This is a genomic window from Streptomyces sp. NPDC001549 (assembly GCF_042894025.1).
GTDB classification, from domain to species: domain Bacteria; phylum Actinomycetota; class Actinomycetes; order Streptomycetales; family Streptomycetaceae; genus Streptomyces; species Streptomyces kutzneri.
Genome location: NZ_JBIAVJ010000011.1, coordinates 1 through 56,867 on the forward strand (window position 1 = coordinate 1; position 56,867 = coordinate 56,867).

A 56,867-nucleotide genomic window follows, 5' to 3' on the forward strand; every position below is an offset into this window, starting at 1 on the left:
CGAACCGAGCTCGTCATCGACGCCCTGGCGGCCGCCGAGCGAACCCGCGGCAGTCTCGATGGAGCGATCATGCACACGGACCACGGGTCTCAATACACGAGTCGGGCCTTCGCCGAAATCTGCAGGTCAGCAGGGGTTCGACAGAGTATGGGCGCGGTCGGGTCCAGCGCGGACAACGCCGCCGCGGAAAGCTTCAACGCCGCCTTCAAGAGGGAGACGCTCAAAGGCCGCAAAGGCTGGTCCAGCGAGCGCGAGGCCCGGCTCGACGCCTTCTGCTGGCTGACCCGATACAACACCCGACGCCGGCACTCCCGCCTCGGTCAGCGGTCCCCGACCGCCTACGAGAACGACTTCCAACCAACAGCAACTACCCTGGCCCAAGCCGCATAGACGTGTTCAAAATCCGGGGTCAAGGCCCAACCGGCCCCGACCCAGCAGGCTGGACCCCTACAAGCCCTATCTGGAGCGCCGATTCGCCGAGGGATGCACCAGCGTCACCCGCCTCCACAGCGAACTCGTTGCCGACGACGCGCCCGTCACCTACCAGATGGTCCGCAGCCACGGTGCCAACCTCCGTGGGGCTCCGGCCGGCACGCCGCCCCGGCCTCCGACGGTGCGGCAGGTGACCGGCCGGCTCACCCGACACCCCACCGCGCTGAGCGAGGAGGACCGCGCCGGTCTGAAGGATGTCCTGGCACGCTGCCCAGAACTGGACACCGCCGCCGGTCACGTCCGCGACTTCGGCGACATGCTCACCGACCGCCTCGGTGCCAGGCTCCCTGCCTGGATCGACGCAGTCGACGCAAGCCAACTGCCCGGCCTCACCGGCTTCGCACCGCACCTGCTCCGAGACCTCGACGCCGTGTCAGCCGGACTCACCCTCCACCACTGGAGCTCCGGCAGCATCGAGGGCGCCGTCAACCGCATCAAGAAGATCAAAAGGCAGCTCTACGGACGAGCGAGCTGGCTTCCACCTGCTGCGGAAGACGATCCTGCTGCAGTGGCCCCGCAATACAAGGACGGCGCCGAAGCTCAACCCTCCCGCTGTCCGTTCGCATTGAAGATGGTCATCGGCAGCCTCCTGACCTGGGCGGACGTTGCTCATTGAGCACGATCTTCCCTCCTTTAACCGCTCGGGCTCCGAGCAGATGCCGTGCAAGGATCTCACCCATGATGACCAAGCCGACTCTGACGGAACACCGCTCCCCATGGGTCGTGTTCACCTCCCCGGCCGACCCATGGCTGGTGTCGGAAACGGCCGCGCTGGTGCAGCGAAACGGTCTGGTCCTGCGGCTGGACGGCCGGGAAATGCGGGATCCGGCGTCCGTCTTCCGCACCTTCGCCCGGGAGCTGTCGTTCCTCGGCTACTTCGGCCACAACTGGGACGCGCTCGTGGACTGCCTCCACGACTGGCACGGTCCCGGCCACGGGAACCAGGACCTCGCGATTCTGATCGAGCACGCGGACGACCTGCTGAAGTCGGACTTCCTCGGGCTGCTCGTATCGGTTCTCGCCCAGGCAGCCTGGAACTCCAACCTGCGCCTGGACGGCGACGGCGAGCTCGATGAGTGGCGGCAGCGTATAGCCCAGCACTTCGTCTTCCTCCTGGACCACACCGCACCCGTTGCCTTCACGGAGAAGGCGGCCCGCGGCATGGACGTGGCGGTGGCGCTCGCGGACGGCCGCCTGCTCGCCACCCTGACCGACGTCGACTGGCCAGGCGGAGACCCCGCGTCCGCCCCCTGGACGGCCGGCCCGCTCTCCTTCGCAGACAGAGAGATCCTCAGCGGCATGACCATCAAGGCCATCAAGCTGTTCCGAGACCACCTCGGCTGCTCGATCCACGAGGCCCTGGACATCCTCCAGTCCCGCTCTGAGCACCTGCACCGCGAACATTCGAACGACTGAATGACGGGCCGCGCCAGCCAAGCAACTGGATTCGCTGAGTAGACGCCTCGACTGGACGAGACAGGACACCCCCATCCTCGAACACCGCGATGACTCTCCGCGACCGCTCGCCAAGATCTGTGCCAGAACCGAGTTTTGGAAACACTTGCCCGGCGTGTTGGCGTCAGTCGATGGCCGACGGCGATTGCCATGCCCGTGATCGCTACGTGGGTGTCGCCTCTCAGCGTCGAGCCGCCGTCGGTGGGGTGGCGGCGCCGTTTCAGCAGGTGCGGACGGTGGGCCGGGCGGGTCACGAAGACGTCCAGGAGGAGGTGCGGCGGAGCCAGTGGGTGATGGCAGGCCAGCTGGATCCGTACCTCCTCGTCATCGTCCAGCGCCAGTGTCCCGACGAGCTCCGCGGGCAGGCCGGGCCAGCTCGCCGCAACCCGGCGGAGCACCGGTTCCTGGGACGCCGCGCAGGTGGCGTACCAGTCGGGCGACGGCGCGGTGGCCGGCTCCGTGATCGGGCAGGTGCAGTCGGGACCGTGATCGACCACACTCCGGACCGCCTCGGATTCGGCCCAGGTACGGATGGAGGGCTGGAGGCGGGCACGCATCCGCACGTCCTCGTCCGGATCCTGCCTCAGCTCCGCCGCCGCCGGTCCCAGGTCGGGCCGGGTGGCGACCAGCCTGCGGATCTCTGCATCGGGGTGGCGGGCGAGCCGGGCGAGGGCATCGGCCGGGGTATGGCGGTTCCGGGCCAGCGGGTGCACCTCGTCGTCCGCGAAGCACAGCTCGACGACCGCGGGTGACAGGGCACAGGTACTGAGCACGGACACCGCGTGGCGTGATCCGATGGGCGGCAGCTCGGCCTCCACCGCCTCCGGGTCCAGCTGCCGGCTGCTCTCCCTGGCTGCTTCCCGTACGGCGGGGTCGGGGTCGTCGAGCAGGACATTGCGCTGCGCAGCGGTGAGCGACTGCCACTGGAAGGCGGCGTACAGACGGAGTGCGGGGTGGTCGTGACCGGCCATGTCCCGCGGGAAGGACGGAGGGACCTGCCGGGAGGACCAGAGCTCCCCCACGATGTCCCGTTCGGTGACCCTGCCGTCCTCGCCTCCTTCCCGGGCGGTCAGGAAGGTGATGAGGATGTCGTCCGGCAGGGGCCGGACCCACCGGGGCTGGAGCCGGGTGCCGCCGGCGAGATACGCACGGACGAGTCCCGAAGGGTCCGATGCCAAGGGAGCGAGTCGTGCGGGGTCGCCGTGCAGGTTGCGGGCGAGGGCGCGGCGGATCCGCTCGACCGGGTGGCGGAGGGCCGCGTCGATGACGGCGTCGGGCAGGTCGCGGCCCTCGCACATCAGCAAGCCGGCCTCACCCGCCGCTTCGTCCAGGAGACGTATCAGCACGTCGGCGGGCGCCTCCGCGTTGAAGGCGATGCCGCGCAGCCACAGTTCACGGAGAGAGTCGGACACCACGTCATCCTGCCACCTCGCCTCCTGAACCGGGCCGCCCGACAGCTACCTCGGCGCTGACCGGCGGCTCCGTCCCCGTAGGGCTTCGGACCACGTGGCGAGAGCCTTGCTCATCATGCGTACCTGCCGTGGCATAACCTCCCGGCCGACCGGCCCCCAGGTCTAAAGGCGCGCCCGCGGCAGGGGCCACGCCGCCTGACCAGGTGCGGCCGTCAGCATCACCCGACGGGCGCGGCCGCGCGAGGCCGCCGGCGTCATGCAAGTCCGGCTCGCGATCGCGTTGAAGTCGATACCGCAGGCAGTGAAGAACCGGGAGAACGGCCGCCAGGCAATCCTGGACATCCCTCCGTATGAAGGAGCCCCGACCAGCCGGGGGGGGTGGGCTGGCCGGGGCCTGCCCCGGCCAGCGGGGGGGGTGCCGGCCGGGGGCATACGGGGCGGAGCCGCCAGGGCCCTCACTTCACAGCGGATCCCCCGACTCCAGCCGAACGATCCTCGCAGATGGACACCCACCAGGCCCGCCGGACACGCATCCTGACGGATACCGCGCGAGCTAGACCGCCCCCACGCCGAGGACAGCCGCCTCGCTGGCGCCGATGGACGCGGCTGGAGGCGATGAACGCGTCGACCGCCGGAGCAGAGGCGAGGCGGGGCTGCCAGACCTGGACGACCTCGTACAGTCCGGCAAGAAGAACATCCGGCGCGACTCCTCCAACGCCGCAGCCCAGTCCGTTCGAACGCCGGGACCGGCGCAGTAGGCATGGCGGGGGGGGCAGGAGACGGCCGCCACCCGCCGCGGCGCGCGAGAAGGCCCTGGCCCGGCAGCGGCACGTGGGAGAAGTCGAATGCGGCCATGCCGACGGGGCCCGGCAGCAAAGGCACTGTACGGAAGCAGTACGACCCCGAGCAGCACACGCTGGCCGAGCAGGAGCAGGCCAAGGCCGAGGAGCTGCTCGCTCGGCTTCGGCCGCGTCTCGGCGCCCCACGGTGCACCGCATGCGCCTGGTTTACCGCAAGCAGGGCCTGTGGGGGCTCCTCGACCTTCGCACCACCCGCGCCTCCAGCCCGACAGGGCGGGCTGGCGTGCGGGTCGTCGGCCGGTCCGCGAGGCGCTGCGCCGTCGGCGCGGCCGCACCGAGGGGGGCTCCCCGCGCAGCACCGCCCCTGCGGATGCACGTCATGGACGGCATCCGGTCTCCGGGGAGGCGGCACCCCGGGACATGCCCGTGGCCGCAGGGTTGCAGCCCCCGAAGATCGCCCGGGCCTGGAGCGCGCAGTCGCACTCGTCGACGCCGCCACCCCCGCCACCGCCGGCGGCGGGGGACCCGGCTGCGCGCCGACTGGTCCGATCCCGGCTGACCGCCGTCGGATTCACGGGGCCATCGGCTCGGTCACCGCGGTGAAGGCACTGCGCCGGGCGGAGCCGGAGCTGAGCCTGCCGGCAGCGGTGGAACTGCAGAAGGACACGGTGGCGGGGCTCGTCCGTCAGCCGGGACGGAGCCCCGCCCGCCTGCCGCCCTATTCCAGGCCGATCCCGTCGCACGTGGCCTTGAGGGCCTCGGTGCAGATCTCCTCGACGGTGTAGACGTTGTCGAGGACCAGGGTGCTCCTGATGTTGTCGCGGGTCACGGACACACCGAGGATGAGGACGGCTGGAACGCGCTTGGTGGTGGGGCTGCTCACCACCTGGTTGATGATTCCGTCGATCTTCTCGCCCTGGGCGAGGAGGACGGCGAGTTCGGCCGCGGCCTCGGCCTCGCGGGAGTAGGGCTTGTAGACGCTCATGAACTGCTCGCCCGCCACTATTCGCTGCACGGCGGGGAGGTCGGTGTCCTGACCGGTGACCGGCGGCAGGGGGGACACGCCGGCGGCCTTGAGGGCGGAGATGATGCCGCCGGCCATGCCGTCGTTGGCGGAGTAGACGCCGACGATCTTGTCCTTGCCGAGTGCGGAGATCGCCGCCGTCATGTTGGCGCTCGCGTTCTCCCGCTTCCACTCGGCGGTGTCGTACTCCTTGCCGATGTTCACCTTGCCGTCGAGGACGGTGCGGGCGCCGGCCTTGTAGCGGGCGGCGTTGGGGTCGGTGAGGGCGCCGTGCATCATGACTATCTTCCCGTTTCTGGCTCTGTCGCCCAGGGAATCCAGCAGGGTCTTGCCCTGGAGGCGCCCGATGTCCTCGTTGTCGAAGGAGACGTACGCATCGACCGGGCCCTCGGCCAGGCGGTCGTAGGCGACGACCGGGATGCCCGCCGCCTTGGCCTTCGCCACCGCGCCGGCGATCGCCTTGGAGTCCACCGCGTCGACGACCAGGACATCGACCTTGCTCTCGATCATCGCGTCGGCCTGGGCGTTCTGCTTGACCGCGTCCCCCATCGCGTTGGCGTAGACCACCTTGCCCTTGCCGAGGGTCAGCAGGGCGACCTTCTTCTCCATCAGCGGCTTGTCGAACTTCTCGTACCGCGCGGTCTCGTTCTCGGGGAGCAGCAAGCCGATCCTGACGCTGTTGCTACCGCTCGCCTTGCCCTCCTCGGTGGTGCCGCAGGCGGCGAGGGTGGCGGTGAGCGCCAGCGCGGTCAGAGCAGTGGGGGTGCGCAGATACGGGTTCATGGGGTGGGACCTCCCTGACGTGGCCGTATGCGTACGGCCGAGGTGGCGCGGAACACCGTGCCCTTTCCGCTGAGCCGGAGGGTACCGCCCGCGGGAGCGTAGACGGCACGGCCGGGACCGGGCTCCACGAGCGTTCTCGCGAGGCGACAGTGGCTTCGCCACTGACGCACAGCACGATCTGGGGTGCCGGCCGCACGGGTGCGGGGCGCGTCCGAGCGTACGAGGTCGAACCGGGAGAGCCTGAAGTCGTCGTCCGCGGGGCCGGGTACACGGCCTCTCACTCGCCACGCCCCACCGACCGACGAACCGCTCCAGGGCGCGGCGCTGCTGTTCCTCGCGGGCGATCTGCTCCGCGAGCGCGTCGCGATCGATGTACGGGTCGACGGCGGCCAGGACCAAGCGCTGGAATCCGCTCGGCGTCGGGGAAGGTGGCCCCGAGGACGTTGCAGAGCGGGATGGATCCGCCCCGGCCGCCTGGTCGTGGCGGTGGGGACGCCGACGGCCGCGTTGGGTGTCGCAAATGAGGAGGACGTCCACGCGCAGGGCGTCGGCGTACTCGGGGACGTACGCCGGCGCAGGGCGTCGGTGCCCTGCTCCCCCGAGCCCGATAATTAGGGGCATATTTGATCTACCCCGGAATGGCCGAGCCCCTGGCCGAGCACACCCGCGACCTGCACGCCATCGCCGAAGAACAGCTATTCGGCATCATCGCCCAGTCCCTCGCCGAAGGTCTGGATGCGCCCAGGTGGGCCGAGCGCACGCTCGCGGGGCTCCAGGCCATGCGGCGCGCCTCACAGGCCGTGGTCGACGAGCTGCACCAGGCCGTCACCCTCGACGTACACGAGGCGGTCGCCGAGTCCTGCAACCGGGGCCCCGCGCGGCCGTCGCCGAGCTGGGCGCCCTGTTCGAAGACGTCGCAGGCCGCCGAGGACGCCCACACGGAAGGGCCGCGCATCACCCGCCGCGAGGCCCGCGAGCGGGTCTGGGTCATGCGAGTGGTTACGGGGATGGATGCCCAGGTAGCGGGCTCACCGACGCCGTCTGCCACACCTACACGCGAGCTGGTGTCCAACTCGTCCTCATCGACGAAATCCACCGCCTCAATCCCCGCACCAACTGCCTGCCCGCCACGGCCGAACCCTGACACGGAGGGTGTCTCCAGTGCCGGGGACCACGGGATACGGCCACGTTCCGGGGCGAGCCGGCGACGGCCGCAGCGGGGGCATTGGTCAACACTGCGAACGTGAGGCCGTTTCGCTACGGTTCCAGAGGACTGCCGGACAGAATGAACGACTGGGCGACGCCGATGACGGCTGCCAGCACGAGGAGCATCAGCGCGTAGACGAGGAACACACTCACGTTCCAGTTGTGGGCCCGTATCACCGTCCCGCTGGTGAGGTTCCTGACCGAATCGACCACGATCAGTCCATTGCGCCGCCGGCGTCCTGACACCTGCACAACGTCGCCGTTGTTGATGGCCCCGCCACGGTAGAACTTTGCCCGCATCTGGACGGCGGCGCGAGGCAGCGGACGCCCGTCGTCGCCGTGCCGCTCCAGGCGGAAGTCCCACACGAGCGTTTGCCGCTTCCGGAACACTCCGGACTCGGTTCGGGGCATGAAGCCCGTCACCCTTCCTTGATACGTCGCCATGACGCCTCCCTCCACAGAACCGCTGTCTACGTGTGGTGCAGTGCCGCTCCGGCGTCGTACACGGCCGCCTCATACGCCCCTGCGTCGATCGCCGCTGCCCCGGGGTCGTGGACCGCGCCTGGGTCATGACCGCCGCCGGGCGACAGACCGCTCGACATACCCGGGTCGTACGAAAAATCGTGATCGGCTTCGTGCGACACACCCGGGGCATACGAGGACTCGTGAGGCGGCTCGTACGACATGCCCGGGTCTTGCGGAAGGGGGTGTCCGGCCAGCGTGGACGTAGCCGGCGGCAGCCGCTGCAGCGAGATCGGCCTGCGTGCGTTGGACATCGATGGCATGCGCGTCCGTGGTGGACAGATCCTTTCCCGACGCCGACTCGGAATCGCGAGAACGGTGGCTCACCCTGTACCTCAGTAGTGGTGGTAGTCGTTGTGAGCCGGCGCGTCAGTCACGGCCCCCTGGGTGTCCCCCGGGTGGGAGTCCGTGCTCATCAGCGGATCGATGCTCATTTGCGGATCAACACTCATCTGGGGAGCGGTGTCGCGGTCCGGGTACTGGTCGCCCGGCGTACCGGTCTCCGAACGAGGGGGCCCGGAACCTGCATCGGGAGCACCTCCGTCCCGTGCCTCCGCACTGTGCGGCAAGGGGTCGTCCATGTGCGTGAACGTGTAGGTCATCCCCTCCTCGGCTGCGGTCTTGGCGATGTCGAAGGCCGCCTCCGCCAGCGCTCCCGCGAGTGAGGCGCCTGCGCCGAGAGCCGTTCCGACAGCGAAAGGAGCGGCGGCGAGCGCGTTGCCCACCGCGTCGGACTGCAGCGCCTCGTGTGCGGCGAGATGCGACTGGCGGAACGCTTCGGCTTCTCGGGCCGTCGTCGAGCCGGGGCCGTGCCCCACGGCACGGTACGGAGCGCCGTCGTGGGAGTGGCCCGATACTGCGCCCTGGCCACTCGGCTCCGGCGGCCGGCTCATGTTCGGGTCGCTGCCGACGGCCGAGTAGGGAGCGCCGTCGTGCGTCTGCCCGGACATCCCGCGTCCGTCCTGCCACTCCGACGAGCGATGAACTGTCATAACGATCTCCAAGGGCTTGGGGGATTGCTTACGCCTGGCGCGCTCTCATGCATACGGCGTGGTCGTCTTGTGGCAGTCGTCGAACCGGGCCGCACCGTCCCCTCAGCAGCGGTCCCGGTTCCGAGGGGCACGAGACGGCAATACGCTCTGTCGCGCCGACCTGCTGCGCCCCGCCTCTGGACGGCAGATCCCGCCTCCGCGCCTACCGACCCGGGATGAACCGTGCTGACACGGATGACCCCCAGACGCCGGCAGGACACCTGCTTCAGTACCGGGTGAATGAGCAAGCAACTCGCGGCTCTGTCCTGTGGAAACATCGGTGAGGGCCTCCGGCAGCCGTTAAGTCACCGGTAATTGACACTCGATCCTTCGTGACGGACCGTCGGTTCCTCTGGCGAGTCGTTTCAGTGCCTGGCTTGGGCCGGTATCTGTTGGGGATCCTGAAGGCAGGCCCGGCTCGTGACCGTCCGCCGAGCCTGCGCAGGCGGGTTCGCCCAGGGTCGGGAGCGCGGTACGCGGGCGGCCCGAAACGTTGGCGGTCACAGCACCGGTCACCGTTAGAGGCGGCGGGGACCGGAACGGAGCAGGCACCGCTGCGCCGATCCCCGGCCGCGTTCAGCGCCAGGCCCGGCTCAGCACTGCCTGAGTCCCCCCGCGGCCGGGCCTTCTTGCAGCGCGGCGACCGCGACCCAGCCGAGGCCCCCTGACCTGAGCCGGAGCTGCACCCATAGGTCGCCCGTGGGGCCGTGAGCGTTGGTGGTTTCACCGTGGCGGTAGCACACTGCCGGGTAGTGGCCTCCCACTGCTACGGAGCTGACCTTGGGGCTGGTCGGCGACGGGGACTTGCGGACCGCGGCGTTCGCGAGGGCGGTCACGACGGCTGTACCCGAATCGGCGGTCGGCGGGGAGGTCGGCGGAGACGGGAGGGGCGATTTCGTCCCGGACGGGTTCGGGCCCGGTGCCAGGGTGAGTGTCACGGTGGCGCCCGGGGCAACTTTCTCGTCCACAGCCGGGTTCTGGCCGAGGACCGTGCCGGGCGCGGCGCTGCCGGACGCTCCGTCGTTCGTCTGTACCCGGAATCCCTGGTCCTCGAGGGTTTGCGTTGCCTCCTGGGCCGACAGGCCCGTCACTGCGGGAACGCGAACTTCGGGCTTCTCCGTGCTGAGGTGCTTCTCAACGCTGGGATCCTCCGGCAGCACTTCGTCCTGCGCACCGTCCGTCCCGACACGCCGTTCGAGACCCGCGCCCTTCTCCTCTATGTCGACCAGTTCGTACGTCGTGACCGGCCGCTCCTGGGCCACGGGTTCGACCTTGACGACCTTTTTGGGGTCGTACGCTTTCCACTTCTTACCGTTTCCCTTGAACGTCACGTCGGCGTTGTCGACGTCGTGCTCGAAGGTATGGAGCGGGTTGCCGCAGCTGCACTGCACGACCGGCTTGCCGTAGGTATCGACCAGGACGGCGCGATGCCCGCCTCCAGCAGCGCGTCGAAGCCGTCTGCCTCGCCCTCCTTGTAGTCGTGGTTTTTCACCAGGGTGTCGTTGCGCAGCACCACGGGCGTCAGCTTCTCCACGAAGCCCTCGATCTTCTCAGCGTCAATGTCCAGCGTCTTGGCCCACTGTGCTGCCTTCTGGCGGTGCGCCGGATCCTTCAGGAAGCGGACGAGTTTGTTCTTGTCGCAGCTCTTGCTGTTCCGCGATCCTCCGTACAGGCCGGGCTGGTTGCCCTTCTTCGCTCCGCCCCCAGGGCGAGGGCCTCGCCGACCGGGGCATCTGCCCCCAGGCCGAGGGCCGCCTCGAAGAACGGCGCGGCGGTCGGAACGTGCCGGGCCACCGCCCTGACGGCGACCTTGGCCCCGTGGCCTACGATCTTGCCGCAGCCGGTGGCCATGACGGCGAGGCCGACCAGGATCGCCGCGAAGGCGACAGCCCTGCGCCTGATCACCCGTGGATGTCTCATGTCAATTCCTCTTCGAGCGACGTCGTTTCAGCGTGTCGGTAGTCGGCCGCAGGCCGGCTGTGGATCATCGCGGGCAGGCTGGGGCAGCGCGGGGTTTCGTACGTGCGGCATCGAGGAGCCGGGGTGTTCCCCGCCCTGTGCGGAAAGCCCGGTCCACAGGCCCACGCGGGCCGGCCGGGGCCAGGAGCACAACGGCCAAGGAGGCCGCAAGACATGGATGCGGACGCGCGTGCATGACAGCTCTCCTCCCCCATACTGGTTCCGCCGTGGGTGGCGGGACCGTTCTTCGCGCGGCTGCTCCGCGCTGCGCCCGGCCGTCCCCGAGGACGGCAGAGCCGGCGAAGGGCCGGCCGGGCGGCCGGTCCGCACCGATTGACGCACCCGGTGCGCGGCGGATCGACGCCGGTTCCGTCACGGCCGGGGCATCACTGCTGGTGAAGGTCCTACGATGGATTTTCCGGTCCGGTCCGGTCCGGTCCGGATATTGCGGGTCTGCTGGGGGGCGGGGCATGGCGGAGCCGACACCGCGGCGGGTGTTCGCCGACCGGCTGAGCGAGCTGCTCGGACGAACGGCCGATCTTCCGATCAAGAGTGCGGTGGCCGAGGCCAACCGGCGCCGGCCCGCCGGGCGGGGCCGGCCGGTCTCGGGACGCCGGGTCAGCGACTGGAAGCAGGGCCGGCACCTGCCCGAGTCGGAGGTGGCGTTCCTGGTTCTGGTCCGGGTGCTGATCGAGCGCTGGCGGCGCTGGCTGCGGTCCGCCCGCAATTCCCCGCCCGACCCCGAACCCCCGGCCCAGGAGCCCCCCGCACAGGACCGGCGGGCCGAGCAGGTGGCTCCCGACCAGTCATCGGCGGGAACCCGACCGGGGCCCCTGGCCGGTGACCACCCGCAAACGTGGCGAACCCCCGGTGCACCCGGTGTTGCCGACCGGAAGGACGCCGGTCAGGGGCTGTCCGGTGAGGTGCATGCCGACAACGGCGGCCCGAGCAGAGCGACCGGAGCATCCGTACCTCCACTAGACCGTGATCGGCAGGACCTCGGCGTGCGCTCCTGCGGGATGCTGCCGGAGTGGGAAGAGTTCGTCGGGCGCGCGAGTGAACTCGAGGCCTTGAGAGAGCGGATCGAGGCCGCGGCGCGCGGCACCGGATCCGTCGTGCTGCTCGCCGGCCCGGCGGGCATCGGCAAGAGCACCCTTGCGGCCGAGGCGCTGCGCCGCCACGCCGATTCCGCAGGTTTCACCGTCGTACGAGGCCATTGCGCCAGAGATGCGGTGGCGCCACCACTGTGGCCCTGGCAGAAAGCGCTGCGCCTTGCGGGAATCACTCCTGGGGTACCGGCGCAGCGTGCCGCCACGCCGCCGCCGGAAGCCGGGGCCGCGGCCGTGCGGCAGCTGTGGTCTGTGACAGAGCCGGCCAACGCGTCGGCAGCGCAGTTTCACGAGCTGGTCCGGATGAGCAAGTCGCTGGCCACGGCAGCCTCCGAACGCTCCCTGCTCATCCTGCTGGAGGACCTGCACTGGGCCGACACCGCCAGCCTCGGCCTGCTGTGGCATGTGACACGCGAGGCGGCCGAGTGCGGACTGTTCGTGCTCGGTACCTTCCGGGCGCCGGGGCCCGAGGAAGCCGCCGGGGCGCTGGGGAACCTGGGCCGCTACGCTGCCACGCTGCGGCTGGCCCCGTTCACCCGGGAGGAGGTCGCCCAGTGCGTCGGCGAGACGGACGCGGCGGAGTCGTACCGGCGTACTGGTGGGCTGCCGCTGCTCGTCTCGGCATTACGCACGCATGCAGGCGACCTCCATACCATCGTCAGCGGGCTGCTGGCCGGGCTCACCGCCGGGCAGCGGGACATCGTGGGTGCCGCAGCCGTGCTCGGCGAACGGCTGGACGCCACTCAGCTCGCCGCGGTACTACCGGAGTCGGGCGAGACCGTCGTCGCCGAGGCGCTGGTGGCGGCGTGGCACGCCGGTGTCCTGACCGTGGTGGAAACCACCGACGCTGGACGCATCTTCCGCTTCACCCACGATCTGGTACGCGACGAGGTGCTCGGCCGAACCGCCCCTGCCGTCGCCCGCACCTTGCACGAAGCCGCCGCGCGGGCACTGGAACAGACCGGCGATCCCACCGAGGCGGCACGCATCGCGGCGCACTGGCGACGGGCCGGCAAGGAGCCCGGCCACCGCGCCGCCTCCGCACACTGGTCCCGGATCGCCGCGGATCAGGCCCGCGAAGGACACGCCTACACCGATGCCGCCCGGCACCTGACGGACGCCGCCGCCGTACTCGCCCCGACGGACCCGCAGCGCGCCCCGGCGCTCATCGAGCTGGCCCGCGCCGAGTACCTTGCCGGGCGCTACGACGCCAGCCTGCGCCACTGCGCCGAAGCGGCCGACGCGGCGAACGCGACCGACCAGCCGACCCTGCTCGCCGAGGCCGCCCTGGTGCTGCAGGGTGTCACATTCCCGCGGGCCTCACGGGCGATCAGCCGGCTGTGCAGGGCGGCGCTGGCTGTCGAGGACCTGCCGAGCGCCGTGCGTGCCCGGCTGCTCGCCCAGCTCGCCACCGCTTCGGCCGATCTCGGCTCGCTCGACGCGGCGGCCGAGCAGGCCCGAGCCGCCCTCGATCTGGCCGAGGCCACCGGTGACTTGCGCGCTGAACTCGATGCGGCGCGAGCCATGGAGATGACCTTGGCCCATCCGGAGGACATGACCGAACGCTTACGCCTGGGTGAGCTGTCCGTGTCCCGCGCCGAGCAGCTCGGCGACCCGCTCGCCGCGGTGCTGGGCCACGAGTGGCGTATCCAAGCCGGCTACCTGATGGGTCGGCTGGGGCTGGTGGACGACGCGATCCGCGGCATCGAGGCGATCGCGGACCGTTGTCTGATGCCGCTGACCCGCTGGCACCTGCTGCGCGTCACCGCCGCCCGGGCCGCGCTGGAAGGAGAGTTCGCCGCCGCTCGCCGCTGGAACGAGGAGGCCACCAAACTCGCCCTGGCCAGCGGAGACCAGACGGCGATCAGTATGAACTACGTGCTGTGCCAGCAGTTGGCCCTGGTTCGCGGCGACGCCGCGGAACTGCCCGAGGAGATGTGGCGTGACCTCGACCGGGCTCCCAGAGACCCGCTGATGCTGTCCGTGCGGGCGCGCGCGCTGTTCCTCGCGGGGCGGCTGGACGAGGCGCGGGACGCCTACTCCCAGCTGCGTCCGCTGCTGCCGATCCCGATGACGAACCCGACGTGGCCGGCGGTACTGCTGCACCTGGTCGACCTCATTGAACTGGTCGGCGATGCCGAGGGGGCTCGGCTGGCGTATGACCAGCTCGTGCTGTTCCGGCCGTACCCGGGAGCGCTCGGCACACCCACGGCCTACCTCTCCGGTACGGTCAGTCGCGAACTCGGCCGTCTCGCCCTGGCCGCCGGCCGCCCGGCAGAGAAAGCCGAGGAGCTGTTGCGCGAGGCGCTGGTCCGCAACCGGGCCCTCGGCGCGTGGCCGTACGTGGCGCTGACCTGCCTGGACCTCGCCGTCGTCCAACGCGACCTAGGCGCCCTGACGAATGCGGCAGCCCTCGCCGGGGAGGCTCTGGTCATCGCCGATCGGCTGGACCAGCCCGGCCCCTGCGCCGCTGCCCTGGGCCTCATTGACGAGATCGCCGCCCTACGGGGTCGACGCCGACCCGCTCACGCCGGGAACCGGGGAAGGGCGTTGAGGACAAGGCGGCAGCCCCGCTCGATTCCGGCCCCGGCAGTCATGAGCAGTGACACGCAGGAGCAGTCGCTGCAGGACGCACTCCGAGAGGTGCAGCGCGAGCGCGACCCGAGCGGGTTCCGTCCCAAGGTGCTCGTCCAGACAGGACGAGACGAACCCCACGAAGCCGGTCGTGGCCTGCATCTCCCAGTCGTCGCAGGCGCCGGCCGACCACTCCGGAGCGTCAGCGACCGCCTTCGCCTCCTGCGCCAGCAGGTACAGCCACACTTCGGCCTGCTCGTCGCGGACCCAAAATCCAGAGCCGCAGTAGTCCAAGTTCGAGGTGGCCATCCCGCGAGTAGACCACGCAGGAGCGGGGACCCACCACGGAACCCCCGGTCAGAGCCCTGATTGTCCCCCGGGCTCCTGACACGGCACTGCGGGCCAACGATCACGCTCAGGCGCCAACCCGCGCGCTCAGGCCACCTATCGCGCTCAGCCACAGCGCTGTGACTGAGCGTGCTACTCGGCCCGCCTGGCCAAGTAGCACGCTCAGCAGGGCTGGCTGCCCTGTGCTTCTCCAGCCTCACTGCTTCTGCGGCGTGGCTCGGTGACGGAGCGCGCTGGATCAGTGGGTCGCGGCTTCGTCGAGCCTGGTACACGCCCGTCGTGTGACCCGGTCCGTGTTTCGCCGTACGGAGCGGCGGGTCTGGGGCCGAGCCGGGAGGTCGCTGGGGCTGTCGGGTCGGTCGCCGGCCGCGGCCAGGAGGCTGCGGACCTTGTGGGCGAAGTCGGGGCCGGGCAGGGGCAGCTCGCTGTCGGGTTCACGGAGGTAGCCGACGGCTACGGCTGTGGGCATGTACGTCATCAGCTCGGTGACCACGGCGGAACGGGGCCGGCTGACGTATCTGGCCAGGCGGCGCATGACGCGCAGGAGCGTGGTGCTGGAGGCTCCGTCGTCGAGGTGGAGAACGACCGGGGTGCCGTCGCAGCGGAGGCTGGTGCACACGGGGGGTGCGTCTACGGGGTTGGCCTTGTCGATGGTGGTCTCGTCACTCTGGGTACGCCACCAGCGGGCGGTGTGGGTCTCACCGAGGGCGAGGTGGTGCAGGTAGAGGCAGTAGGCGGCGGCTGGCTGGCCGGCTCCGGCGGCGTACTGCCACCAGAACCGGGCGCCGTCGTCGGTGTCGGTCAGCTGGAGTACGCAGGCCAGGATCAGGGCGCTTCGGGGTTCGGGGACCTGGTCGGTGACGAAGGCGGCAACGGTGGTAGCCGGGGTGTGGCGTACCAGTGCCTCGCAGAGTGCGCGCAGTTCCTCTGCTGCGGCGCTGTTCTGAGTTTCGATCGTGACCGGGTGGCTGCGGGGGTTGGTCTCGGGGGACGGGACGGTGTCGCGGGGCACTGCCCGGTTGGGGACGAGGAGGGCTCTGGACAGCAGGTCGTCGAGGGGGGTCATGAGGTGAGTCCTCCGGTAGGGGGCGGTAGCTCGATGGTGTCGTCCAGGAAGCGGTTGGCATGGCGCTCGTCGGAGCGGACGGAGGCCAGCGGGATCCCGAGGAGGTCGGAGACCTGCTTGGGCTGGAAACCGCACAGGCGGCGCAGCACCATGACGTCGAGCTGGGCGGTGGGGAGCTTGCTGATCGCGGTGAACAGTTCCAGGCTCTCGGTCAATCGGCTGGACTGGTCCTGTGGGCTGGCGTCACGCAGGGCGACGGTGTCGAAGGCCGCTTCGGCCAGCACGGGTCGCTCGTCCCTGTAGTTGGCCTTCGCTTTGACCGTGGCACGCAGTATGTTCCAGGCATAGCGGCGAATGTCGGGACTGGCGAGGGCCTCGTCGAAGCAGAGCCAGAGGATCGCGAAGGTGTCGTCCACCGCGGTCTTGTGCGCGTCGTCGGTGAGGAAGACTCCTGCGTAGGCGAGGTAGCCGTCGGCGACCGTCTGGCACAGGGCCCAGTGTTCGATCGGTCGGTCGGAGCGGGCGGTGGCCACGGCGGTGGTGCCGTCCGTGGACCGGTCGACCCAGTCCCGGCTCTTGCCGGCGTCCATGGCTGCCTGCTTCCACAGCCGGTACAGAGGCCAGCCAGGGATGTCCAGCTCACCGGCCAGGCGGTGGATGACCTCCCAGCGCGGATAGTGTCCGACGCCGCGTAACAGCTCGGACAGTTTCGACTTGGCCAGGACCCTCCGGCTGAGGTCGCTGAGGGTGCGGCCGCTGGCCAGGTAGCGTTCCCGGGTGGGCTCCAGCCAGGCACGGTGCGAACTGCTGACCGTGTCGGCGATGGGGCCGAGCTTGCGGCCGGGGCGGACCGGGGCCGGCTCGGAGGCCGGCCCCGGCACGTTGATCGACGTCGTCACGGAGCGCCGTCCTCCTTGTCGGACACCGCCTCCACGCGGTGCCCGGAACCAACCGCGGCCCGTGTGCGGGTGCCGCGGACAACCTGACTGACCGTCAGGCCGAGGATCGGGGCGAGCCCGGCTATCAGGGCCGCATGACCCATCGCGGCCATGGCCGTGCTCCAGCCGAAGACCACCATCAGCACCAGCACCGTTGCTGCCGCTCTCTGCTTCTTGTTCATCACCGTTCCTAGGTGTCGAGTCCACGATCATCCGGAGAACCCTCGCGAAGAGGGCCGTCCAACGAGCGGGTGCCGAACCGCTGTTGGAGGAGGATCAGCATGGACCCGGACACACTGATCACGCGACGTGATCATGAAATCACGGAACATTAGAGGTCGACAGACGGTCGGCGTCGGCCGGAGATGACCGTTCCGTTGCACGTAGAGGACATAGCGAGCAGCGAAAGCATGAAGTTCCCGGATTTCCTTGCAATCCCACCCCCGCACCCCGTCATATTGAGACAGGACACCTCGGTGTCGGTCCCTTCCATCCGGAAGAGGCGTGCTCCCCGTGCCGAAGATGGGGTTCACGCCACGCGCCCTCGCCCGGCCTGAGATAGAGGCCGGGCGAGGACAGCGCACACCCTGTGGGGGGGGTGACGACCGTAGCGCACGCCACTGACATTGATACTCGTAGCGAGTTCCGGCGGTCGTGGCTCGCCTGGTAGGCGATGGCGAGCTTGTCCGTCCGCATTGCGAGGCCATGCCGCTGCCTGAGTCGGGCGATGCACCGCTCGACGGCGTTGCGCTCCCTGTAGATGCCGCCGCGGTCGATGGCGCGGTCGGCACTGACCTCGGCGACCAGGCCAGCGTGGACGAGGGTGGCGTCGAGGACGTCGCGACTCCCCCACGTCGCCGAGAAGCGCACGCCGTCCCACGGGTGCCCGAGGGCGGGCGGCCGGGTGAGGTGCTCGGCCGCCTCAGCCAACCGCCCACGACCAGCGTCGAGACCGAGGAGGCCGTCAACGAGGTACCCAAGGGCTCCGCACACGGTGGAGACTCCTGATCATGGCTCGGTAATACCGGGCGCAGCACCACCGGCTCGACCCCGGATACAGGCATCTCACCCTGCGGGGAGGCGAGTTGACCAGAGAACCGATCATGTTCCAGGTCGTCGCCACCTGCGCCTGTGAGGCTGCGGCAAGCACCGCACCCACAGTTGCCGCCGGCACCGCCAGAAGCGTCTCTCACCTGATCATCGGCATGCGTCGGTCCACCCTCCGGTCGATCCACACCTTGGCGGAGCAGCCGAGGCGCCAGGATCCTTGATGAGCCAGGGCGGTCTCGGAAAGCGACGAGTCGTTCTACCGCCCCCCGGATGGCCCTCACCCGTCACTCATCCGACCACATGAAGCCTCTGGTGGAGCGGGTTCTCTTGGGCGAAACCTTTCCACCAGGGCTTTCCTCGTCCGGCTGGACAACTGCCCAGCTTCACCGACAGGTTGGAAAGGCTCACTGAAGGCGCGAGGGTGGACAGGCCGTGTTCACGCGAATACAGTGAGTTCGGGGCCTGCGAGAGCAGGAAGTAGGGGGCGGGGTGACATAAATGGCGGCTGCAATGCCGCCTTATTTGCGATTCAGCGGGCTTCCTTTCTGTGGGAAGTTGCTCATAGAGCGGACGAGGTCGCGCGGTTCCTCCCCGATGCAATCCTCTATCTCGGCATTCAGCACCGAAAAGGCTGCCGCCTTTGGTGCCGAATTCGACTCATCCAAGAGACACTCGCACCGAAGGAGAGGCAATCATGCCTTTGTCTGCAGCTGATCTCGGAAAGCTCGGGGACACGCCCATCACGATCCAGTCGACGTTCTTCCCGAATATCTACCTGCGCATGGACGGGACCGGGGTGACCTCCTTCACCGGCTCCGGCGGCGGGACGGTCAACTGCCAGTACGGCACCGGCTCCTGGACAGGGTACAAGGTCCGGCCGCAGGCAGATGGGGCGTACGCCTTTGAATCGGCGGCCTTCCCGAACGTGTTTCTGCGCATGGACGGCACCGAGGTCCCCGCCACCATGGCCGGCGGGGGGCAGGCCAACTGTCAATTCGGCGCCCATCCCTACGAGAAGTACCACCTTCGCGCTCAGGCGGATGGTTCGTTCTCCTTCGAGTCGGCGGCCTTCCCGGGTATTTACCTGCGCATGGTGACCGGCAGCGGGGTGACCACGGCCACCGGCCCCGGCGGAACGGTGAACTGTCAGGTCAACGCCAACGGCGGCGAGCACGAGAAGTTCTATCTCGACAGGGCCTGACAGCCGGGCCGCCCGGGAGAATCTCACGCCTGGTTTCGCGCGGGGTTTTTCGCGAAATCGTACGTGACGTGGGGTAGAGCACCCCGGAAACGCGAAAGTGCCTTCTCCACCGGGAAGCGGAGAAGGCACTTTCTGTCAGATCGGCCTACAGCGGACCAGGCCCCGCCCCTCGGATGGTTCGGTGAGTGACGAAACCATCCGGCCATAGCGCTCCGACTCCGGCACGGGAGAGAATCGTTCCGGTGAAGGACTGGGGTGGGGACGGTATGCGCCCTCAACGGTAGTGACGGCGCGCACGGCGCGGTTCAGGTCGAGCGGCAGCTTCTGGCCGCGATGGAGCACCACAAGGCGACCGATCCCGGGATGGCGGCCGTGCCGGCCGCCATCAAGGCCACCGTGAAGGGCGGGATCGGCACGCTCCGCGAGCGCCCCCAGGGACGGCACTACCGGGACGGGGAGCGGTGGCCAACGCGCTGGAACGCCCGACGTGGCGGCCCGACATCGGGGCCGAGGTCATCTCCAAGACCGGGTGAACATGCACCGCAAGCCGGCGAACGTCGCGAAGGCGACCGGCCGGTACCCGCTCGGTGTGCTGTCCGACTGCGTCGTCCATCCGAGCCCGGGGGCGTCGCCGCTCGACTTCCTGCCGTACAGCACCTCCGGGAAGCTTTTCCCCGGCTCGTTCCGTAAGGGGACGCCCCCCGGTCTGGCCAGGGTCGAAGGCGTCCAGGAGATGGCGTGGGCCGTCGACGTCCTGGACAAGGGCCTGAACCCGGCCCGGCACATCAAGGGCGGCGACGCCGTCACGGACGAAGGTCAGGTGCCTCGCTCCGTCGCCGGACGCCCCGCAGCCTCACTGTGCCGTTCTCACGCGAGCGGGCGTGCGGCGCGTACGGCCGCCTTGTACTCCACGGGAAGCGCCACAAGGCCACGGGCCCGCAGAGAGGTTCGCCACTGGGGTTCGGTCTCGGCCAGAGTCAGGCTGCTGAATCGCTCGAGGAGCGCGGCCAGGGCGATCTCGGTCTCGGCGCGGGCCAGTGGGGCGCCCAGGCAGTAGTGGATGCCGTGGCCCAGTGCCAGGTGTCCGGAGGTGTCGCGGTCGACGTCGAGCCGCTCGGGGTGGGGGAAGCGGGCGGGATCGCGGTTGGCCGAGGACAGCGACAGCAGGACGGTCTCCCCCGCAGAAATGGATGTCCCGCCGATGGTCACGTCCTCGGTGGGGAAGCGGCGGATCGCCAGAAGCGCGGGCCCCTCGTAGCGCGCCAGTTCCTCGACAGCGTCAGGGAGCTTCGACGGGTCCATGCGGAGGCGTGCCAGATGCTCGGGATGGCTCAGGAGGGCATGGACCGCGTTGCCGATGAGCTGGACGGTGTTCTCGTATCCGGCGCCGAGGGTGAGGAAGGCGAGCGAGGTCAGTTCGTCCTCGCTGAGGCGGTCGCCATCGGTGTCGCGAACCGTGATCAGGTCGGAGAGCAGGTCGTTGCCGGGGTGCCGGCGCTTGTGGGCGATGAGCTCGGTGAAGAAGGCGAGCATGGCGCCGATCGCCTGCTTGGCGGCCTGGGGGCGGCTGGGGTCCGGCGCGATCAGTTCATTGGTCCAGCCGCGAAAGTCCTTGCGATGGTCGTCCGGGACTCCGAGAAGGTCGCAGATTACGGTGATCGGCAGTGGTGCTGCGTATGCCGCGATCAGGTCGGTTCGACCGTGCGTGCCGAGGGCGTCAAGCAAGTCGTCCGCGGTGCGTCGGATCGGGGTGCGGAGCTCTTCCACGCGGCGAGGCGTGAACGCGCGGCCTACGAGCCTGCGCAGTCGGGTGTGGTCGGGGGGATCCATGTTCAAGAGGTTGGCGTCCAGGGCCGGGGGTAGTGACAGGCCTCGGTATGCGCCCTCCGCTGCATTGGCCTTGTTGAGGGACAGCCGAGGATCCGCGAGGGCTGACCGGACGTCGTCGTACCGCGTGACCAGCCATGCGGGCTCGCCGCCGGGCCCGGTGATGCGCTGTATTGGCGCCGTGTCACGTAGGCGCTGGTACGCGGCGTAGGGGTGGGTGACGAGCTCGCCTTGGAGATCCATGGGCACACCCTAATTCGTCGTCACGGCCGGGCATCGGGCCCGTCGCAGGATGTGTGAATCGGGCCCGGCCGTGTCCGCGGCGCCGTCTGAGCAGCGATCGGCATGCACGTCTGGGACGTGGGTCATCCGGTCAGTGAAGGACGGGCATCGAGTTCGCGGTGAGCCGCTCGTGGTACTCCTCTTTGTCGGGGCGCGGGGGCGGACTCCGCCGTTCGGCCCATCAAGGGCACCGCCCACGACGCCGAAAAGGATCAAGCGGAGTCGCCCCACCCCCACATTCCGGAACCCCTCCGCGCCCCAGGCCGCCCCGATGACGGCAGTCCCGCACCCCGGCCGCCCAGGCCCGGAGGAGATCCCCTATGCGCGCCTTCCTGCCCTTGACCGCTGTCGCCACCGCCGCGCTCCTGCTGGTCACGGTCACCGGCGCGACTCCCGCGGCGGCAGACCGGAGCCCCGCCCCCGACGGTTCGCCGCTGATCAGGGTGTCCCACGGCGACCCGTACGCGGACTGCACCATCGGCGCGAGGTCCCCCGACAGCGTCGTCTACCCGGGCACCGAGGTCGAGCCGTACCTGTCCGTCGATCCGCGCGACCCCAAGCGCGTGGTCACCGTGTTCCAGCAGGACCGCTGGAACGACGGCGCCGCCCGTGGCCTGGTGGCCAGCTGGACCACGGACGGCCGCACCTTCCGCCGGAGCACGTTGCCGTTCAGCCTGTGCGCCCCGGGCGGCGCGGACTTCGAACGGGCCTCCGACCCCTGGGTGAGCACCGGACCGGACGGGACCGTGTACGCCGGCGGGGAGGGCGTCGACTTCACGAGAAGCACGCGCAGTGCCCTCCTGGCCGCCACCTCCCGCGACGGCGGCCGCACCTGGCAGAACCTCACCACCACGCACGTCGACGAGGAGCCGTTCTTCAACGACAAGCCCTCCCTCACCGCCGACCCGATCCGCAAGGGCACCGCCTACCAGGTCTGGAACCGCCTCGACAACGACCCACCCGGCCCCAGTTCCCTCGACGGTCCGGGTTACATCTCCCTGACCCGCGACGGCGGCCGCACCTGGAGCGAGGCCCGGCCGTTCGTCGACACCGGCACCGTGCCCAACACGCAGACCATCGGCCATGTGATCGTCGTCGACCGCCGCACCGGCACCCTGTACGACTTCTTCGACCGGATCACCTACTCCGACGACCTGAGCACCGTCACCGAAGCCCACTACGCGGTGGTCACCTCGACCGATGCCGGAGAGACCTGGAGCGCCCCGACCACCGTGGCCCGGGACACCTCCGTACCGGAGGTCGACCCGAACGACCCCACCAAGCTGCTGCGCGCCGCGGCCACCCTGCCCAGCCCGGCCGTCGACCCGAAGACCGGCACGCTGTACATGGCCTACGAGGGCTCGGACTTCACCGGCGGCAGCTTCGACTCCGTCCAGCTCGTACGCTCCACCGACGGCGGACGCACCTGGGGGAGCCCCGAGTTGATCAGCCCGCCGGACGTGCCGGCCTTCTCCCCGTCGATCGCGGTGGACGAGCGCGGCACCGTCGCGCTCACCTACTACGACCTGCGCTTCGTCGAGCCGGGCGACACCACCACCCTGCCTACCGCCTACCAGCTGGCCACGCTGCCGCACGGAGACGCGAGGCTCCGCTCCGAACGACGGATCTCGCGGGTCTTCGACTGGCTGCAGGCGCCGTTCGCCGGGGGCTACTTCCTCGGCGACTACCAAGGCCTGGTGGCGGACGGCAAGGGAGTACGGGCGGTACTGACCGAGACCCACTCCGACGCACCACAGAACCGTACGGACGTGTACACCACCAGTCTCCCTACCCCGTGACCGCTCCGGGCCCGCCTGGCCGGGGCCGAGGGGGACGTGGAAGGCGGGCAGGTCCCGGCGGCGGGTGAGGGCGGCGACCCGGTCGGGGTGGACGTCGGGGAAGTCGGTCTCGCCGCCGAGGTGGACGGGGAGTCCGGCACGGACCGGGTGGCTGATCGCGGCCGGGGTCACGTGCGGGCGCGGCGCCACGGCCACGCTTCGTCCGTCGGCCACAGCAACGGCCCGCCCACGGAGCTCTGCGTGCTTGACGGAGTGCCCCTCCTTGGGGTGCAGGCGAATAGTGTCTCGGGCCCACGCGGTGAGCTCAGGTACGAATCCCACCACGTCGACTGGGCGTAGAGGTGTCCGCCGCATGTCTCTGCCTGCTGCCGGGACTGGATCTATCAGATAGGGCGGCCGCGCCGAGCCGGCCGAGTACAAGACGTGGGTGACCGCCGAGCAGCTCCGCCCGGTCCCCGGCGTGGACGTGGACGCGGTGCCCAAGCACCGCTGGACGGCTGTTGCAGCGTCGGCGCGGTGGGCGTGGTTGCTGGACGGTCGTACGCGGGCGGGCAACGACGGTGCACAACAGCGGCGCGGGCGACGACCTCGTATGCGGCGGCCCCGGGACGGACGCGATCACCGGCGGCCCCGGCGACGACTCCCTCTTCGGCGACGTCGGCAACGACAATCTCGACGGCGGCCCGGGCACGAACAGCAACGACGGCGGCCCCGGCACCGACGTCTGCGCCAACCCGGGAACGGGCCCCGGCTGCCCGTGACCTGATCCCGACGGGGTGCTCCCGAGACCGAGACCGGGACCGGGACCGGGACCCGGACCAGGACCGGGACCGGGAGCACCCCGCCCCCTCGGCCTCAGCGGTCGAACGGTCCGCCACGCGGCGAGGGCGAGCCGTCCCGGCCGCCGGCAAGTCCCGCCGACATGGCAAGGAGCGCCGCATGTGGCCGGTCTGGCCGAGTACGGCGCTCAGTGTGGTGCGCGAGCGGCGCCGGGTCGTCCAGAGCGGCCGTCGCCGTCATTGCCCGGACGGTTCGAGGGCCTGATCGGCCGTCTCGAAGTAGTGCTCCGTCAGCTTCGGCTCTTCGTAGAAGTAGCCGAAGTACACCGTTTCCGCCGTTCCTTCGAGTACGGCCAACAAGAAGGCGAGGCACCCCATGTCGTGCTGCTCCCACAGGGGGCCGCGCCCCTCGTTGTAGAGCACGGTCCACTCGTCGGGGTGCTGTCCGGGCCGCACCAGCCAGTACAGGAACGCCCCCGTGCCCTCCTCGAACGCCCACGGCACGACCCTCGCCCCCGCCTCCGACAGGCCGGCAGGCTTCGCCTCGAACTCCCACAGGCCGACCAGGATCTCGTCCCGTTCCGCCGTCTGCGCATGAAGGTTGCAGTCGTCGTAGGCGGAGTCGGGAACGAGCAGCCAGATCGTCTCGTCGAAGATGCCGTCGCCGTACGTCTCGACGAGCCGCTTGTAGTCGGCGGGCAGAGCCGCACCGAGGGCACGCTCGGCCTGCGCCCAGTCCACTGCGGGCGGTGGATCGGCGGGCGGCGGGCAGAGGCGGACGAGGGCATCAAGGGAGTCGAGGGAGTCGAAGGCGATCATGGAACGGACGCTACGGGAACGGCAGCCGGTGCCCGTGGGCGGGTCGGCACGCCAGGCGAAGATCGGCATCGGAACGGAACCGGCCCGGGTACCCGCCCGCCGGGGTGAAGACCTCGGGACGCCGGGAACTGAACTGCGTCCGTCGGGTGGTCGATGAGCGCGTGACGTGCGCCCCGTCGGGCCCGCACCCCACGATCCCGTACCCGGCCGACGGCCCCGCCGGTTCGCGCCCGTCGGCTGGGTCCGCTGCCCGGGTCCGCTGTTGTCCGGGTCCGGCGGATGGACAACGGGAGCGCGGGCCTGCACGCCGACGTCCTGGCTTCACTACACCGCTGCGACGACGGGCCCTTGCGCGGCCCTGGCGTGCTGCATCGCCGTGAGTTTGCGGACGAAGAGCACCGCGAGGACAGCCCCGGCAATGTCGAGGACGTCACCGACCAGCATCGTCGTGGCCGCGTCACGCACGGCGCCGGGGCTCTCGGCACGGCTGTAGGACATACCCCCGTACCAGCCCAGGAGCCGGGACAGGACGAAGGTGCCCCACCACAGGTTGACCAGGGTCAACGGGAACCGGCGGTAGCCTCCGTCAGCTCCGGAGGGGGTGCTCGACCCCCAGGTCGTGACGGCGATCCGGTACGGCAGCCAGAGGTTGGCGAACGGTATGAACCAGGCACCGATCGCCCAGCCGCGCGCGAGCTTGTCCGCGCCGGGGGCGAAGACTTCGGCGTTCGTGCGCACCCGGTGGAACCAGATGATGAAGACGATGCCCGTCACGATCAGGGCGTTGCCCTGGATCGTGCCGACCAGACCGGTCAGCCTCTCGCCGCGAACCAGATCGGCGTCGCTGACCGCGGCGGGATCCGCGAGGAGTCTTTGCATGAGCGAGCGGGTGTTCCAGTCGGCGTACACGGCGTAGACGGTGATCCCGATGACCAGCGCGAACAGCGAGGTCAGCGCGATGACCAGGCCCACGGGCGCGCGCAGCCGTACGCCCTTCACATCGGGCGCGGCATACGGGGACGGGGCCGGGACTGGTGTCGGCGGACCGACCGGAGCTGCGGACATGCTGAAGAACCCCCATGGGTGCAGGACACGAGAAGGCGCACCGGACAGGGCGGGCCAAGCAGGAACCTACGTCAGCGGGTCCGTCCGCGTCACGCTCGTTCCCCCAGGTCAGGGCGAACGGCAATCCCAGCGGCCTGCACCGGCCGTGCAGCGGCCGCCGCCGGACGCGCACTCCCGAGTCCGAGGGGCCGACGGCGGCGCGGACTCCCTGGGGAACGGCGCCCCGCCCAGGACCCGCCAGGCGTCCTCCTGATGCATTCCCTGCAGGAACAAGCCGGTGCCGCATCCGGCGTCATCAAGGCCGCCATCGCCATCACAGCCCTTGTCTGACGGACACTCAGGACGCGCGGCCACGTGCCGTCCCCATGAAGGGTCGGGGGCCGCGCCGTGGCCGGGCAGGCCGACGGGCGACTGCGTCGACCGCCACCACGTCATCGAGACTTCGACACCGATGGCCTCGACCGGAAGCGGAGCTTCCTCCGCAACGGTTCCGCCCGGCAGGGGTGACAACGCCGCCAGCGCTCCTGTCTTGCCTGCCATTTGCTTGCGGCTCTGCAAGGGTGCACACTTGCGCGAATTCCGATCGGGCGCAGCGTCGCACCCTCATGACGAATGTGCCCGGAGCCGACGCCCGGGTCATCAGAAAGCCACACGGGAGCACGTGTTGAGTACACTGGGTACCGCCCGTCAGCAGCATCTTCGAAGCCTCAGCGACGGGGAACTCTGTGCCCTGTTGCGTGGGCACACCTCGGAGTCCGACGCGGCGGTCAGCGACGTGATGGATGAGGTGTTCGCCCGTCACCATTCCTCGGTGCTCGCCTACGCCCGCACATGCTGCCGAGACCTGTCCACCGCCCAGGATCTGGCCGCCGAGGCCTTCGCCCGTACCTACCGAGCCATCGCCTGGGGTGCCGGACCCGAGTACGCCTGGCGGCCGTACCTGCTGACCTGCGTGCGCCGTCTGGCGGCCGTATGGGCGCGGGATGCCGCCCGTACGCGGCTGTCCGACGACTTCGAGGAATGGGCCGCCCAGCTCTCGGACGGCCAGGACACCGAGGACGCCGTCTTCTCGGCGGAAGAGGGGTCGCTGGTCCTGCGTGCCTACCGGTCGCTGCCGGAGCGCTGGCAGGCCGTGCTGTGGCACTCCGTCGTCGAACACGAGCCGGCGGCCGAGACCGCAGCGCGCCTCGGGATATCGGCGGGAGGCATCGGCTCACTGGTCTCGCGTGCACGGGAAGGCTTGCGGGAGGCGTACTTGCAGGCTCACCTGGACCAGACCGCGAGCGACGAGTGCAGGCACTACGGTGGGCAGATCGCCGCCAGGCTGCGCCGACCGGGCAAGCGCCTCACGCGGGACCTGGGCCGCCACCTTCAGGGGTGCGACGACTGTGCACGGGCCGAGCGCGACATGCGCGATGTCAACGGCCGTCTGGGCGTGCTGCTGCTGGGGGGAATCCTGCTGTGGAACCCCGCCTCCTTCCTGTCGGCCCTGGGTGGGGGCGGCACGCAGCTCGCCTCGGCCACACTGAACGGGACGCAGCTCGCCGGAGCCAAGGTCGCCCCCGTGAAATGGGTCGCTGCGGCAGCTGTGGCGGGAACGGCGGCCACCGCGTTCGTCCTGATGCCGGCCGACTCCGAGGGCGACAGGTCCGGCCAGGTCGCAGCTCCCGCCAGAACGTCCGCGGCCCTTGCCGGCCCGCTCCCGGAAACCGCACCGATCGTGGCCATCGGCCCGGCGGCTTTCGCCACTGCCCCCGCCACACCACGCCCTTCCGCCTCCACATCCGCCTCGGCTTCGGCCTCCGCCGTGCCGCCTTCCGCGTCGCCCTCGACGGATCACACCGGTGCCGCCCTGGTCAACGTGGCCTCGGGGCTCTGTGTCGGCCTTGGTGGCGACGGTGCTGACGGCCCGTTGCAGCTCGAGAAGTGCACCGGAAAGGCCAGCCAGGGATGGCAGCGGCTGCCTGCCCATCAGAACACGTACCAACTCCGCAACGCGGACACCGGCACCTGCCTCGACGGAACCACCGGCGGCGGGAATCTCGTCGCGGTCACCCTTCGCCCCTGCCGGACCGGCGCGGATCGCGCGACGCAACTCTGGCGGTTCGAGCCGGACGTACGACGCGGCGCGTTCCGCGTCTGGTTCGTGCCGAAGGTCCCGCACAGCGACTACGCCGACCATCTGCTGGGCCCGCGGAACTGGCCGAAGGCCGACCCGCCACGTCCGGGTTCGGAGATGGTGCACCTGCCCAACTACTACAACTCGGTCAACCTGCTCTTCGCCATGCGGTGAGCGCCCGCGCGGGCCGGCTTCGCCTGAACCGATGCCGCTGTCCGGATGCCCGTTGCCGTCGTGCGTGCCGTATGCGCCGGGCTGGTGGACATCGCCCCTGCCGGGCGTAACCGCCGTATGGCCGCACCGCGTCCCTGGGCTGCGGTTCGCGAGCCCGCATGGCTTGGGGCGCCGACTCCCGGTGGCAGCGCATCGGCCGAGGTCCTCCCCCGCGGCTGACCGCGCGGTTGGGCTACGCGCTGTCCGGCGCGCCGGCGCGGCTGCGCCAACAGGGCGCTTCCTCGGCCGGGAAGGCCATGCCTATCGCCACGTAGTACCGGAGCATGCCGAAGTGCCGGTGATCCTGGCCGGCATGACGTCCTCGTCTTGGGAGATGGCTTCGCGGGCGAGGGAGAGCAGGTCCGGTGAGCGGGGTGGTCAGCACCTGGCGGGTGGCGAGGACCATGCGGCGGACGTGCTCCGAGGGCGGGCCCGCTCGCAGGAGCCGTCCTCGGCCAGCTGCCGCATCCGAGCCGCCGTCAGCGGCCAGTGACGGGCGGATCCCGAGCCGGTGCAACGTCTCGTCCCGGCCGCCGGACTCGAGGTCAGGTGGAGGTCGAGGTCGAGGCACCTGGGGACGTTCGGGCTCTCGGTCGGCGGCCCGTAGAACCACTTGGTCACCTGCGGAGCCGGAGTGGCAGCGGCTGCCGTCCGGGAATCGGGGCAGGAGAGGGGCGGCGGGCGCCGGCGCTGCGGCGCCGGCTTCACCGACCGGTGGCTTCCAGGTCACGACTGCAGCCGCCGCCCGAAGGACCCGGCGAAGGGTCATCAGTGACCCGCGCGGCCAGCTCGGTGACGCTCGCGCCCCGTTCGGCCGCGCGGGCGCGGGCTACTCGCGTCCGACAGACGACACTGGACCCATGAGCGAGCACCGCTTCACCCTCGACGACACCAGCGCCAGCATCGCCCCGGCCGCTGTCCGCCCACCCCACTACCGGCACAAACTCCGATACGAGAAGCCGGCGGCGGCGGCCCGGACCAGTCCCGAGGGCCACACCCTGCGCGCTCTGTCCGACCTCACGGTGGTGACGTGTGCCTGCGGCCTCACCACCCCAGCGCTCCCGAACGACGACGCGCGACTCGCCTACGAGGCGCACCGTAACGAGATCCGTGACGAATTGGCCTGAGCACCGGCCGAGGAGCCGGTCGCGTCGCGGACCAGACCCTCCGGCATCACGCGGCGCCGCAGGTCGGCCCACCGGTCGGCGCCTTCCGGCTTCGTGCGGGCGGCCTGCTGTCCGGACTGCCCGTCGAGATCCTCGGCCGGCTCCGATCCGATCGCGTGATGCGACGGCCGACATCACTGCGGCCCTACGGCCCCGAGGGCGGTAGGCCGCCCAAACACGGCGGCGACGTCGTCTTCGGCGACCCCGGCACCTGGGGCACCGAGCCGGCCGTGACGACCACGGACACCAGGCTCTACGGGGAGGCGACTGCGGCAGGCATGGGACCGGCTGCGCCCCAGGTTGGCCCCCTGGCGGCGTAGCTTGGCCACGACGGGCCGCTGCCCATCATCGAGGGCACGGTCGTGGAGAAGCTGCCCGATAACGGGGTCAACGAGCCGATCTGGTGGTGGCGGCCGGGCGCCTACGTCACCCCCGACGACGTGGAGCACACGTGCCGCCTGTTCAAGCGGACGCTCGGGTGGACGAAGCTCCGGCATAGCAGCGCGGAAGAACCAACGAAGCCATCGCGGTCACCGCGAACACCGCAACCGGCCACCGCCCCAGCCGCACCCAGAACGTCCTCACAGGACGCGACGCGACCCGCGACCGCCACGGCATCCCCGGTCCCCGAAAACCCCGGTAAGAGCAGTCAGCACGACAACTCCCCCAGGAACAACCACGGGATGACGCAACCTCACCACACCACAGGGCCGCACACGCCACTCCACCCTTATGATCAACGGAACCCCACCACCACACAGCACGGCACCAGCCGCCAGGCCCGGCACCACACCACCCGCCCGGCCCGGCAGAGCGCCCGGAGACCACCGGCACAGCAGAGCACGGCACGGCACGACCTGCCGAACCCGGCACCGCACAGCACCACTGGCACCACCCCTGGCACGACCCGGCACGATCCGCCACGCCCGGCACGGCACCTACCGGAACACCAGAGAGGAACCCACGTGGAAACTGCACGAACCGCAACCCTGGTCGCCGCGACCATCACCGCCGGACTCATCAGCGGCCTCTTCTACGCATTCACCGTCGCCGTCATGCCCGGCCTCGCCCGCAGCAGCGATAGAACCACCATCGAAACCATGCAGAACATCAACAAGGCCATCCTCAACGGCTGGTTCATACTCGCCTACCTCGGCGCACCCCTCCTCATCACGACCACCCTGATCCTCCACGCCACCGACCCTGACACCCGAGACACCATCCCCCCACTCGCCGCCGCGCTCGTCACCTACCTCGCCACCGTGATCATCACCGCCCGCATCAACATCCCCCTCAACAACGCCCTCGAACAGGCCGGACCCTCCGAACACCACACCGACCCCACCATCCACACCACCCGCACCACCTATGAAACGCCCTGGAACAAGGCGAACACCTGGCGCACCATCCTCACCACCCTCACCCTCGCCCTCCTCGCCTACGCCCTCACCCTCCACTGACCCCGACACGCCCAAGACCACCTACGGCCGCTCGAAAAGCAACATCCCACCGGGGCTGGTGGTGGAGCGGGCGGCGGGCGGTGAGACCTGTGGCGCGGCCGGAAGCGGGTGGTCATGGCCTGACGGCAGTCGCGGTGAAGGCACATGGGGCTTGCCCTCGACGACGTGGTCGAAGTCGTCGCTGTCGTCGTCCGGCTGACCTGCGAGGGCATGAACGCCGACCGCGCGGTGTCGTTGACGGCGGTGCTGATGGCCGGCGCGTCTTCAGTGACGCCCGAGCCCGTCCGAGACGGTCTGTTCGGTCGAAGGGCAGCAGGGCGGGGTGCGGCACCGGCCCACATCCGCAGGGCGGGCAGGCGCTGACTGGGAGGCGGCCACGCCCCGCGTCCCCAGCCCGGCCGGCTCGCTGACGGCCTTCCTTGACCAGCGCAAGCTGCTTGCAGGGCGGATCGAGGAACTCCTGGAGGGCCTACCCTCCTGCTGAATCCTGCCCCCCCGGATGCCGGGAGTCGGGATCAGGACCGGAGCCCCGATCCTGATCGAGATCGGCGACGGCGACGGCGACACCTTCCCGACCGCCGACGACCTCGCCCGCAGTTCCGGATCCTCTCGGCCTTGGGCGATCCGGCATTGCGTGCCGACTACGACAGGGAGATCAGCCAGGGCAAGCACCTCCTCTGCGCGATGCTCCGCGACGGCGCCTTCTACGAATCCGGCCGACGGCCGCGGTCACTTGACCATCGGCTGTGCCAGGAGGACGACCCGGTCGGCCTCGACGTCGAAGCCGAGCACCGGATGGCCGTAGTCGCCCTCCGGATCCATCAGGACCGGCTTGCCCAACCGCCGCCCGATCTCCCGCAAGAAGCCGCAGAACACATCGAGTCGCTCCTGGCCCTGCAACTCCCGCAGGTCGACATCGAAGTCGATGACCTCGTCGTCCTTGAAGCGGAAGATCGCCAGAACGTCGGGAGTCGGCCAGACCCGCAGGTCCGGGCACTCGGCGTCCGCCGGGCGGGACAGCACGGTCTCCGCCCGGGGCACCGGCAGCACCGTCTCGCCCTCGGAGTACCGGCACTTCCAGCCCCTCGACACGACAAGATCGAGGACCGCCTGCCAGTCCTCCGCCGAACTGCCCGGAACACGCAGATCCGGCAACGCCCCCATCAGGTCCGGGTCGAAGAAGCAGCGCACGTCATCCCACAGAAGATCAGCCACACCGCCATGCTGCCCGGCTCCCCGATCCGACGCAGCCCCATTCCCTCGACCGGAGAGACGGGGGCACCCACCCGCCGTTGTCCCCGCATACGATCCGCTCGGGTGAACCGGCCAGGTCCTGCATCGCTGCGTCGGGCCGGGTGACGGCTTCTCCGTCCCCCGGACTTCCACCTGCGCAGCAGGCCCGCCCGGCTCACCCGAGTGCGGCGTGATCGTCGGATCAGATGATGCCCTGCGCCAGCATCGCGTCCGCGACCCGCTCGAAGCCGGCGATGTTCGCGCCGGTGACGTAGTCGCCCGGGGCGCCGTACCGCTCCGCGGTCTCGTGCGCGACGGCGTGGATCGAGCGCATGATGGCGGCGAGCTCGTCCTCCACCCGCTGTGCGCTCCAGGCCACCCGGCCGGCGTTCTGGCTCATCTCGAGGGCGCTGACCGCGACCCCGCCCGCGTTGGCGGCCTTGCCGGGCCCGAACGCGACCCCGGCCTCCTGCAGGATCCGTACGGCCTCGGGAGTGGTCGGCATGTTGGCGCCCTCGGAGACCGCCTTGACCCCGCCCGCGACGAGCGTACGGGCGTCCTGGGCATCCAGTTCGTTCTGCGTGGCGGAAGGGAAGGCGACGTCCGCCGGCACCTCCCAGACCCGCCCGCCCGGCACGAACCGCGCCGAGGATCCGCGCCGCGCCGCGTAGTCGCTCACGCGCCCGCGCTCGACCTCCTTGACCTGCTTGAGCAGTGCGAGATCGATGCCCTTGTCGTCGACCACGTAGCCGCGGGAGTCCGAGCAGGTCAGCGGGTTCGCGCCGAGCTGCTGGAGCTTCTCGATCGTGTACAGCGCGACGTTGCCGGAGCCGGAGACCACCGCTGTCAGTCCGTCCAGCGACTCGCCCCGGACCTTCAGCATCTCGGCGGCGAACAGCACACTGCCGTAGCCGGTCGCCTGCGGCCGGATCGCGGAGCCGCCCCAGCCCTGCCCCTTGCCGGTCAGGACCCCGGCCTCCCAGCGGTTGGTGATGCGCCGGTACTGGCCGAAGAGGTAGCCGATCTCGCGGCCGCCGACGCCGATGTCCCCGGCGGGCACGTCGGTGTGCTCTCCGATGTGCCGGTGCAGTTCGGTCATGAAGGACTGGCAGAACCGCATGACCTCGGCGTCCGACCGGCCGTGCGGGTCGAAGTCGCTGCCGCCCTTGCCGCCGCCGATCCCGAGGCCGGTCAGGGCGTTCTTGAAGATCTGCTCGAAGCCGAGGAACTTCACCACACCGATGTCCACCGACGGGTGGAAGCGCAGACCGCCCTTGTACGGACCGAGGGCACTGTTGAACTCGACGCGGTAGCCGCGGTTGACGTGGACCCGGCCCCGGTCGTCCTGCCACGGGACACGGAAGACGATCTGCCGTTCGGGCTCGGTGAGCCGCTCCACCAGGGCCGCGGCCGGGTCGGCGTACTCGGGCCGGGCGGTGAAGACGGGGGCCAGGGTCTCGAGGACCTCCCGTACCGCCTGGTGGAACTCGGGCTGCGCGGGATTGCGGCGCTCGATCTCGGCCCGCAGTGCTTCCAGCCTGTCCTTCGAGTCCTTCACGTGTGTCCCTCCAGGGAGTGCGCGGTGCGCAGACGACGGCAGGTCCATGGTGTCCGCGGGTCCGCGAATACCGGTTGATTTCGGGCGCGGCGCGCTCCGAACATTTGCTTTCGGAAAAGTTTTTCCGGAGCGTGCCCCTCTTGCGGAGGCTACCGCGCACGGGGCTGCTCTGGGGAAGGCTTCTGCCCTGCGGACAAAAACGCCTGCGCCGTCGGGCCGCGACCGCGGCCCGACGACCACACCTCGGCCGACGGTCAGGCTGTGGTTGCGGAGTCGTTGCTCAGGCGTCGGGCGAAGGCCCGGGCGGCGATCAGGTCGTCCTCGTCGGGACGCTGCTTGTTGATGCCCCCGATCAGCCGGAACGGCATCCACGTGTCGAGCGCGCGGCAGGTGAAGGTGTCCGCCACCTCGAAGCCCCTGTCTTCGAGCAGGCGCACCAGCGGACGGGTGAACGGCGCGAACGCCGGCTCCGGCAGGCCGCTCGTGGCGAAGACGAAAGCCCGCCCCAACGGCCTCGGCCCCGACCGCGGCACAGCCCGGACGAACCCGAGCAGGTCCCGGTGCATCCGCTGCGAGAAGACGCCGGAGCCGAAGCCCACGAGGTCGTAGCCCGGCAGGTCCGAGACCTCCACCTCATCCGGCGCGACCACCCGGGCATCGAGCACTCCGGCCATGGCATCCGCCACGCGACGGGTGTTGCCGTGGGATACCGACGTGCATACGAGCAGAGTCTTCATCAGTTTTCCCTTCGTCTGTCGTCTCGTAGCGGAGACCGGACGCGCACGCCGGATGTGACAACGCCGTCGCGTGGCAGTCAGGTGAAGTTGAGGGTCCGGTCGACGAACACGAACGTCAGGTGGGCCACCGGCGGCTTCTCCTGGAACTCCGGCCCCACGACGGCCGGCGCCCGCGCGTCGGCGAACAGGCTCTCCGCGTCGGCCGGTTCCTGGAGCGGCACGTCCATCAACGCCTCGCCGACCGAGGTCTGCCCGGGCACGGCGCCCTCGTGCACCGGTCACGGTCCGGGATCGGCGCCGCGGATCGGCGCCGCGGATCGGCCGGGCTCCTGGCGGTGGTGGCGCACGGCGGCCTACCCGGCCTACGACGGCGTACGGCCTGTGCACGTACCTCACCTGCGGCGCCACGGGTCCGCCGCGTCGAGACGCCCCGGCTGTGCAAGTTATCCCATATCTGATGTTTCGTGGGGCAGGCTGGTTCCCGCCAGGAGCGTCAGCACGCGGTCGGCCTCGGCCGGCCTTCGACAGGCAGGAGCAGAGCCATGGCGGAGAGCCCCGAGGTGTCCGACAGCCCCACGCAGCCACCCCCGCGCGACTGCGTCAACGAGCCGATCGCCGGGATCATGGCCGAGTTCGTGGGCGAGCGGATGGGGGACCGCGTCGCCCAGGGGCAGGATCCCCTCCTGCGCCCGGTCTTCGTCAAGTTCCACGGGGCGGCCCGCGGCGTGCTGACGGTCGCCCCCGATCTGCCGCCCGGGTTCCGCATCGGATTCCTCCAGGCCGCGGCGGAACAGGGCGGCCTGACCGCCTGGGTGCGCATCTCCAGCGACACCCAGCCGGACCGGCCGGATCTGCGCAGGACCGTCGGGTGGGGCATCAAGCTGTTCGGCGTGCCGGGGCCGAAGCTGCTTGCGGACGACACCCGGGCCGACACACAGGATCTCGTACTCCAGAACCACGACGTCTTCTTCGTCGACACGGCCCGGGACATGTGCGAGTTCCAGCTGGACCAGGCGGCGTACCAGCAGCAGCACCCCCTCACCCGGCAGATCCTCGCGGACATGCGCAAGCCCGTCGAGAGCACGCTCACGTCCACGTACTGGGGTGTGCTGCCGTACTCCTTCGGGCCGGACCGGCACGTGAAGTACAAGCTCGTCCCGGCCGGCTGCGCGGACGGGAATCCCCTGGCGGCGCCGCCGGACGAGGACCCCTCCTTCCTGCGCGGGGACCTGCGCCACCGCCTGGCCGCCGGCCCGGCCGTCTTCGACCTGCTGCTCCAGTTCCGGACGGACCCGGACAGCATGCCGCTGGACCGGGCCACCGTGCGCTGGGAGGAGGGCGAGAGCGCGCCCGTGAAGGTGGCGAGGCTGACTCTGCATCAGCAGGACACGACCGCACGCGGACAGGAGCAGTACGGGGACAACCTCGCCTTCAACCCCTGGCACAGCCTGTCCGAGCACCAGCCCGTCGGCAGCATCGCCGAGGCCCGCAAGGTCGTCTACCACGCGTCGGCGGCCCGGCGGCGCGACGCCAACGGCATTCCGGCGGCGGAGCCCGGTCCCGCGCGGCCGGCGGCCGCCGAACCACACGGACGCGACACCCGGATCGTACGGGCCGCCGTACACCCGGCGATCGGGGTGGCCCGCGTCGGCGACAGCGCTGAGGAGTTCTTCCTCGCTCCGGAGGTCGACGGGGCTCCCCCGCCGGCCACCGGCACGTACAAGGACGCGACGGGCGCGCTCAAGCGGCAGGCCGTCCGGTTCCGGGTGTACGGCTACAACGCCGCCGGTGAGGCGGTGGCCGAGCTGACTGCGGACAACGCCGACCTGCGGTGGACCGTGAACGTGGCCAACAAGAAGGCCGCCTGGTACCAGTTCCAGCTGGCCCTGGACATCCCCGAGGCGGAACAGGCACCCGCGACCACGCTGCGCAACGTCACCACGGTGCCCGCCGGGGAACGCGACCGGCTGGTCATCGCCCCCGGGCCCCGCTCGATCCGGGGCCGCGAACGCGCGGGGAAGCCGGAGTACGCGTTCGACACGGGCACGTTCCTGGGGCGACCCGTCTACCTGGGCGAGCTGCGCACCGATGGCGCCGGCCGCCTGCTCTTCCTCGGCGGGCGCGGGGAGTCCGCCTCGTACCCCACCGCCCAGGCCACACACTTCGCCAACAACGACGGCTGGCACGACGACACCTGCGACGGCCCGGTCACCGCGCAGGTCCGCATCGACGGCAGGAGCGTCCCGGTCGATCCGGCCTGGGTGGTGGCCGCTCCCCCGAATTTCGCACCGGAGCTGCAGTCGGTGCGCACGATGTACGACCTGATGCGCGACACCTTCGTGGCCGCGGGCATGCTGGCGCCCCCGGAGCGGGTCTCGTTCACGCACGACGTGCTGCCGGTGCTGCGCCGCCTGTGCGAACTGCAGTGGGTCAACCGTGGCTTCGCGGCCCTGTTCGGTCACGGTGGGCGCGAGCACTTCCTGGCCCCCGAGCGGCTGGCGGAGCTGGCCGGCCACGGCACCCGGCGCGACGAACTGCGCCGGCAGATCTGGGCGATGATGCGCGATCCCGACCGCGACGGGCTCTCCCCCGTGCCCTGGCCGCCGATCTACGGCGACTCGATGAGCGTGCGGCCGGTCTCCGCGCGGCAGCACCTGGCGCTCTCCCCGTTGCAGTACGACATGCTGGCCCGCTGGGCCGCCGGGGACTTCGACGCCGACTACGATCCCCGGGCCACGCCGCCCACGGTGCTCGACGGCCTGCCGCTCGCGCAGCGTCCGGCGGCCCTCGACCGGGCCGCCCTCTCGTACTGCCTGGCCGACGCCTTCCACCCCGGCTGTGAGCTCACCTGGCCGATGCGTCACGCCACCTTGTACTCCGCGCCCTTCCGCGTGCGCCACCGCGACCCCGCCCGGCCCGAACCCGGTTACGGCTCCACGCTCACCCCGCAGACGGCGCTCGCCGTGGACGGTCCTGTGTACGCCCAGGAGCCGGGCGGTCTGACCCGCTGGATGGCCGTGCCCTGGCAGACCGACGCCGCCCGCTGCCGCTCCGGGTACTACCTGGGTTTCGGGCCGCGGTACGACCCGTACCTGCCCACCTTCTGGCCGGCGCGGGTGCCCAACCACGTGTTGACGGACGAGAACTACCGGACCGCCGTCGACCCCGCCGCCGACCCCGAGGACCGTCGCACCGCCTTCGAGGACAGGGCGGTGTGGGACAGATGGCTGCCCTCCGATCGCATCGCCCAGATGAACGCCATGATCAAGGACTTCGGCAAGCTCGGCATCGTCGCACGGCGGGAGGGCCCCGCCGCCGGTGACGGAGGCGGTACCGCCGCCGGCACCGGCTCCGGTGACGCGGTGAGTCTCCCCGCGGCCATGCTGGTGGAGTCCGAGGTGAGCTTCCCTCACGAACAGGCTCCGCCCCCGCTGCGGAACCTGGTGAGTCTGCACGTGCCCGAGGCCGCCGATCCCGCGGTGCGGGAGGAAGCGGTGGCCGCCGCCATCGCCGCGGCCGACCGGCCCGACGAGGAGGTGCTGGCGGGGTACTTCGAGAAGGTCGCCCGCTTCCCGGAGACGCCGTGACCGCTCGGACCGGCCCGGTTCCCCTCGCCGGGCGTTTCGAGGCCGTCGTGGCCGGGGGCGGCCCGGCCGGGGCCGTCGCCGCTCTGGTCCTGGCCCGGGCCGACCGACGTGTCCTGCTGGTGGACGGGGGCCCGACGGGCGCGCCCTCCGCCGCCTTCACGATCGGGGAGACCCTGCCGCCCGCGGCCCGGCCACTGCTCGACGACCTGGGGCTCTGGGCCGCCTTCGCCGCCGGCGCGCACCTGAGCTGCCCGGGCACCTACGCGTCCTGGGGATCGGCCCGGTTGCACGGCCACAGCCACCTGCTCGACCCGCACGGCCACGGCTGGCACCTCGACCGCGACCGGTTCGACGCCTTCCTGCGCGAAGCCGCGGTGGCCGCGGGCGCGCTGATCCGGCGGGCCGTCGTGATCGGCCACCGCAGTGCGGCCGGGGAGCAGCACCTGCTGGTGCGGGAGCGGCGCGGCGCCGTACGGGAGCTGCGCTCGGGCTGGGTCGTGGACGCGACGGGCCGCCGCGCCCTCATCGGCCGCCGCCTGGCCCGGCGCCGCCGGCAGGACCGGCTCGTGGCCGCGTACACGCTGCTCGGCGCGCGCGGAGTGGGCGGAGTGGGCGGCCACGCCGGGGACCAGGAGCTGCGTACCCTCGTCGAGGCGGTGCCCGAGGGCTGGTGGTACACCGCCAGGGTCCCCGCCGGGCGGGTGGTCGCCCATCTCACCGACGCCGACCTCGCCGCTGACCGGCTGCGCACGGCGGACGGATTCCGGTACGCGGCGGCGCGTACCCGGCACGTACGGGAGCGCCTGAGCGGCTACGACCCGGCCGACTCCCCCGCGCCGTACTGGACGGCCGCCCACGGACTGCGGCTGTCCCCGCCGGCCGGACCCGGATGGGTCGCCGCCGGGGACGCCGCGATCGCCTTCGACCCCCTGTCCTCCCAGGGCATCCTCACGGCCCTGCACACCGGGGCCCACGCCGGCCGGGCCGTCGACCGGTGCCTGGCCGGCGACACGGGCGCCCTCGCGTCCTACGCCTCGTTCCTGGACGGCGTCGCGGACGCCTACCACCACCATCACGCCCAGTCCTACGCCGAGGAGCGGCGGTGGCCGGAGCACCCGTTCTGGCGCCGCCGGAACGGGTGGCCGCACTGACCGGGCGGGTGGTCGGCGGGAGGCGATCCGGTGGCGGGGCGAGAGAAGTCACCGTCCGCGGCGGTTGATCCAGGCGACCGACCGGCACGGCCACAACCACCTACGGACGCTCGAAAAGCTGCAGCACCCCGCCGAACGAGAAGCACAGCGCACCGGTCAGCGTCGCCCAGTTGGCGATGTCGACGTTGACCAGGCTTCCGGTGGCGGGGCGGGTGAACGCCGCCAGCGCCGAGACCATGAAGAGGATCGAACCGAATTGGTTCACCGCCACGACCCACCACCCGAGACTGAGGGAGCGGACACACGGCCAGGACCGGTGGCAGATCTCGGCGAACGCGAAATGCCCCGACACGAGGAACAGCGCGCACCCGATCACGTCAGGAGTCCAGATCAGCCGATTGACCTCCCGGACGGTGAGGCCCTCCAGAAAGGAGTCCAGCAGATTGACCCCGAACACGAGCGTCCCGGTGAACAGGACGAACGTGCTCAGCCAGTCCAGCCGCATCGGCTCGTACCCCCACCACCGCCAGCCGGCCGTGACCAGGGAACCGCCGCCCTCGGCGTGCCGGGGCGCGTTCAGCACCTGCAGGACCGAGACATAGCCCCCGGTGCTGAAGAACAGACCCCCGACGAGGTACACCCACGCGCTGACGAGCGGATCACCCGAACCGAACTGCGAGACCGCGGCGCCGACGGCGAACAACGCCCCTCCGATGACGAACGCACCGGAAGCGACGACGTTGAGCCTGCGCAGACGGCGCAATGCCCCGGGATCGGCGGCCGAGACGCGGCCGGCCGTGTCCCCCGGGCCCCGGACCGACAGCGTGCCGCGCTTGCGCGCCAGCCGCGAATCCCAGACCACCGTCTCCCCCTCGGGACGCCGCCAGGTACGCCGGGTGATGAACGGTCCTGCGCCTTCGACGCTCTCCAGAGGCTGTCCCACGATCTGAGACTAGTGCCGAGGGCGACACCCGCCCGTCAGCGAAACGAACCCGCCGCCCGCGACGCCCCCAGGCGGGAGGGAGCGGTGTTGCCGTGACCCGGGTGGTGGAATCCCGGGTGCCGGATGCGTGGTGAACACGCACAGTGGGTGCTCAGGGCGATGCGACCGCCCGGAACGGAAGTGCGGCGAATGGCCTCGGGTACGCCCGTGCACCTCGTACGAGTCGGACTCGGGCGGATGGATAGCGGTCCCGTACGTCGTGCCATGGAGCGCCCCGGCGCCGACGCGTGAGGATGCCCGCATGACCCAGCCCGCCCAGCCCGCCCGGTCCGCCCAGTCCCCCGGGGCGAACCCGGCCGACCACGTCATCGTCCTCTTCGGCGCCACGGGAGACCTGGCCCGGCGCAAGCTGCTGCCCGGCCTGTTCCATCTCGCCAAGGCGGGGCTGATGCCGCGGCGCTACCGCATCGTCGGCTCGGCCCCGGCGGCCGAGGCCCTGAGCGACCAGGATTTCCGCGCCCACGCACGGCAGGCCGTGGAGGAGTTCGGACGCTCGCGCCCCGAGGGTCCCGTATGGCAGGAGTTCGAGTCCGCCCTGTCCTTCGGCTCGGCCGGCCCGGAGGCCCCGGAGCCGCTGGTGGAGGCGGTACACACGGCCGAGCGGGCCGTCGGCGGCACTCCGCGACGGCTCTTCCACCTCGCCGTCCCGCCCGTCGCGTTCACCTCGATGGTCGAGCTCCTCGGTGCCACGGGCCTCGCCCAGGACGCCCGTGTCATCGTCGAGAAGCCCTTCGGGACCGACCTCACGTCCGCTCGCGCGCTCAACGGGGCCATCCACGCCGTGTTCGACGAGTCCCGCGTGTTCCGCATCGACCACTTCCTCGGCAAGGAGGCGGTGGACAACATCCTCGCCCTCCGGTTCGCCAACGGCCTCTTCGAACCCCTCTGGAACCGCGAGCACATCAGCCATGTGCAGATCGACGTGCCCGAGCAGATCGACATCCAGGGCCGCGCGCACTTCTTCGAGGGCACCGGAACCTTCCGCGACATGATCGTCACTCATCTCTTCCAGCTGCTCGGGTTCGTCGCCATGGAGCCGCCGGTCGTCCTCGACGCGCAGTCGCTCCGGGACGAGCAGGTCAAGGTCTTCCGCAGCATGCGGCCGCTGGATCCCGCGCACGTCGTCCGCGGACAGTACACGGGCTACCGCGCCGAGCCCGGGGTCGATCCGGCCTCGGACACCGAGACCTTCGCCGCCCTGCGCGTCGAGATCGACAACTGGCGCTGGGCCGGTGTCCCGTTCATCCTGCGCTCGGGCAAGGCACTGGCCGAGGGCAGGCACGTCGTCACGCTGGGGCTGCGCGAGCCCGTCCTCGGCATGTTCCCCCTGAACGCGCGTGCGGCCGTCGACGGCCGGGGCAACGAACTCGTCATCGACTTCGCCGATCCCGGCTCCATCACCGCCCGATTCCTCGTCAAGGAACCCGGCCCCTCCATGCAGTTGGCGGAGGCCGACATGGTCTTCGGCTACCGGAGCTCCTTCACCGCCGACAACTCCCTGGAGGGTTACGAGCACCTCCTCCTGGAGGCCATGCTCGGCGACCAGTCCTTCTTCACCCGGTCCGACGGCATCGAACGCCTGTGGGAGATCTCGGCCCCGTTGCTGGAGGCACCCCCGCCCGTGGAGCCGTACGCCCCCGGAACCTGGGGGCCCGACAGCATCGACGCGCTCGTCGCCCCGCACCGCTGGCACCTGCCCGACCGACGACACTGACGAGACACGGGCGGACCGGCGTGACGCTCCGAGGAGTCTGAGGACCGGTCACCGGTGGGTCGGGGCAGGACTGGTCAGCCGGTCCACATCTGCCAGCGGGCACGGGGTGGGTCGCAGCGGCCGGAGTCGACGGCTTGCCGGTAGCCGCGGTCGGCGAGTTCCTTGTGCGACCACACGCGGCCGTTCGCGTCAGGGACGCCGTGCCCGTTGCCGTCAGTGAGCCTGGAGATCGCGTAGGTACAGTCGGGACGCACGGTCTGCGTGGCGTACCAGCCGAGCGCGACAGCGGTCAGGCCGATGGCTGCGCAGGCGACACCGAGGCGTTGTCGTGGACTGCCGACTCTGCGAAGGGTCACCTGCGCATCGTACAGATGACAGCACCAGCCCTGCCGTGGCGCCGGGACGCACGTGGTCAGAGGGGCTGAATCCGCCTGCGCAGGAGGCAGAATTCGTTGCCCTCCGGGTCGGCGAGGACGTGCCAGTTCTCGGTGCCGGTCTGGCCGACGTCTGCGGGCCTGGCGCCGAGGGCCAGGAGCCGCTCCAGCTCGGCGTCCTGGTCGCGGTCGGTGGGGTTGACGTCGATGTGCAGTGGGAGCTTCCCGGTCCGCGGGGTGCTGCTGGGGCTGAGGACGAGGGTGGGCTGCGGGCCGCCGAAGCCGGCGTCGGGCGGCCCGATCTCGATGCTTCCGTCGTCCTCCCGGCCCAGTTCGACGTAGCCGAGGACCTCGCTCCAGAAAGCGGCGAGTCGGGCGGGGTCTGCGGCGTCGATGACCAGCTCACTGATGCGGCATGCCATGCCCGTCAGTCTACGGAGGGAACCCGGGAGTCCGCCGTCGGCCGCGCGCTGGGCCGCCTGGGCTTCGGGCGGTTCCGGCATCGGCATCCTCGCCCCGCAGCGAGAACGTGACGGCGCGGGGCGAGGATCAGGACCAGCTGCTAGAGGGAGGCCGGGGCCACGGGGTGGAAGTTGACGCGTTCACGGACCACGGGGAAGCCGGCCTTGGCGAAGTTCGCGGCCATGGGGAAGTTGCCCCGGTCCGTGGCTCCGGTGACGGCCTCGGCGCCGTGCTCCACCAGGAAGTGGGTGCACTCCGCGAGGAGGTCGTAGGCGTAGCCGCGGCCGCGGTGTTCCGGGAGGACACCGATGAAGCCGATGGTCGGTCCGGAGGGGTTGTGCGCCGGGATGTGGATGCCGGCCAGGTCGCCCTCGGGTGTACGGGCGGTCTGCCACCACTCCCGCGGGGACGGGCACCAGTGGAAGAAGTCGAGCTCCTCCTGGGCGGCCTGGTCGAGGCCGCCCTCCGCTATGGCCTTGAGTGCGTGGGCGTCGAGGGTGGCCGCGTGGATGCGGCGCAGCGCGTCGAAGAAGACCGCGTCGTCGGGTTCGGCGCCGAAGACGAGGCGGCCGGGCCGTTCGGGGAGTCCGCGTTCCGGGGTCCAGCGGTAGAGGAAGCGTTCGACCAGGAGCTCGTAGCCGGCCGCCCGGGCGGCGGCGAAGCGCGTCTCGGTGGCGGCGGCCAGGTCGGGGTGGTCCCGCCAGTCGCCGGGGAGGTTGATCTCGAGCTCGACCTGCCAGGGGGCGGAGCGCAGGAGTTCGGCTCCCGCCTCCACCTCGCCTTCGGCGACGTCGAACCAGTTGACGTTGACGGGTTCCTTGTCATCGGTGCCGCCCCACCAGGCCCCACGGGCGACGACCGTGCCGTCGCGCAGGGCCACGCGCTTCCAGTCGGGCCGGTGCGTGGTGCGCTCGTGGGCGGCGCGGGCGTTCAGCGGATCGGGGTGTGCGTCGAACAGGTGGGCGTCGCTCTCGTCGAGCGCGCGGATGACCAGATCGGTCATGGATTCCTCCGGGATGTGTACTGCGTGGGGCGCTCCCGGTCTCGGATCAGACGAACCACACCGGGGTAACGGGGAGGGAGCGCTGGATGGTTGTGATCTGCACGGCACTCGCCTCCTTCCGTTCGTCTCGCGCGACGTGGTCCGGTGCCGGACGATACTTGATCACCAACAGGTCCGTCCACGCAATTGAGGAGCCGCTCGGCAGGGCGCCCGCGTGGCGCGGAGAAGCGGAGAAGAAGAGACCGGGCCCTGGATCCGGTATCGGGAACGGTGTACGCGTTCCCGGAGGGCGCGATCGGTTACGTCGAACTGCACCGGGACGTCGAGTCCCTCGTGTTCGCTCCGGTCGAGCTGCGCAAGGTCGAGACCGATCGTGGCAACGGCGTCGCGCCAGAGGTGCTTGCCGCCCGCTTCCGGGAGGCCGTCGGGACGTTCGACCCGACGGTGTTTCACCGACGAGGAATCCCAGTGGAGCCTTGCCATGGAAGGGCTCGCACACGGGATCTGGTGAACGGTCCCGCCGGCTGCGCAAGCACCCGAGCGGATGAACATGTGAAGATCATCGGGTTGATGCCGACCTGAGGAGGGGCGAATTGGCCGCTGTGGTGCTCGTTCACGGGCTGTATCACCGTCCTGAGCACTTCGCCGAGGTGGCGGAGCGTGTGCGGGCTTCCGGTACCGAGGTTGCCGTTCCCGAGCTGCACCGGGGCTCCTTGCTCGCCGATACCGCCGCGGTCCAGGCTGCCGTCGACGCGCTGCCGGACCCGCCGATCCTGCTCGGCCACTCCTACGGCGGTTCGGTGATCACGGGGGTGCGCGGAGCAGGACACCTGGTGTACCTGGCGGCCTTCGTGCCGGATGCCGGTGAGAGCGCGGCCGGTCTGGGTGGGGCGTCCGCGCAGCTCCAGGAGGCGATCCGTCCCGGGCCCGACGGCTCGACCAGCCTGCGCCCGGACCTGGCTGCCGCCACCCTCTACGGCGACTGTCCCGAACCTCTCGCCGCGCGGGCGGTCGGCCTGCTGCGTGCCCAGGCCCCCGGCTGCGGGCGAGGAGTTCCGGAGCGCCACAGCTGGAAGGACACTCCCTCCACCTACGTGGTCTGCGCGCAGGACCGGGCCGTCGACCCGGTCCTCCAGCGGAAGATGGCTTCTCGCTGCACCGACGTGCGCGAGTGGCAGACGGGCCACTCCCCGTTCGCAGGACAGCCCCGACTCGTCGTCGAACTGCTGCAGGAACTGCTCGCATCCGCTCTCCGGCGCGGTGAGCGCGTGTGAGAGCACGGCTGCCGGTGTCCGTGTCCGCAGTCCGACGTACGGAGGCATGTGCGGTCGCTTCCGGAATCCGATGGCCTGTGCGGTGCTGACCTGCGACTATCTGCAGATGCTTATCCTTGCCGACGATCTCGGCCACCTTTCCTACACCGTCACCGGCGAAGGTTCGCCCGTGGTGCTCGTGCACGCCGGCGTCGCCGACCACACCATGTGGGACGCGGTCGTGCCCGCCCTCGCGGAGCGGAACACCGTCATCCGGTACGACCTGCGCGGCTTCGGCGAATCCGCGCCCCCGACCGGGCCGTTCAGTGAGACCGATGACCTGTGCCGGCTCCTGGACCACCTCGGTCACGAAAGCGTCCGGCTCATCGGCGCGTCCTGGGGCGGGCGGGTGGCCGTGAACTTCGCTCTCACCCACCCGGGCCGGGTCCGGTCGCTGACGCTGCTCGCCCCGCCGTGGCCCGGGTACGGCTGGTCGGCGGACATGGTGGCCTACGACGAGGCCGAGACGGCGGCCCTGGAGGCGGGTGACCTGGATGCCGCGGTCCGCGTGAACCTGGACATGTGGCTGCGCGGGCCCGGCCGCGGCTGGGAAGACGTCGCTCCGGGGCTGGCCGAACGGCTCCGTACCCCGGTACGGACGTCGCTGGTGAACCAGGACGCGGTCGGGGAACACTCCCTGGGTGGCGCGGCGGGCGACATCGCGACGATCGCCGTTCCCACCCTGGTCGGGATCGGCCTGCTCGACGTCGCCGACTTCCAGGACATCGCCCGCCGGTACGCCGCCGAGATCCCCGGCGCCGCCCTGGTCGAGTTCCCGACGGCGGCCCACCTGATCGCACTCGACGCGCCCACCGAACTCATCACGGCGCTCCGGCCGTTCCTCGCCCGCTGACGCGCGTACGGGGGCCTGCCGAAACCCAAGTGCCCCCGTACCCCGGGACGGTGCAGGATCTGTCCATGGACAACAAGGTCATGACACGGCTCGCCGAGGCGGTGTCGTCAGGTGCTCTGGTCCGCGTCCACCGGTCGGCGATCCGGGGCGCGGACCGGCTCGACGGTTTCGTCGTCGGTACCAGCGCGGCGTGGACGCTGATCGCCCTGTGCAGTGACGTCCGGCTCGACGGCTGGGCGGCGGTGCGTACCGCGGACGTCACCAAGGTCGGGTGGCGGGGCGGTCCGGACTGCCTGACCGTCCGGGCGCTGCGGCGGCGTGGGCGCTGGCCGGCCCGGGCGCCCGAGCCGGGGCTCGTCCTGGACGGGTTGGCGGAACTGGCCGAAGGCGCCTCCCGGGCCTTCGGGCTGGTGTCCCTGCACGTCGAGCGGGACGCGCCGGATGCCTGCTGGATCGGCGAGGTGGCCGCGGTACGGCCGAAGTCGCTGCGGCTGCGGGAGGTCGACACCGAGGCGCGGTGGCGCCCGGAGCTGTCGAAGTTCCGGTTCGAGGACGTCACCCGGGTGGGCTTCGGCGGGCGGTACGAGCGGACCCTGCTGGAGTTCGCCGGGCCGTATCGCTGACCGCGGGCTCCCCCGGGTGCCCTCAGGCTCCGCCAGACGCCCTCAGGCTCCGTCGGCCGGGGGTGCGGGTGCGGTGATCCGGCGGACGGATTCCACCACCGCCGCGCGGTGCCCGGCGAGCCGCTCGGCGGCCCAGCCGGTGCCCACCGCGCCCGCCGCCGGGCCGCCCACCGCCCCGAACCAGGCCTGCGACAGGCCCATGACCAGCGTCAGCACATCCGCCGCGGGCACTGCGGGATCGATCCGGCCCGCTTCCTGGGCCTGCCGCACCGCCGCGATCTTGCCGTCGTAGGACGCGGACTCCTCGTCCGTGGAGCCCGGGCGCTCCAGTTGCTTCCACAGCACGAGGCGCATCAGCTCCGGCCGCTCGACGAGGTGGTCGAAGACCGCCCCCGCGTATCCGGGCAGGTCGTCGACGTCGAACGGGACGGACTCCGATCCCGTCGCGAGGGCCCGCTGGAGCACGGCGTCGAAGAGCTGCTCCTTGTTGCCGTAGTAGACGTAGATGAGCCGCTTGTTCGCCTGCGCCGCCTCGGCGATGCGGTCGACGCGCGCACCCGCGATGCCGTACGTCGCGAATTCGCTGAAGGCCGCGTCGAGCAGGCGCGCCTTCGTCGCGTGGGAATCCCGTGCCATGAGCCGCAGCCTAGCAAGTAACTATCCAGTTATTGACAAACGAGGCCGACGCGTCGCAGACTCGAACTATCCAGTTAGTTACTTTCTCGTGAGGAGCACACCATGGAGATCCGCGCACTGGGCGGCCAGGGACTGAAGGTCGGCGCCGAGGGCCTCGGCCTGATGGGTATGAGCGCCCACTACGGCGCCACCGACGAGACCGAGTCCCTCGCCACCATCGACCGCGCCCTGGAGCTGGGCGTCACCCTCCTCGACACCGCCGAGGGCTACGGCCCCTTCCGCAACGAGCAGCTCCTCGGCAAGGCCCTGGCCGGCCGCCGCGAGGCGGCCGTCGTCGCCACCAAGACCGGGGTCGAGTTCACCGACGACGGCGGCTTCGTCGGGCACAACGCGACCCCCGAGTACATCCGCCGCTCGGCCGACCGCTCCCTGCGCCACCTGGGCACCGACCACATCGACCTCTACTACCTGCACCGCGTCGACCCGAACGTGCCGATCGAGGAGAGCGTCGGCGCCCTGGCCGAGCTGGTCGAGGCCGGCAAGGTCCGCCACATCGGGCTGTGCGAGGTCTCCCCCGCCACGATCGCCCGCGCCCATGCCGTACACCCGCTGGCCGCCGTACAGACCGAGTACAGCCTCTTCGAGCGCGGCATCGAACACGACGGCGTGCTCGACACCCTCCGCGAACTCGGCATCGGACTCGTCGCCTACTCCCCGCTCGGACGCGGATTCCTCTCCGGTGCCCTCACCAGCCCGGACGACTTCGCCGCCGACGACTTCCGCCGCACCGACCCGCGGTTCCAGGGCGAGAACTTCCACCGCAACCTCGCCGTCGTGGACCAGGTACGCCGGCTCGCCGCCGAGAAGGGCGTCACCCCCTCGCAGCTCGCCCTGGCCTGGACCCTCCACCAGGGCGCCGTCCCCATCCCGGGCACCAAGCGCCGCAGCTACCTGGAGGAGAACATCGCCGCCACCGCCGTGACGATCACCCCCGCGGAGCTGGCCGCCATCGACGCCGTGGCGCCGCACGGCGTGGCTTCCGGCGACCGCTACGCACCCGAGCTGATGGCCTCCCTGAACGGCTGATCTTGTTAGGGTGCGGAAACCGGGCCGGGGGCGGCACCACCGGGGAACGGACGGGGAAGGCGATGGAGGGGGCGGGGGCTGCGGCACCACGCGGGCTCGCTGCCCGAGCTCCTGGCCGAGGTGTCCGCCGCCCACCCGGAGCCCCCGGACCCCACGGATGCCGCGGACGGCCGCGACGGCGCGGACGGCGCGGACGGGCTCACAGCATGACGTGCTTGACCTGGGTGTAGTCCAGGAGGCCCGCCATCGAGAGGTCACTGCCGTAGCCCGAGTGCCTGACCCCGCCGTGGGGCATCTCGGAGACGGTGGTGCCGTGGGTGTTCACCCAGACGATGCCGGTGTGCAGGGCCCGGGTCGCGCGCATGGCGCGGTCGTGGTCCGTCGTCCACACACTGGCGGCGAGGCCGTGGCGGACGTCGTTGGCCAGGTACAGGGCCTGCGCCTCGTCCGCGAAGGGCTGCACGGTCACGACGGGGCCGAAGATCTCCTCCTGCACGATCTCGTCGTCCTGGTGCACGCCCGCGATGACGGTGGGTTCGTGGAAGAAGCCGGGCCGTGGAAGGCGGGCGCCGCCGGTGACGATCTCGGCGCGGCGCGGCAGCCGGTCGAGCAGGGCCCGTACCGACGTCAGCTGGGCCGCGTTGTTCAGCGGGCCGAAGTCGGCGTCCGGCTCGTCCGGGGCGCCCGTACGCAGTTTGGCCGCCTCCGCCGCGAAGGCCGCGAGGAACGCGTCGTGCACCCGGTGGTGGACCAGCAGCCGGGTGGGCGCGGTGCAGTCCTGGCCCGCGTTGTAGTAGGCGACCGCGGCGAGGGCGGCCGCGGTCGCCTCGACGTCCACGTCGTCGTGGACGAGCACCGGGGCGTTGCCGCCGAGCTCCAGGTGGACCCGTTTGAGGTCGGCGGCCGCGGCGGCGGCGATCTGACGGCCGGCGCGCACGCTGCCGGTGACCGCGATGAGGGCGACGCCGGGGTGGGCGGTGAGCGCGCGGCCGGTGTCGCGGTCGCCGCAGACCACGTTGAACACGCCCGGCGGCAGGTGCCCGGCCGCGACGCGGGCCAGCAGCGCCGACGACGAGGGGGTGGTGTCGGCGGGCTTGAGCACGGTCGTGTTGCCCGCGGCGATGGCCGGGGCGATCTTCCACACCGCCATCATCAGCGGGTAGTTCCACGGGGTGATCTGGGCGCAGACGCCGACCGGTTCGCGCCGCAGTACGGAGGTACGGCCTTCGGTGTACTCGGCGGCCGCGAGGCCCGGCAGGTTGCGCGCGGCCCCGGCGAAGAACCGGAGGGTGTCGACGATCGCGGGCAGTTCCTCGGTCCTGAACTGCCGGGGCGGTTTGCCGGTGTCGCCGGTCTCGGCGGCCACGAAGGCCTCCGCGTGCTCCTCGACGGCGTCGGCCATGCCGAGCAGGGCGCGCTGGCGTACAGCCGGCGTGGTCGTGGACCAGTGTGCGTACGCGGCGACGGCTGCCGCGCAGGCGGCGTCCGTGTCGGCCCTGCCGGAGCGCGGGGCGTGGCCGTGCACCCGGCCGGTGGCGGGGTCGACCAGCTCCATCGTCTCGCCGGAGGCGGCGGGCCGGTCCGCGCCCGCCACGTGGTTGAGCACGGGGTCAGCCACGGCGCAGCGCCTCCCTTGCGGCGTCGCGTCCGGTGCGTACGGCGCCTTCCATGTAGCCGGCCACCCACTGGTCGGATCCGCAGACGTAGAAGGGTGGTTCGTGGGTGCCGTGGCGGGGGCCGACGGCCATCACGTCGCCGGGGGTCCACTGGGTGACGTACCCCTGGGTCCACGGGTCGGTGCCCCACATCCGGACGTAGGTGGCGAGCGGCCGGTACGCCTCGTCGCCATAGAGGCGGGCGATGCCGGCGAGGAGTTCACGGGTGCGCAGCGGGGCGGGTGTGCCGAGCAGGACGCCGAGCCTCTCGGGTGGTACGAGGGCGGAGAGGATGCCGTCGCTCTGCGGCCAGGTGCTGCCGAGGACCCCTTCGCATTCGGAGAGGCCGTTCTGGCCGAGCGCGCGCCAGAACGGCCGGTCGTACGCGGCGACGAACTTCGCGGCGAGGGCCTGGCGCTGGCGGTGCAGGGAGGCGAGCCGCTCGTCGGAGACGCCGGTGACGGCAATCCGGCGGAGCGGGCCGACGGGCAGGGCGCTGACGACGGCGCCGGCGGTGAGGGTCTCGCCGCCGGCCAGCCGGACGGAGCACGGGCCGGCCGGGCGGACCGTGACGGCCTCGACGGGCGCGCTGGTGCGGATGCGTCCGCCGAGGGCCCCGGCCATGCGCAGGGCCACCGTGGCGGAGCCCTCGGCGACCCGCAGGCCCTCCCATGCCTCGTAGTCGTAGGCGTCCGGGCCGGGGACGGCGGCGTGCTTGCGCAGGGCGGCGAGCAGGGACGTACGCTCGTACGAGCCGTCGGCGAGGGCGAGTTGGCCGATCTCCCAGAGGCGGACGACTGCCGGTGTCGCTCCCTGGGCGCGCAGCCAGTCGCCGACGGAGGACCGGTCGAGGGCCGTCGCGCCGGGGTGGGACCAGGGGTCGGCCGGGTCCACGGCCTGGGCGAGTGCGCAGAAGGCGGCGGTGACCTTCCGGTGGCAGGCGTCGTCGCCGGGGCCGAACCAGTGGGGCGGATCGCCCGCGGAGACCCCTTCGGGCGTGGCACGGGTGAGGGCGCCGGGCTCGGCGACATAGCTGGGGACCAGGGTGAGGCCGAGTTCCGCGGCGAGGGCCAGGTAGGCGGTGTGGGCGCGGCCGACGACCTCTCCGCCGAGCTGGACCAGCCGGCCGTCGGGGAGTTCGGTCTGTTCGACGCGTCCGCCGACCCGGTCGCGGGCCTCGACGACGAGGACGTCGGCTCCGCCGGCGGCGAGGTCGCGCGCTGCGGCGAGGCCGGCCAGGCCGGCGCCGAGCACGATGACGTCGTGGTTCATGAGGGTGTTCCTTCGGTCGGACGGAGCCGGGGCGGGTTCGGGCCGGCTCCGGGGCGGGTTCGGGCCGGCTCCGGGGCGGGTTCGGGCCGGCTCCGGGGCGGGTTCGGGCCGGCTCCGGGGCGGGTTCCGCTTCAGTCCAGGACGAGGCAGTGTTCGGGCTTCCAGCCGATCTCGACGCGCTCGCCGCCGCTCCAGCGGTCCTCCCTGCGGGAGCGGACGGTGTTCTGCTCCAGTACGGACACCGTGACGCCGGGGGCGAGTTCGATCAGGTACGTGGTGGTCGGGCCGCAGTAGACGGTCTCGCGGACGACCCCGGTGGCGCGGGCCATGTCCGGCTCCAGGTCGGACAGCCAGATCTTCTCGGGGCGGATCGACAGGCTGACCCTGCTGCCCTCGGGGACGGACGGCCGCTGTCCGACGGGCAGTTCGGGGCCGTCGTCGAGGACCACCCGGCCGGAGCGGTAGGTGCCGGGGACGAGGTTGGAGGTGCCCATGAAGGAGGCGGTGAAGCTGCTGGTGGGGCGCTCGTACACGTCCTCGGGCGTTCCGCACTGCTCGACGCGGCCCTCGTTCATGACGGCGAGGCGGTCCGACATCGTCAGGGCCTCGTCCTGGTCGTGGGTGACGAAGACGAAGGTGATGCCGACCTCGCGCTGGATCTGCTTGAGCTCGACCTGCATGTGGCGGCGCAGTTTGAGGTCGAGGGCGGCCAGCGGCTCGTCGAGGAGCAGGACCTGGGGCCGGTTGACGAGGGCGCGGGCGAGGGCGACGCGTTGTTTCTGGCCGCCGGAGAGAGTGGCCGGCTTGCGGTTCGCCAGGTGGCCGAGCTGGACGAGGTCGAGCATGCCGGAGACCCGTTCGCGGATCTCGGCGCGGCCGACGCCCTTGCGCTTGAGGCCGAAGGCCACGTTGTCGGCGAGCGAGAGGTGGTCGAAGAGGGCGTAGCTCTGGAAGACGGTGTTGACGTTGCGCTTGTCGGGCGGCAGGCCGGTGACGTCCTGGCCGTCGAGGAGGACGCTGCCCGTGGTGGGGTCGGAGAAGCCGCCGATCATCCGCAGAAGGCTGGTCTTGCCGCAGCCGGAGGGGCCGAGGAGGGAGAAGAACTCGCCCGGTGCGATGTCGAGTTCGACGTCGCGTACGGCGTAGGTGCCGCCCGCGGCGGGGTACTGCTTGCTGACCCGGTCGAGCCGGACGGCGGGGGTCGGGTGGACGGGCGTCGGGGTCATGGGGGTACGGGTCATGGGGGTACGGGTCATGGGGGTACGGGTCATGGGGGTACGGGTCTTGGCGGTCTGCGTCTTGGCGGTCTGGGTGTTGGGGGTCGGGTGCTCGGGTGTCGCGGGCATGGGTGTCACTTCCCGGAGAGCAGGTCGAGGCCGCCTCTGCGCCCGAACAGGCGCGGGATGGCGAGAGCGAGGACGATGAGGCCGATGGAGCCGGCCAGCATCAGGGTGCCGACGGCGTTGATGGTGGGCTGCACGCCGAACCTGATCGCCGAGTAGATGCGCACGGACAGCGGTTGCGGGTCGACGCCGGTGGTGAAGTAGGCGAGGACGAAGTCGTCGAAGACGAGGGCAAAGATCAGCACCGCGGACGCGAGGATGCCGGGCAGCAGCGCGGGCAGGGTCACCAGGCGCAGTGCCTGCCCGCGGGTGGCCCCGAGGTCCATGGCCGCCTCCTCGACCTCCGGGTTGAGGGCGGCGATGCGGGAGCGGAGGATGACCGTCACGTAGGAGATGGAGAAGGTGATCTCGGCGAGCATCACGGTGGTGGTGGAGAGGGTGATGCCGAGGCCCTTGAAGAGGAGCATCGCCGCGACGCCGGTGACGATCTCCGGGGTGATCAGCGGGACGAGCATGATCAGGCCGGCGAAGGAGCCGAGGCGGCTGCGGCTGCGTACGAGGCCCAGGGCCAGGGCCACCCCGAGGACGAGCGAGCCGGCCATGGCGACCAGGGACACCCGCAGGCTCATGCCGAGCGAGTCGAGGAGTGCCTCGTCGTGGAGGAGGGCCGTGTACCAGCGGAGGCTGACACCGTCGAGGACGGTGAGGGATTTCTGGGAGTTGAAGGAGAACAGGACGACGACGCCGACGGGGAGGTAGAGGAGCGCGAAGAAGAGGGCGGTGACGGCGATGGCGAAGCGGGGCCGGCGCTCGGCTCCGCGCCGGCGGCGCTGCGGGGTGTTCATCGGGCGGCCTCCGCCTCGTCCTTGCGGGTGCGCCGGAGGTAGCCGAGCATCCCGAGGAACAGGACCGCCATCAGCAGCATGGTGAGGGCCGAGCCGAGGGGCCAGTTCTGGCCTTGGAAGAACTTGTCCTGGATCAGGTTGCCGATCATGATCTGGTCGGGGCCTCCCATGAGCTGGGCGCTGACGAAGTCGCCCATGGCGGGCAGGAAGACGAGGACGCAGCCTGCGGCCGCTCCCTGCCGGGTGGCCGGGACGGTGACGAAGAGGAAGGTCCGCAGGGGGCCGCCGTAGAGGTCGCGGCCGGCCTCGATGAGCGAGGTGTCCATGCGTTCCATCGCCGCGTACAGCGGGATGATCATGAAGACGACGAAGCCGTAGACGAGTCCGGCGATCACTCCCGCACCGGTCTGGAGGATCTTGGTGCCGTCGTCGGCGAGACCGATCGCGCGCAGGGCCTTCAGGAGCGGGCCGTCGTCGGAGAGGACGACGGACCAGCCGTACATCCGGACCAGGTAGTTGGCGAAGAACGGGACGACGATCGCGGCGATCAGCATGCCGTGGAACGGGGTGTCCGCTCGGGGGAGTTCGCCGAGTGCGACGTCGCCGCGCTCGGCACCCTGGTGCTGGCCCTGTGCGACGGCCTCGGTATCCGGCTGATGCTCGACGATCCCCGGGTGGACCTCGCGGTGGCCCGGTCGACGATCTGGCGGGCCATCGCCCCCACGCTCGGCATCGCCCCGGAGTTCCCGGACGTGTGACCGGGCCGGCCGGTCCGGGTCAGCCCGGACCGTGCACGGTCTGCACCTGGCCGGTCTGGTCGACGGTGAGGGCGACGCGCTCCGTCTTGTTCCCCAGGGCCAGCACGATCCATACGACGCCCCACAGCAGGCAGGTGACGATGGTCAGGATCGCGTGCAGGAGGTGGTTGACGTTCCCGCCGCGCACCAGCACCGCCTGGGTCGGGGAGCGCGATTCGACGCGCCATCCGAGGGCGACGTACTGGTTCACCGTCCAGTCGAGGATCGCGGTGCGCCGCGCGTCGTCGAGGGGCTCGCCCGGGGGCGCGTAGAACAGTTCCGGGGGCGGATCCGGAAGCGGCCCCCAGCCCTTCGGTTCGTCGGACTTGGCCATATGTCCTGCCTCCCCACGCTTCGGGGCCGCCGGAGGGCGGCGCCGGGAGCGGGACGGTTTCGGTGCGGTCCCGCATATCCCCAGAGTGCGCCGGACGGGCGGGGGCGGCATTCCGAGCCCGCCGGACCAGGCCGTTCATCGGATGTACGTTCGAGTTCGAGTCTGGCCTTCCGGGCATTGTCAGTGGCTCCCCCTACAGTCGGAGCATTCCCATTCAAGGGTTGAGGCGGGCTGCCTCGCTGCATGATCCCGCCCCACCGGACCCCCTCGGGGGACAGCGCCCGGTGGGGTGGCGCGCGGCCCTGCCGGGGGCTCTCCGGCGGCCTGCCGGGGGTTCTCAGTCCCAGAACTCTCCGTCGTGCGGCAGGGCGGCGAAGTGTTCCGGGTCGTGGGAGAGGAAGACCCGGATGCCGGACCGGGACAGGGCGCGCAGGCGTCCGTAGGTCAGCATCTTCTCCTCGGTGTTCCAGTCGCCGAGCATGGGCACGTTGTGGTCCAGCCCCTGCTGGAGGTGCGCCGCGTCTCCCATGAGCGCGATCCGCCCGTGGTGGTCGAGGTCGAGAATGAGTCCCTGGTGGCCGGGGGTGTGGCCGGCGGTGCGCACGAGGGTGAGCGTGCCGTCCCGGAACAGGTCGGTGTCACCGCTCAGTTCGAGGAAGTCGTAGTTGCGGCCGCCCGCGTAGTCCTCGAAGGCGTAGCCGCGGGCCGTCCAGCGGTCCGGCCACCAGGCGTGGCGCAGTTCGTCGTGCTGGGCCACGTGCACGGCGTGCGGAAAGTAGGTCATCCCTCCGGCGTGGTCGAGGTGCAGGTGGGAGTAGAGGACGTACCTGACGTCGGCGAGCCGGTAGCCGAGGCGCTCCAGCTGGGCGTCGACGGCGTGTGCCCGGGTGAACCCCTCGGCGCCGTACGCCGCCCGCAGGCCCGGACCCCAGTGGGCCTCGGCCGTCTCCGGGTCCGCGACGCGGTGGTTGACGCCCGTGTCGAAGAGGATCGGTCCGTGGGTGGAGTGTTCGATGACGGCGACCGTCGAGGGCACGGTGACCGTGCCGCTCGCCCCGTACAGGAGGTCGCTCTTCGCCATGGTGAAGGGTCCCGCGTCGAGTGTGGTCACGCGCAGTCTCGGGGTCACCACGGGGACCTCCCTCCCCACGTGCCGGCGGGCGGATTCCCCCTGTCCAGGCTAGGCCGTCTCTTCGGATCTTGCCGGATGAGCCCGGGTCGTCCGGTGCGGTGCCTCGCAAGGCGGAGGGGCGCTCGTGCACCGGACGCACCCGAGTGCCCCGGCAACCTGGGGGTCCCCCGGACGGAGTCTGGGGGATGAGGTGCCGTGCCGGGCGGGCCGGGCCCGGCAAGATCCGAAGAGACGGCCTAGCGCCCGTGCGGCGGGACCACGCGTCGGAGGGCCGCCGCGAGGTCGGGCGGCGAGTCCACGCAGACGTACACGGTCGCGGCCTCCACTCGCCCGGCCGGACCCAGGTCGAGGAGTACGGGCGGGTCCAGGTGCACGGCCGCGTTCAGCGCGCTCTCCACCGAGCAGGCCACCGCGCCCGGTTCGCCGGGCACGGGCCTCGGGCCGCGGCCGGGAACGGTGCGTACCACCGGGGAGGTGGAGCGCACCGCCGAGCGCGGCAGGGTCACGTCGCCGAGGAAGGCGGTCCGCAGGACCACCCGCTCCTCGTCCACCTCGTGCGGATGCCGGACCAGCGCGGCCACCAGGCCCAGCCCGCCCAGGACCAGCAGGAGCTCCAGTGCCGCGTGCACCGGCCGGACCGCGGGCGGCAGCATCGAGGAGAGCAGGAAGGCCACCACGATCTCCGTCGCCGCCAGGACCAGCACCACCTGCCGCGTCCCGGCCGAGTGCCGCGGCCCCGGTGCCGGCGGACGCCGCAGCACCACCGCCGTCAGCGACCGGGCCCATATCCGTACGATCCCGGCCCGGGTCGGCCGTGGTGTCACGGCCCCCGCCGTCGGTCCCGCCGTCGGTCCCGCCGTCGGTCCCGTCGTCGGTCCCGTCCCCGTCATGGCCGCCCCCTGCCCGTCGTCGCCCGTTCCTTCCCCTCCTTCAGGCTCGCGCGCGTCCGGCGGGACGGACAGTGACGAATGTCAGGGGTGTGCCCGGGAGATGCCAGGGGTGCGCGGACGGTACCGCCCCCGGGTCCCCCGGGGCCGGGGAATCGGCGAATCGGGGGCGGTACCCGGCACCGGTCGGCAGGATGGGGCCATGGACCGTGGGGACATGAGGCCGCGCGGGTCGCGGCCGGTAGTGGTGCGGGTGCCGGTGGAACCGGTGGAAGCCGCAGTGGAAGCCGACGCGCTCGACGCCGTGGCGCGGGCGGGCGATGTGGTGGTGCGCGGCCCGCTGTTCGGGGTGGCGGCGCAGTCCGCCGGGGACGGGCCGCGGTGGCGGGTGGTGCTCGAAGTGACGGCCGGCTGCCCGCAGCAGGCGCGCGACGGGCTGAACTCGCGGCTGTGGTTCCACGCGAAGGACGAGGCGCAGGACCGGGCGGAGCGGCGCGAGCTGCTGGCGGCGGTCGCCCGGCTGGAGAGCGAGCGGGTCGACGAACTCGTCGTGTCCGGCACCCGGTACCGGGTGGTGCGCGCCGAGGAGTACGCGGCCTCGGGCCCGGGCGGTATGGAGACGCCGCGCCCGACGGATCCGGAGCCCCTCGTCCGCGACTGGGACCGGGCCGTCCGGGAGCCCGAGATCGATGACGGTCTGGTCGTGGATCCGGACGCGCCGGTCACCCCGACCCAGGCATTCGAGCAGCTGGCGCTGCGCGGCCTGTGCT

Annotated in this window: 52 protein-coding genes and 3 pseudogenes (1 of these 55 running past the window's edge); 25 read left to right on the top strand and 30 right to left on the bottom strand. The window is 71.1% G+C overall.

Annotated elements, in window-relative coordinates; translation table 11 throughout:
- The 4 genes from ACFY04_RS19295 to ACFY04_RS19310 all read left to right on the top strand — a co-directional run.
- On the top strand, positions 1-390 hold a 390-nt coding region (locus ACFY04_RS19295), incomplete at its 5' end, for a transposase (RefSeq protein WP_389118166.1).
- Between the two features lie 232 nt (positions 391-622).
- Positions 623-1,108, top strand: a complete 486-nt coding sequence (locus ACFY04_RS19300; RefSeq protein ID WP_389118167.1) for a transposase — start codon at positions 623-625, stop codon at positions 1,106-1,108.
- Between the two features lie 62 nt (positions 1,109-1,170).
- Positions 1,171-1,908 (top strand): barstar family protein, encoded by a 738-nt coding sequence (locus ACFY04_RS19305; protein ID WP_389118169.1) that lies wholly within the window; start codon positions 1,171-1,173, stop codon positions 1,906-1,908.
- A gap of 524 nt (positions 1,909-2,432) precedes the next feature.
- Positions 2,433-2,699 (top strand): hypothetical protein, encoded by a 267-nt coding sequence (locus ACFY04_RS19310; protein WP_389118171.1) that lies wholly within the window; start codon positions 2,433-2,435, stop codon positions 2,697-2,699.
- A 2,178-nt stretch (positions 2,700-4,877) separates the two neighbouring features.
- Here the strand turns inward: ACFY04_RS19310 and ACFY04_RS19315 are convergent.
- Complete coding sequence (locus tag ACFY04_RS19315) at positions 4,878-5,966, bottom strand: substrate-binding domain-containing protein (protein ID WP_389118172.1); 1,089 nt, start codon at positions 5,964-5,966, stop codon at positions 4,878-4,880.
- Positions 5,967-6,993: 1,027 nt separating this feature from the next.
- Between ACFY04_RS19315 and ACFY04_RS19320 the strand changes: the two are divergent.
- Positions 6,994-7,080 (top strand): annotated as a pseudogene (locus tag ACFY04_RS19320) (ATP/GTP-binding protein); the annotation flags it as partial.
- A gap of 143 nt (positions 7,081-7,223) precedes the next feature.
- Here ACFY04_RS19320 and ACFY04_RS19325 read toward each other — a convergent pair.
- The 5 genes from ACFY04_RS19325 to ACFY04_RS19345 form a co-directional block, all read right to left on the bottom strand.
- Complete coding sequence (locus ACFY04_RS19325; RefSeq protein ID WP_389118174.1) at positions 7,224-7,595, bottom strand: hypothetical protein; 372 nt, start codon at positions 7,593-7,595, stop codon at positions 7,224-7,226.
- A 434-nt stretch (positions 7,596-8,029) separates the two neighbouring features.
- Complete coding sequence (locus ACFY04_RS19330) at positions 8,030-8,686, bottom strand: hypothetical protein (RefSeq protein WP_389118176.1); 657 nt, start codon at positions 8,684-8,686, stop codon at positions 8,030-8,032.
- Between the two features lie 632 nt (positions 8,687-9,318).
- The gene (locus ACFY04_RS19335; protein WP_389118178.1) at positions 9,319-10,116 is read right to left on the bottom strand and encodes a PASTA domain-containing protein; all 798 of its coding nucleotides are present in this window, start codon (positions 10,114-10,116) and stop codon (positions 9,319-9,321) included.
- A complete protein-coding gene (locus ACFY04_RS19340) occupies positions 10,053-10,397 on the bottom strand; it encodes a DUF6777 domain-containing protein (protein WP_389118494.1) in 345 nt (114 codons plus the stop codon). Before ACFY04_RS19340 ends, ACFY04_RS19335 begins: the two co-directional genes overlap by 64 nt.
- Positions 10,337-10,645 (bottom strand): hypothetical protein, encoded by a 309-nt coding sequence (locus tag ACFY04_RS19345; protein ID WP_389118179.1) that lies wholly within the window; start codon positions 10,643-10,645, stop codon positions 10,337-10,339. The genes ACFY04_RS19340 and ACFY04_RS19345 overlap by 61 nt, the downstream gene beginning before the upstream one ends.
- Positions 10,646-11,154: 509 nt before the next feature.
- Here ACFY04_RS19345 and ACFY04_RS19350 point away from each other — a divergent pair.
- Positions 11,155-14,736, top strand: coding sequence for an ATP-binding protein (locus ACFY04_RS19350; RefSeq protein ID WP_389118180.1), 3,582 nt, complete (start codon positions 11,155-11,157; stop codon positions 14,734-14,736).
- A gap of 217 nt (positions 14,737-14,953) precedes the next feature.
- On the opposite strand, the gene ACFY04_RS19355 is transcribed toward ACFY04_RS19350, so the two are convergent.
- From ACFY04_RS19355 to ACFY04_RS19370, 4 genes and pseudogenes are all read right to left on the bottom strand, one after another.
- Positions 14,954-15,781, bottom strand: a complete 828-nt coding sequence (locus tag ACFY04_RS19355) for a hypothetical protein (RefSeq protein WP_389118181.1) — start codon at positions 15,779-15,781, stop codon at positions 14,954-14,956.
- Complete coding sequence (locus tag ACFY04_RS19360) at positions 15,778-16,680, bottom strand: sigma-70 family RNA polymerase sigma factor (protein WP_389118184.1); 903 nt, start codon at positions 16,678-16,680, stop codon at positions 15,778-15,780. The genes ACFY04_RS19355 and ACFY04_RS19360 overlap by 4 nt, the downstream gene beginning before the upstream one ends.
- Positions 16,677-16,901, bottom strand: coding sequence for a hypothetical protein (locus ACFY04_RS19365; RefSeq protein ID WP_389118186.1), 225 nt, complete (start codon positions 16,899-16,901; stop codon positions 16,677-16,679). The genes ACFY04_RS19360 and ACFY04_RS19365 overlap by 4 nt, the downstream gene beginning before the upstream one ends.
- A gap of 475 nt (positions 16,902-17,376) precedes the next feature.
- Positions 17,377-17,478, bottom strand: a pseudogene (locus ACFY04_RS19370) (IS5/IS1182 family transposase); the annotation flags it as partial.
- Positions 17,479-18,463: 985 nt separating this feature from the next.
- Between ACFY04_RS19370 and ACFY04_RS19375 the strand changes: the two are divergent.
- Both ACFY04_RS19375 and ACFY04_RS19380 read left to right on the top strand, forming a co-directional pair.
- The gene (locus tag ACFY04_RS19375; RefSeq protein ID WP_389118187.1) at positions 18,464-18,970 is read left to right on the top strand and encodes a hypothetical protein; all 507 of its coding nucleotides are present in this window, start codon (positions 18,464-18,466) and stop codon (positions 18,968-18,970) included.
- A gap of 312 nt (positions 18,971-19,282) precedes the next feature.
- Positions 19,283-19,790: pseudogene (locus ACFY04_RS19380) on the top strand (transcriptional regulator); the annotation flags it as partial.
- A 47-nt stretch (positions 19,791-19,837) separates the two neighbouring features.
- Here the strand turns inward: ACFY04_RS19380 and ACFY04_RS19385 are convergent.
- Positions 19,838-21,040, bottom strand: coding sequence for a cytochrome P450 (locus tag ACFY04_RS19385; protein WP_389118189.1), 1,203 nt, complete (start codon positions 21,038-21,040; stop codon positions 19,838-19,840).
- 359 nt (positions 21,041-21,399) lie between these two features.
- Here ACFY04_RS19385 and ACFY04_RS19390 point away from each other — a divergent pair, with 359 nt between their 5' ends.
- Complete coding sequence (locus ACFY04_RS19390; protein WP_389118191.1) at positions 21,400-22,878, top strand: sialidase family protein; 1,479 nt, start codon at positions 21,400-21,402, stop codon at positions 22,876-22,878.
- A 560-nt stretch (positions 22,879-23,438) separates the two neighbouring features.
- Positions 23,439-23,639: a calcium-binding protein gene (locus ACFY04_RS19395; RefSeq protein WP_389118192.1), complete on the top strand. Its 201-nt coding sequence runs from the start codon at positions 23,439-23,441 to the stop codon at positions 23,637-23,639.
- 255 nt (positions 23,640-23,894) lie between these two features.
- Here ACFY04_RS19395 and ACFY04_RS19400 read toward each other — a convergent pair whose 3' ends face one another.
- Positions 23,895-24,476 carry a hypothetical protein gene (locus ACFY04_RS19400; RefSeq protein WP_389118193.1) on the bottom strand — a complete coding sequence of 194 codons (582 nt, stop codon included), beginning with the start codon at positions 24,474-24,476 and terminating at the stop codon, positions 23,895-23,897.
- A gap of 324 nt (positions 24,477-24,800) precedes the next feature.
- Positions 24,801-25,541, bottom strand: a complete 741-nt coding sequence (locus ACFY04_RS19405) for a DUF4328 domain-containing protein (protein WP_389118195.1) — start codon at positions 25,539-25,541, stop codon at positions 24,801-24,803.
- A 664-nt stretch (positions 25,542-26,205) separates the two neighbouring features.
- Here ACFY04_RS19405 and ACFY04_RS19410 point away from each other — a divergent pair.
- The 5 genes from ACFY04_RS19410 to ACFY04_RS19430 all read left to right on the top strand — a co-directional run bounded on the left by ACFY04_RS19410 (position 26,206) and on the right by ACFY04_RS19430 (position 30,862).
- Positions 26,206-27,834, top strand: coding sequence for a sigma-70 family RNA polymerase sigma factor (locus ACFY04_RS19410; protein ID WP_389118197.1), 1,629 nt, complete (start codon positions 26,206-26,208; stop codon positions 27,832-27,834).
- A gap of 899 nt (positions 27,835-28,733) precedes the next feature.
- The gene (locus tag ACFY04_RS19415; protein WP_389118198.1) at positions 28,734-29,000 is read left to right on the top strand and encodes a hypothetical protein; all 267 of its coding nucleotides are present in this window, start codon (positions 28,734-28,736) and stop codon (positions 28,998-29,000) included.
- Positions 29,001-29,116: 116 nt separating this feature from the next.
- Positions 29,117-29,359 carry a hypothetical protein gene (locus ACFY04_RS19420; RefSeq protein ID WP_389118496.1) on the top strand — a complete coding sequence of 81 codons (243 nt, stop codon included), beginning with the start codon at positions 29,117-29,119 and terminating at the stop codon, positions 29,357-29,359.
- A gap of 645 nt (positions 29,360-30,004) precedes the next feature.
- Positions 30,005-30,499, top strand: a complete 495-nt coding sequence (locus tag ACFY04_RS19425) for a DUF1772 domain-containing protein (RefSeq protein WP_389118200.1) — start codon at positions 30,005-30,007, stop codon at positions 30,497-30,499.
- Positions 30,500-30,643: 144 nt separating this feature from the next.
- Positions 30,644-30,862: a hypothetical protein gene (locus ACFY04_RS19430; protein WP_389118202.1), complete on the top strand. Its 219-nt coding sequence runs from the start codon at positions 30,644-30,646 to the stop codon at positions 30,860-30,862.
- A 366-nt stretch (positions 30,863-31,228) separates the two neighbouring features.
- Here the strand turns inward: ACFY04_RS19430 and ACFY04_RS19435 are convergent, their stop codons facing one another.
- From ACFY04_RS19435 to ACFY04_RS19450, 4 genes are all read right to left on the bottom strand, one after another.
- On the bottom strand, positions 31,229-31,714 hold the full coding sequence (locus tag ACFY04_RS19435; RefSeq protein WP_389118204.1) for a hypothetical protein: 486 nt from the start codon (positions 31,712-31,714) through the stop codon (positions 31,229-31,231).
- A gap of 220 nt (positions 31,715-31,934) precedes the next feature.
- A complete protein-coding gene (gdhA, locus tag ACFY04_RS19440; RefSeq protein ID WP_389118206.1) occupies positions 31,935-33,290 on the bottom strand; it encodes an NADP-specific glutamate dehydrogenase in 1,356 nt (451 codons plus the stop codon).
- 254 nt (positions 33,291-33,544) lie between these two features.
- Complete coding sequence (locus tag ACFY04_RS19445; RefSeq protein ID WP_389118207.1) at positions 33,545-34,027, bottom strand: flavodoxin family protein; 483 nt, start codon at positions 34,025-34,027, stop codon at positions 33,545-33,547.
- Between the two features lie 77 nt (positions 34,028-34,104).
- Positions 34,105-34,287, bottom strand: a complete 183-nt coding sequence (locus tag ACFY04_RS19450; protein ID WP_389118209.1) for a hypothetical protein — start codon at positions 34,285-34,287, stop codon at positions 34,105-34,107.
- A gap of 282 nt (positions 34,288-34,569) precedes the next feature.
- Between ACFY04_RS19450 and ACFY04_RS19455 the strand changes: the two genes are divergently transcribed.
- Together ACFY04_RS19455 and ACFY04_RS19460 are read left to right on the top strand one after the other, a co-directional pair.
- Complete coding sequence (locus ACFY04_RS19455) at positions 34,570-37,614, top strand: LodA/GoxA family CTQ-dependent oxidase (RefSeq protein WP_389118210.1); 3,045 nt, start codon at positions 34,570-34,572, stop codon at positions 37,612-37,614.
- Positions 37,611-38,765 carry a tryptophan 7-halogenase gene (locus tag ACFY04_RS19460; protein ID WP_389118211.1) on the top strand — a complete coding sequence of 385 codons (1,155 nt, stop codon included), beginning with the start codon at positions 37,611-37,613 and terminating at the stop codon, positions 38,763-38,765. Before ACFY04_RS19455 ends, ACFY04_RS19460 begins: the two co-directional genes overlap by 4 nt.
- 100 nt (positions 38,766-38,865) lie before the next feature.
- On the opposite strand, the gene ACFY04_RS19465 is transcribed toward ACFY04_RS19460, so the two are convergent.
- On the bottom strand, positions 38,866-39,708 hold the full coding sequence (locus tag ACFY04_RS19465; protein ID WP_389118212.1) for a hypothetical protein: 843 nt from the start codon (positions 39,706-39,708) through the stop codon (positions 38,866-38,868).
- Between the two features lie 301 nt (positions 39,709-40,009).
- On the opposite strand from ACFY04_RS19465, the gene zwf reads away from it, so the two are divergent.
- Positions 40,010-41,482: a glucose-6-phosphate dehydrogenase gene (gene zwf / locus ACFY04_RS19470; protein WP_389118213.1), complete on the top strand. Its 1,473-nt coding sequence runs from the start codon at positions 40,010-40,012 to the stop codon at positions 41,480-41,482.
- A gap of 74 nt (positions 41,483-41,556) precedes the next feature.
- Here zwf and ACFY04_RS19475 read toward each other — a convergent pair whose 3' ends face one another.
- From ACFY04_RS19475 to ACFY04_RS19485, 3 genes are all read right to left on the bottom strand, one after another.
- Positions 41,557-41,838, bottom strand: a complete 282-nt coding sequence (locus ACFY04_RS19475; RefSeq protein WP_389118214.1) for a hypothetical protein — start codon at positions 41,836-41,838, stop codon at positions 41,557-41,559.
- Positions 41,839-41,894: 56 nt separating this feature from the next.
- Positions 41,895-42,278 carry a VOC family protein gene (locus ACFY04_RS19480; RefSeq protein ID WP_389118215.1) on the bottom strand — a complete coding sequence of 128 codons (384 nt, stop codon included), beginning with the start codon at positions 42,276-42,278 and terminating at the stop codon, positions 41,895-41,897.
- Between the two features lie 140 nt (positions 42,279-42,418).
- A complete protein-coding gene (locus ACFY04_RS19485) occupies positions 42,419-43,321 on the bottom strand; it encodes a GNAT family N-acetyltransferase (RefSeq protein WP_389118217.1) in 903 nt (300 codons plus the stop codon).
- Positions 43,322-43,591: 270 nt separating this feature from the next.
- On the opposite strand from ACFY04_RS19485, the gene ACFY04_RS19490 reads away from it, so the two are divergent.
- The 4 genes from ACFY04_RS19490 (at position 43,592) to ACFY04_RS19505 (ending at position 46,110) form a co-directional block, all read left to right on the top strand.
- Positions 43,592-43,903, top strand: a complete 312-nt coding sequence (locus ACFY04_RS19490; RefSeq protein WP_389118218.1) for a hypothetical protein — start codon at positions 43,592-43,594, stop codon at positions 43,901-43,903.
- A gap of 11 nt (positions 43,904-43,914) precedes the next feature.
- On the top strand, positions 43,915-44,595 hold the full coding sequence (locus tag ACFY04_RS19495) for an alpha/beta hydrolase (protein ID WP_389118219.1): 681 nt from the start codon (positions 43,915-43,917) through the stop codon (positions 44,593-44,595).
- Positions 44,596-44,701: 106 nt separating this feature from the next.
- Complete coding sequence (locus tag ACFY04_RS19500) at positions 44,702-45,487, top strand: alpha/beta fold hydrolase (RefSeq protein ID WP_389118220.1); 786 nt, start codon at positions 44,702-44,704, stop codon at positions 45,485-45,487.
- 65 nt (positions 45,488-45,552) lie between these two features.
- On the top strand, positions 45,553-46,110 hold the full coding sequence (locus ACFY04_RS19505; protein ID WP_389118221.1) for a hypothetical protein: 558 nt from the start codon (positions 45,553-45,555) through the stop codon (positions 46,108-46,110).
- Between the two features lie 42 nt (positions 46,111-46,152).
- Here ACFY04_RS19505 and ACFY04_RS19510 read toward each other — a convergent pair whose 3' ends face one another.
- Positions 46,153-46,746, bottom strand: coding sequence for a TetR family transcriptional regulator (locus tag ACFY04_RS19510; protein WP_389118223.1), 594 nt, complete (start codon positions 46,744-46,746; stop codon positions 46,153-46,155).
- 102 nt (positions 46,747-46,848) lie between these two features.
- On the opposite strand from ACFY04_RS19510, the gene ACFY04_RS19515 reads away from it, so the two are divergent.
- On the top strand, positions 46,849-47,832 hold the full coding sequence (locus ACFY04_RS19515) for an aldo/keto reductase (protein ID WP_389118225.1): 984 nt from the start codon (positions 46,849-46,851) through the stop codon (positions 47,830-47,832).
- A gap of 199 nt (positions 47,833-48,031) precedes the next feature.
- On the opposite strand, the gene ACFY04_RS19520 is transcribed toward ACFY04_RS19515, so the two are convergent.
- The 5 genes from ACFY04_RS19520 to ACFY04_RS19540 all read right to left on the bottom strand — a co-directional run bounded on the left by ACFY04_RS19520 (position 48,032) and on the right by ACFY04_RS19540 (position 53,501).
- Positions 48,032-49,387 (bottom strand): aminobutyraldehyde dehydrogenase, encoded by a 1,356-nt coding sequence (locus ACFY04_RS19520; RefSeq protein WP_389118497.1) that lies wholly within the window; start codon positions 49,385-49,387, stop codon positions 48,032-48,034.
- A gap of 55 nt (positions 49,388-49,442) precedes the next feature.
- Positions 49,443-50,759, bottom strand: a complete 1,317-nt coding sequence (locus tag ACFY04_RS19525; RefSeq protein WP_389118227.1) for a flavin monoamine oxidase family protein — start codon at positions 50,757-50,759, stop codon at positions 49,443-49,445.
- Between the two features lie 131 nt (positions 50,760-50,890).
- Positions 50,891-52,000 (bottom strand): ABC transporter ATP-binding protein, encoded by a 1,110-nt coding sequence (locus ACFY04_RS19530; protein WP_389118499.1) that lies wholly within the window; start codon positions 51,998-52,000, stop codon positions 50,891-50,893.
- Between the two features lie 110 nt (positions 52,001-52,110).
- Entirely contained in the window at positions 52,111-52,947 is an 837-nt protein-coding gene (locus tag ACFY04_RS19535; RefSeq protein WP_389118229.1) for an ABC transporter permease, read from the bottom strand.
- Entirely contained in the window at positions 52,944-53,501 is a 558-nt protein-coding gene (locus tag ACFY04_RS19540) for an ABC transporter permease (RefSeq protein ID WP_389118230.1), read from the bottom strand. The genes ACFY04_RS19535 and ACFY04_RS19540 overlap by 4 nt, the downstream gene beginning before the upstream one ends.
- Positions 53,502-53,504: 3 nt before the next feature.
- Here ACFY04_RS19540 and ACFY04_RS19545 point away from each other — a divergent pair, with 3 nt between their 5' ends.
- A complete protein-coding gene (locus ACFY04_RS19545; protein WP_389118231.1) occupies positions 53,505-53,705 on the top strand; it encodes a TetR family transcriptional regulator C-terminal domain-containing protein in 201 nt (66 codons plus the stop codon).
- A 19-nt stretch (positions 53,706-53,724) separates the two neighbouring features.
- Here ACFY04_RS19545 and ACFY04_RS19550 read toward each other — a convergent pair whose 3' ends face one another.
- The 3 genes from ACFY04_RS19550 to ACFY04_RS19560 all read right to left on the bottom strand — a co-directional run bounded on the left by ACFY04_RS19550 (position 53,725) and on the right by ACFY04_RS19560 (position 56,034).
- The gene (locus tag ACFY04_RS19550) at positions 53,725-54,078 is read right to left on the bottom strand and encodes a hypothetical protein (protein ID WP_389118232.1); all 354 of its coding nucleotides are present in this window, start codon (positions 54,076-54,078) and stop codon (positions 53,725-53,727) included.
- Positions 54,079-54,415: 337 nt separating this feature from the next.
- Complete coding sequence (locus ACFY04_RS19555; RefSeq protein WP_389118233.1) at positions 54,416-55,210, bottom strand: N-acyl homoserine lactonase family protein; 795 nt, start codon at positions 55,208-55,210, stop codon at positions 54,416-54,418.
- A gap of 236 nt (positions 55,211-55,446) precedes the next feature.
- Positions 55,447-56,034 carry a hypothetical protein gene (locus ACFY04_RS19560; RefSeq protein WP_389118234.1) on the bottom strand — a complete coding sequence of 196 codons (588 nt, stop codon included), beginning with the start codon at positions 56,032-56,034 and terminating at the stop codon, positions 55,447-55,449.
- Between the two features lie 265 nt (positions 56,035-56,299).
- Here ACFY04_RS19560 and ACFY04_RS19565 point away from each other — a divergent pair, with 265 nt between their 5' ends.
- On the top strand, positions 56,300-56,867 hold the 5' portion of the coding sequence (locus ACFY04_RS19565) for a DUF5954 family protein (protein ID WP_389118235.1). 521 nt of this gene lie beyond the right edge of the window; 568 of the gene's 1,089 nt are visible here — the first part of the coding sequence; its start codon is at positions 56,300-56,302; the stop codon falls past the right edge of the window.

Coding starts and splice junctions, on each gene's coding strand:
- ACFY04_RS19305 (WP_389118169.1), top strand. CDS start 1,171: ATGATGACCAAGCCGACTCTGACGGAACACCGCTCCCCATGGGTCGTG.
- ACFY04_RS19315 (WP_389118172.1), bottom strand. CDS start 5,966: ATGAACCCGTATCTGCGCACCCCCACTGCTCTGACCGCGCTGGCGCTC.
- ACFY04_RS19330 (WP_389118176.1), bottom strand. CDS start 8,686: ATGACAGTTCATCGCTCGTCGGAGTGGCAGGACGGACGCGGGATGTCC.
- ACFY04_RS19345 (WP_389118179.1), bottom strand. CDS start 10,645: ATGAGACATCCACGGGTGATCAGGCGCAGGGCTGTCGCCTTCGCGGCG.
- ACFY04_RS19350 (WP_389118180.1), top strand. CDS start 11,155: ATGGCGGAGCCGACACCGCGGCGGGTGTTCGCCGACCGGCTGAGCGAG.
- ACFY04_RS19355 (WP_389118181.1), bottom strand. CDS start 15,781: ATGACCCCCCTCGACGACCTGCTGTCCAGAGCCCTCCTCGTCCCCAAC.
- ACFY04_RS19365 (WP_389118186.1), bottom strand. CDS start 16,901: ATGAACAAGAAGCAGAGAGCGGCAGCAACGGTGCTGGTGCTGATGGTG.
- ACFY04_RS19375 (WP_389118187.1), top strand. CDS start 18,464: ATGCCTTTGTCTGCAGCTGATCTCGGAAAGCTCGGGGACACGCCCATC.
- ACFY04_RS19385 (WP_389118189.1), bottom strand. CDS start 21,040: ATGGATCTCCAAGGCGAGCTCGTCACCCACCCCTACGCCGCGTACCAG.
- ACFY04_RS19390 (WP_389118191.1), top strand. CDS start 21,400: ATGCGCGCCTTCCTGCCCTTGACCGCTGTCGCCACCGCCGCGCTCCTG.
- ACFY04_RS19400 (WP_389118193.1), bottom strand. CDS start 24,476: ATGATCGCCTTCGACTCCCTCGACTCCCTTGATGCCCTCGTCCGCCTC.
- ACFY04_RS19405 (WP_389118195.1), bottom strand. CDS start 25,541: ATGTCCGCAGCTCCGGTCGGTCCGCCGACACCAGTCCCGGCCCCGTCC.
- ACFY04_RS19415 (WP_389118198.1), top strand. CDS start 28,734: ATGAGCGAGCACCGCTTCACCCTCGACGACACCAGCGCCAGCATCGCC.
- ACFY04_RS19430 (WP_389118202.1), top strand. CDS start 30,644: ATGGGGCTTGCCCTCGACGACGTGGTCGAAGTCGTCGCTGTCGTCGTC.
- ACFY04_RS19445 (WP_389118207.1), bottom strand. CDS start 34,027: ATGAAGACTCTGCTCGTATGCACGTCGGTATCCCACGGCAACACCCGT.
- ACFY04_RS19455 (WP_389118210.1), top strand. CDS start 34,570: ATGGCGGAGAGCCCCGAGGTGTCCGACAGCCCCACGCAGCCACCCCCG.
- zwf (WP_389118213.1), top strand. CDS start 40,010: ATGACCCAGCCCGCCCAGCCCGCCCGGTCCGCCCAGTCCCCCGGGGCG.
- ACFY04_RS19480 (WP_389118215.1), bottom strand. CDS start 42,278: ATGGCATGCCGCATCAGTGAGCTGGTCATCGACGCCGCAGACCCCGCC.
- ACFY04_RS19485 (WP_389118217.1), bottom strand. CDS start 43,321: ATGACCGATCTGGTCATCCGCGCGCTCGACGAGAGCGACGCCCACCTG.
- ACFY04_RS19500 (WP_389118220.1), top strand. CDS start 44,702: ATGCTTATCCTTGCCGACGATCTCGGCCACCTTTCCTACACCGTCACC.
- ACFY04_RS19505 (WP_389118221.1), top strand. CDS start 45,553: ATGGACAACAAGGTCATGACACGGCTCGCCGAGGCGGTGTCGTCAGGT.
- ACFY04_RS19510 (WP_389118223.1), bottom strand. CDS start 46,746: ATGGCACGGGATTCCCACGCGACGAAGGCGCGCCTGCTCGACGCGGCC.
- ACFY04_RS19515 (WP_389118225.1), top strand. CDS start 46,849: ATGGAGATCCGCGCACTGGGCGGCCAGGGACTGAAGGTCGGCGCCGAG.
- ACFY04_RS19520 (WP_389118497.1), bottom strand. CDS start 49,387: ATGGAGCTGGTCGACCCCGCCACCGGCCGGGTGCACGGCCACGCCCCG.
- ACFY04_RS19525 (WP_389118227.1), bottom strand. CDS start 50,759: ATGAACCACGACGTCATCGTGCTCGGCGCCGGCCTGGCCGGCCTCGCC.
- ACFY04_RS19530 (WP_389118499.1), bottom strand. CDS start 52,000: ATGACCCGTACCCCCATGACCCCGACGCCCGTCCACCCGACCCCCGCC.
- ACFY04_RS19535 (WP_389118229.1), bottom strand. CDS start 52,947: ATGAACACCCCGCAGCGCCGCCGGCGCGGAGCCGAGCGCCGGCCCCGC.
- ACFY04_RS19540 (WP_389118230.1), bottom strand. CDS start 53,501: ATGCTGATCGCCGCGATCGTCGTCCCGTTCTTCGCCAACTACCTGGTC.
- ACFY04_RS19550 (WP_389118232.1), bottom strand. CDS start 54,078: ATGGCCAAGTCCGACGAACCGAAGGGCTGGGGGCCGCTTCCGGATCCG.